The 55,582-nt window shown below is 69.5% G+C and carries 55 protein-coding genes and 1 other RNA gene; 33 read left to right on the top strand and 23 right to left on the bottom strand.

Annotated elements, in window-relative coordinates:
- The 3 genes from QZ500_RS09050 to mqo all read left to right on the top strand — a co-directional run.
- Positions 1-1,904: 3'-5' exonuclease (locus QZ500_RS09050; protein ID WP_295854039.1), on the top strand; the 1,904-nt coding region annotated here is incomplete at its 5' end.
- Positions 1,905-1,927: 23 nt separating this feature from the next.
- Entirely contained in the window at positions 1,928-3,328 is a 1,401-nt protein-coding gene (locus QZ500_RS09045) for a TIGR03862 family flavoprotein (protein ID WP_295854037.1), read from the top strand.
- Between the two features lie 160 nt (positions 3,329-3,488).
- Positions 3,489-5,048, top strand: coding sequence for a malate dehydrogenase (quinone) (mqo, locus tag QZ500_RS09040; protein WP_295854045.1), 1,560 nt, complete (start codon positions 3,489-3,491; stop codon positions 5,046-5,048).
- Between the two features lie 12 nt (positions 5,049-5,060).
- Here the strand turns inward: mqo and QZ500_RS09035 are convergent, their stop codons facing one another.
- The 3 genes from QZ500_RS09035 to QZ500_RS09025 form a co-directional block, all read right to left on the bottom strand.
- On the bottom strand, positions 5,061-6,194 hold the full coding sequence (locus tag QZ500_RS09035) for a GGDEF domain-containing protein (RefSeq protein WP_295854035.1): 1,134 nt from the start codon (positions 6,192-6,194) through the stop codon (positions 5,061-5,063).
- A gap of 150 nt (positions 6,195-6,344) precedes the next feature.
- Positions 6,345-6,440: signal recognition particle sRNA small type (gene ffs, locus QZ500_RS09030), an RNA gene on the bottom strand.
- 36 nt (positions 6,441-6,476) lie between these two features.
- Positions 6,477-7,598, bottom strand: coding sequence for an AIR synthase-related protein (locus QZ500_RS09025; protein ID WP_295854033.1), 1,122 nt, complete (start codon positions 7,596-7,598; stop codon positions 6,477-6,479).
- Between the two features lie 57 nt (positions 7,599-7,655).
- Between QZ500_RS09025 and dnaX the strand changes: the two genes are divergently transcribed.
- The 6 genes from dnaX (at position 7,656) to QZ500_RS08995 (ending at position 13,508) form a co-directional block, all read left to right on the top strand.
- Positions 7,656-9,728 (top strand): DNA polymerase III subunit gamma/tau, encoded by a 2,073-nt coding sequence (gene dnaX / locus QZ500_RS09020; RefSeq protein ID WP_295854029.1) that lies wholly within the window; start codon positions 7,656-7,658, stop codon positions 9,726-9,728.
- Positions 9,729-9,789: 61 nt separating this feature from the next.
- Entirely contained in the window at positions 9,790-10,122 is a 333-nt protein-coding gene (locus tag QZ500_RS09015; RefSeq protein WP_295854027.1) for a YbaB/EbfC family nucleoid-associated protein, read from the top strand.
- A 10-nt stretch (positions 10,123-10,132) separates the two neighbouring features.
- Positions 10,133-11,284 (top strand): DUF1176 domain-containing protein, encoded by a 1,152-nt coding sequence (locus QZ500_RS09010; protein WP_295854025.1) that lies wholly within the window; start codon positions 10,133-10,135, stop codon positions 11,282-11,284.
- Between the two features lie 23 nt (positions 11,285-11,307).
- Positions 11,308-11,907: a recombination mediator RecR gene (recR, locus tag QZ500_RS09005; RefSeq protein WP_295854022.1), complete on the top strand. Its 600-nt coding sequence runs from the start codon at positions 11,308-11,310 to the stop codon at positions 11,905-11,907.
- A gap of 34 nt (positions 11,908-11,941) precedes the next feature.
- Positions 11,942-12,337, top strand: a complete 396-nt coding sequence (locus QZ500_RS09000) for an MAPEG family protein (RefSeq protein ID WP_295854020.1) — start codon at positions 11,942-11,944, stop codon at positions 12,335-12,337.
- 139 nt (positions 12,338-12,476) lie between these two features.
- A complete protein-coding gene (locus QZ500_RS08995) occupies positions 12,477-13,508 on the top strand; it encodes an ABC transporter substrate-binding protein (protein WP_295854016.1) in 1,032 nt (343 codons plus the stop codon).
- 10 nt (positions 13,509-13,518) lie between these two features.
- Here QZ500_RS08995 and QZ500_RS08990 read toward each other — a convergent pair whose 3' ends face one another.
- Positions 13,519-15,138 (bottom strand): transglycosylase SLT domain-containing protein, encoded by a 1,620-nt coding sequence (locus QZ500_RS08990; protein ID WP_295854012.1) that lies wholly within the window; start codon positions 15,136-15,138, stop codon positions 13,519-13,521.
- Positions 15,135-15,908, bottom strand: a complete 774-nt coding sequence (gloB, locus tag QZ500_RS08985; protein WP_295854009.1) for a hydroxyacylglutathione hydrolase — start codon at positions 15,906-15,908, stop codon at positions 15,135-15,137. The genes QZ500_RS08990 and gloB overlap by 4 nt, the downstream gene beginning before the upstream one ends.
- Between gloB and QZ500_RS08980 the strand changes: the two genes are divergently transcribed.
- Positions 15,907-16,746: a methyltransferase domain-containing protein gene (locus QZ500_RS08980; protein WP_295854006.1), complete on the top strand. Its 840-nt coding sequence runs from the start codon at positions 15,907-15,909 to the stop codon at positions 16,744-16,746. The two genes, gloB and QZ500_RS08980, sit on opposite strands and share 2 nt — an antisense overlap.
- Positions 16,743-17,192: a ribonuclease HI gene (rnhA, locus tag QZ500_RS08975; RefSeq protein ID WP_295854004.1), complete on the top strand. Its 450-nt coding sequence runs from the start codon at positions 16,743-16,745 to the stop codon at positions 17,190-17,192. The genes QZ500_RS08980 and rnhA overlap by 4 nt, the downstream gene beginning before the upstream one ends.
- Positions 17,193-17,217: 25 nt before the next feature.
- Here rnhA and QZ500_RS08970 read toward each other — a convergent pair whose 3' ends face one another.
- The 4 genes from QZ500_RS08970 to QZ500_RS08955 form a co-directional block, all read right to left on the bottom strand.
- Entirely contained in the window at positions 17,218-19,095 is a 1,878-nt protein-coding gene (locus QZ500_RS08970) for a TRAP transporter large permease subunit (protein WP_295854003.1), read from the bottom strand.
- 139 nt (positions 19,096-19,234) lie between these two features.
- Positions 19,235-20,248, bottom strand: coding sequence for a TRAP transporter substrate-binding protein (locus tag QZ500_RS08965; protein ID WP_295854001.1), 1,014 nt, complete (start codon positions 20,246-20,248; stop codon positions 19,235-19,237).
- 89 nt (positions 20,249-20,337) lie between these two features.
- Positions 20,338-21,951 (bottom strand): acyl-CoA synthetase, encoded by a 1,614-nt coding sequence (locus QZ500_RS08960; protein WP_295853998.1) that lies wholly within the window; start codon positions 21,949-21,951, stop codon positions 20,338-20,340.
- Entirely contained in the window at positions 21,948-23,114 is a 1,167-nt protein-coding gene (locus QZ500_RS08955) for an acetyl-CoA acetyltransferase (protein ID WP_295853995.1), read from the bottom strand. Before QZ500_RS08955 ends, QZ500_RS08960 begins: the two co-directional genes overlap by 4 nt.
- A gap of 153 nt (positions 23,115-23,267) precedes the next feature.
- Here QZ500_RS08955 and QZ500_RS08950 point away from each other — a divergent pair, with 153 nt between their 5' ends.
- Complete coding sequence (locus tag QZ500_RS08950; protein WP_295853992.1) at positions 23,268-24,074, top strand: IclR family transcriptional regulator; 807 nt, start codon at positions 23,268-23,270, stop codon at positions 24,072-24,074.
- Between the two features lie 25 nt (positions 24,075-24,099).
- Here QZ500_RS08950 and QZ500_RS08945 read toward each other — a convergent pair whose 3' ends face one another.
- The gene (locus QZ500_RS08945; protein ID WP_295853989.1) at positions 24,100-24,972 is read right to left on the bottom strand and encodes a LysR family transcriptional regulator; all 873 of its coding nucleotides are present in this window, start codon (positions 24,970-24,972) and stop codon (positions 24,100-24,102) included.
- A 159-nt stretch (positions 24,973-25,131) separates the two neighbouring features.
- Here QZ500_RS08945 and QZ500_RS08940 point away from each other — a divergent pair, with 159 nt between their 5' ends.
- The 3 genes from QZ500_RS08940 to QZ500_RS08930 are packed head-to-tail and all read left to right on the top strand — an operon-like array spanning position 25,132 to position 26,970.
- Positions 25,132-25,716, top strand: a complete 585-nt coding sequence (locus QZ500_RS08940; protein WP_295853987.1) for a DUF296 domain-containing protein — start codon at positions 25,132-25,134, stop codon at positions 25,714-25,716.
- Positions 25,709-26,110, top strand: a complete 402-nt coding sequence (locus QZ500_RS08935) for a DNA-binding protein (RefSeq protein WP_295853984.1) — start codon at positions 25,709-25,711, stop codon at positions 26,108-26,110. The genes QZ500_RS08940 and QZ500_RS08935 overlap by 8 nt, the downstream gene beginning before the upstream one ends.
- Positions 26,111-26,166: 56 nt before the next feature.
- On the top strand, positions 26,167-26,970 hold the full coding sequence (locus tag QZ500_RS08930) for an SDR family NAD(P)-dependent oxidoreductase (RefSeq protein ID WP_295853983.1): 804 nt from the start codon (positions 26,167-26,169) through the stop codon (positions 26,968-26,970).
- Positions 26,971-27,011: 41 nt separating this feature from the next.
- Here the strand turns inward: QZ500_RS08930 and mobA are convergent, their stop codons facing one another.
- Together mobA and moaA are read right to left on the bottom strand one after the other, a co-directional pair.
- On the bottom strand, positions 27,012-27,584 hold the full coding sequence (gene mobA, locus QZ500_RS08925) for a molybdenum cofactor guanylyltransferase MobA (protein ID WP_295854043.1): 573 nt from the start codon (positions 27,582-27,584) through the stop codon (positions 27,012-27,014).
- A 64-nt stretch (positions 27,585-27,648) separates the two neighbouring features.
- Positions 27,649-28,794, bottom strand: coding sequence for a GTP 3',8-cyclase MoaA (moaA, locus tag QZ500_RS08920; RefSeq protein ID WP_295853980.1), 1,146 nt, complete (start codon positions 28,792-28,794; stop codon positions 27,649-27,651).
- Positions 28,795-29,005: 211 nt separating this feature from the next.
- Here moaA and QZ500_RS08915 point away from each other — a divergent pair, with 211 nt between their 5' ends.
- From QZ500_RS08915 to ppa, 3 genes are all read left to right on the top strand, one after another.
- Complete coding sequence (locus QZ500_RS08915) at positions 29,006-29,629, top strand: superoxide dismutase (RefSeq protein ID WP_295853978.1); 624 nt, start codon at positions 29,006-29,008, stop codon at positions 29,627-29,629.
- Between the two features lie 54 nt (positions 29,630-29,683).
- On the top strand, positions 29,684-30,568 hold the full coding sequence (locus QZ500_RS08910; RefSeq protein WP_295853975.1) for a ZIP family metal transporter: 885 nt from the start codon (positions 29,684-29,686) through the stop codon (positions 30,566-30,568).
- Between the two features lie 116 nt (positions 30,569-30,684).
- Complete coding sequence (gene ppa / locus QZ500_RS08905) at positions 30,685-31,221, top strand: inorganic diphosphatase (RefSeq protein ID WP_295853973.1); 537 nt, start codon at positions 30,685-30,687, stop codon at positions 31,219-31,221.
- Between the two features lie 101 nt (positions 31,222-31,322).
- Here the strand turns inward: ppa and QZ500_RS08900 are convergent, their stop codons facing one another.
- Positions 31,323-32,546, bottom strand: coding sequence for a GNAT family N-acetyltransferase (locus QZ500_RS08900; protein WP_295853970.1), 1,224 nt, complete (start codon positions 32,544-32,546; stop codon positions 31,323-31,325).
- 150 nt (positions 32,547-32,696) lie between these two features.
- Here QZ500_RS08900 and QZ500_RS08895 point away from each other — a divergent pair, with 150 nt between their 5' ends.
- On the top strand, positions 32,697-33,035 hold the full coding sequence (locus QZ500_RS08895) for a P-II family nitrogen regulator (RefSeq protein WP_295853967.1): 339 nt from the start codon (positions 32,697-32,699) through the stop codon (positions 33,033-33,035).
- 36 nt (positions 33,036-33,071) lie between these two features.
- Here the strand turns inward: QZ500_RS08895 and QZ500_RS08890 are convergent, their stop codons facing one another.
- The 6 genes from QZ500_RS08890 to QZ500_RS08865 are packed head-to-tail and all read right to left on the bottom strand — an operon-like array spanning position 33,072 to position 36,388.
- A complete protein-coding gene (locus tag QZ500_RS08890; RefSeq protein WP_295853964.1) occupies positions 33,072-33,674 on the bottom strand; it encodes a TIGR00730 family Rossman fold protein in 603 nt (200 codons plus the stop codon).
- A 20-nt stretch (positions 33,675-33,694) separates the two neighbouring features.
- Entirely contained in the window at positions 33,695-34,102 is a 408-nt protein-coding gene (locus QZ500_RS08885) for a diacylglycerol kinase (RefSeq protein WP_295853961.1), read from the bottom strand.
- Positions 34,099-34,656: an RDD family protein gene (locus QZ500_RS08880; protein WP_295853959.1), complete on the bottom strand. Its 558-nt coding sequence runs from the start codon at positions 34,654-34,656 to the stop codon at positions 34,099-34,101. Before QZ500_RS08880 ends, QZ500_RS08885 begins: the two co-directional genes overlap by 4 nt.
- Before the next feature lie 13 nt (positions 34,657-34,669).
- Positions 34,670-35,344 carry a DUF3106 domain-containing protein gene (locus QZ500_RS08875; protein WP_295853955.1) on the bottom strand — a complete coding sequence of 225 codons (675 nt, stop codon included), beginning with the start codon at positions 35,342-35,344 and terminating at the stop codon, positions 34,670-34,672.
- 25 nt (positions 35,345-35,369) lie between these two features.
- A complete protein-coding gene (locus QZ500_RS08870) occupies positions 35,370-35,825 on the bottom strand; it encodes a DUF3619 family protein (RefSeq protein WP_295853953.1) in 456 nt (151 codons plus the stop codon).
- A complete protein-coding gene (locus tag QZ500_RS08865; RefSeq protein ID WP_295854041.1) occupies positions 35,822-36,388 on the bottom strand; it encodes an RNA polymerase sigma factor in 567 nt (188 codons plus the stop codon). The genes QZ500_RS08870 and QZ500_RS08865 overlap by 4 nt, the downstream gene beginning before the upstream one ends.
- Before the next feature lie 262 nt (positions 36,389-36,650).
- On the opposite strand from QZ500_RS08865, the gene QZ500_RS08860 reads away from it, so the two are divergent.
- The 13 genes from QZ500_RS08860 (at position 36,651) to QZ500_RS08800 (ending at position 50,260) form a co-directional block, all read left to right on the top strand.
- Positions 36,651-38,441 (top strand): acetolactate synthase 3 catalytic subunit, encoded by a 1,791-nt coding sequence (locus QZ500_RS08860; protein ID WP_295853949.1) that lies wholly within the window; start codon positions 36,651-36,653, stop codon positions 38,439-38,441.
- Between the two features lie 106 nt (positions 38,442-38,547).
- A complete protein-coding gene (gene ilvN / locus QZ500_RS08855) occupies positions 38,548-39,039 on the top strand; it encodes an acetolactate synthase small subunit (protein ID WP_295853947.1) in 492 nt (163 codons plus the stop codon).
- A gap of 133 nt (positions 39,040-39,172) precedes the next feature.
- Positions 39,173-40,189: a ketol-acid reductoisomerase gene (ilvC, locus tag QZ500_RS08850; protein ID WP_295853942.1), complete on the top strand. Its 1,017-nt coding sequence runs from the start codon at positions 39,173-39,175 to the stop codon at positions 40,187-40,189.
- A gap of 158 nt (positions 40,190-40,347) precedes the next feature.
- Positions 40,348-41,178 carry a CDP-diacylglycerol--serine O-phosphatidyltransferase gene (gene pssA / locus QZ500_RS08845; RefSeq protein WP_295853939.1) on the top strand — a complete coding sequence of 277 codons (831 nt, stop codon included), beginning with the start codon at positions 40,348-40,350 and terminating at the stop codon, positions 41,176-41,178.
- Positions 41,179-41,381: 203 nt separating this feature from the next.
- Positions 41,382-43,082: a 2-isopropylmalate synthase gene (leuA, locus tag QZ500_RS08840; RefSeq protein ID WP_295853937.1), complete on the top strand. Its 1,701-nt coding sequence runs from the start codon at positions 41,382-41,384 to the stop codon at positions 43,080-43,082.
- Positions 43,083-43,354: 272 nt separating this feature from the next.
- On the top strand, positions 43,355-44,401 hold the full coding sequence (locus QZ500_RS08835) for a serine hydrolase (RefSeq protein WP_295853935.1): 1,047 nt from the start codon (positions 43,355-43,357) through the stop codon (positions 44,399-44,401).
- Between the two features lie 158 nt (positions 44,402-44,559).
- Entirely contained in the window at positions 44,560-45,201 is a 642-nt protein-coding gene (locus QZ500_RS08830; protein ID WP_295853932.1) for a peroxiredoxin, read from the top strand.
- 7 nt (positions 45,202-45,208) lie between these two features.
- Positions 45,209-45,793 (top strand): alpha/beta hydrolase, encoded by a 585-nt coding sequence (locus tag QZ500_RS08825; protein ID WP_295853929.1) that lies wholly within the window; start codon positions 45,209-45,211, stop codon positions 45,791-45,793.
- Positions 45,790-46,788 carry a sulfate ABC transporter substrate-binding protein gene (locus QZ500_RS08820; protein ID WP_295853926.1) on the top strand — a complete coding sequence of 333 codons (999 nt, stop codon included), beginning with the start codon at positions 45,790-45,792 and terminating at the stop codon, positions 46,786-46,788. The genes QZ500_RS08825 and QZ500_RS08820 overlap by 4 nt, the downstream gene beginning before the upstream one ends.
- Positions 46,789-47,661, top strand: coding sequence for a sulfate ABC transporter permease subunit CysT (cysT, locus tag QZ500_RS08815; RefSeq protein WP_295853923.1), 873 nt, complete (start codon positions 46,789-46,791; stop codon positions 47,659-47,661). It abuts the gene before it with no gap.
- The gene (gene cysW / locus QZ500_RS08810) at positions 47,658-48,611 is read left to right on the top strand and encodes a sulfate ABC transporter permease subunit CysW (protein ID WP_295853921.1); all 954 of its coding nucleotides are present in this window, start codon (positions 47,658-47,660) and stop codon (positions 48,609-48,611) included. The genes cysT and cysW overlap by 4 nt, the downstream gene beginning before the upstream one ends.
- Before the next feature lie 19 nt (positions 48,612-48,630).
- The gene (locus tag QZ500_RS08805; RefSeq protein WP_295853919.1) at positions 48,631-49,740 is read left to right on the top strand and encodes a sulfate ABC transporter ATP-binding protein; all 1,110 of its coding nucleotides are present in this window, start codon (positions 48,631-48,633) and stop codon (positions 49,738-49,740) included.
- A 13-nt stretch (positions 49,741-49,753) separates the two neighbouring features.
- Entirely contained in the window at positions 49,754-50,260 is a 507-nt protein-coding gene (locus QZ500_RS08800; protein WP_295853918.1) for a disulfide bond formation protein B, read from the top strand.
- On the opposite strand, the gene QZ500_RS08795 is transcribed toward QZ500_RS08800, so the two are convergent.
- From QZ500_RS08795 to QZ500_RS08780, 4 genes are read right to left on the bottom strand one after another with little or no spacing between them, the layout of a single operon-like run.
- Positions 50,246-51,973, bottom strand: coding sequence for a diguanylate cyclase (locus tag QZ500_RS08795; RefSeq protein ID WP_295853916.1), 1,728 nt, complete (start codon positions 51,971-51,973; stop codon positions 50,246-50,248). The two genes, QZ500_RS08800 and QZ500_RS08795, sit on opposite strands and share 15 nt — an antisense overlap.
- Positions 51,974-51,998: 25 nt before the next feature.
- Positions 51,999-53,348 (bottom strand): amino-acid N-acetyltransferase, encoded by a 1,350-nt coding sequence (argA, locus tag QZ500_RS08790; RefSeq protein ID WP_295853911.1) that lies wholly within the window; start codon positions 53,346-53,348, stop codon positions 51,999-52,001.
- 7 nt (positions 53,349-53,355) lie between these two features.
- Positions 53,356-53,778 carry a PIN domain-containing protein gene (locus QZ500_RS08785; RefSeq protein WP_295853908.1) on the bottom strand — a complete coding sequence of 141 codons (423 nt, stop codon included), beginning with the start codon at positions 53,776-53,778 and terminating at the stop codon, positions 53,356-53,358.
- Complete coding sequence (locus QZ500_RS08780; RefSeq protein ID WP_295853905.1) at positions 53,775-54,071, bottom strand: hypothetical protein; 297 nt, start codon at positions 54,069-54,071, stop codon at positions 53,775-53,777. Before QZ500_RS08780 ends, QZ500_RS08785 begins: the two co-directional genes overlap by 4 nt.
- 72 nt (positions 54,072-54,143) lie before the next feature.
- Here QZ500_RS08780 and hrpA point away from each other — a divergent pair.
- On the top strand, positions 54,144-55,582 hold a 1,439-nt coding region (gene hrpA, locus QZ500_RS08775; protein ID WP_295853902.1), incomplete at its 3' end, for an ATP-dependent RNA helicase HrpA.

The following is a 55,582-nucleotide window of genomic DNA, read 5'->3' as shown; positions in this document are numbered from 1 at the left end:
CGCCGGTGCCGCGCGACGACGGCGCCGGCGCCGCACCCGCCGCCACCGGCTGGCGCGACAGCCTGACCGAGCCGCGGGTGCTGCCGGAGGACACGCTGCGCCACCGCGAATGCCGGCAGGCCGCGGCCTGGCTGGCGGCGCAGATGCGCGCACGCGGACTTGCGCCGCGCCAGGTGATGGTGCTGGCACGCCGCCGCGTCGCGCTCGCGGCGATGGACGAGGCGCTGCGTGCGCTGCACATCCCGGCCACCCAGCCCGAGAAGACCGACCTGCGCGACGCGCCCGAGGTGCAGGACGTGATCGCGCTGCTCGACGCGCTGGTGTCACCGGCGCACGACCTGTCGCTGGTGCAGGCGTTGAAGTCGCCGGTGTTCGGTTTCGACGACGACGACCTGGTCGCGCTGGCGGTGGACCGCCGGCGCCGCCGCGAGGCCGGGGCCGACGACGGCTGGTGGGCGCTGCTGCAGGCGCCCGGCGCCGGGCTGCCCGCGGCGCTCGCCGAGCGGGTCGCCACGGCCGGCACCACGCTGGGGCGCTGGCGCGGCTGGATCGACCGGCTGCCGCCGCACGACGCGATCGACGCGATCTACCACGACGGCGACCTGCTCGCGCGCTTCGCCGCTGCCGCGCCGGCCGCGCTGCGCAGCACCGTGCTGGCGCGTCTGCGGGCGGTGCCGGGCGCTGCGCTGCAGATCGACGCCGGCCGGTTCTCCACGCCCTACGGCTTCGTGCGGCGATTGAAGGCCGGCGGCGTGAAGGCACCGCTGCGGGCCGAGGCCGACGCGGTGCGGCTGCTGACGGTGCACGGCGCCAAGGGGCTCGAAGCGGACCTGGTGCTGCTGCTCGACACCGATGCGGCGCCGGCCCGCGGCGAGACGATGGGCGTGCTGGTCGACTGGCCGGGCGAGGCGCCGGTGCCGCGCACGCTGCTGTTCTTCACCAGCGAGAGCCGGCCGCCGCCGGGCGCCGCCGCGGCGATGGCCGTCGAGCAGGTCGAGCGCCGGCGCGAAGAACTCAACGGCCTCTACGTCGCCACGACCCGCGCGCGGCGGGAGCTGGTGCTGTCCTGCGTCGAGCCGCATCGCGCCCACGCCGGCAGCTGGTGGCGCCGCATGGAGGCGCTGGCCGAGCCGGTGCCGGCCGATGCGCTGGCGGATGCGGCGGTATCCGGCGGCCCCGGGATGGCGGCGAATGGCGCCGAACCCGAGGCGGCCGTCTTTTCGATGCCTTTTTTGCCTCCGGCGCAGGCGGTGCCTGCGCAAGATGCTATCGAAATCGAAGCAGAGTCCTTGGCTTCGGAGGCCGACACGCCGGCATCGGCGATCGGCCAGGCGATGCACCGCCTGCTCGAATGGGCGACCGCGGGCGGCACTGGCTTCACCGACGCGCAGCGCGACGCCGCGGCACGCGCCTACGGCCTCGACGCGGCGCAGGCCGGGCGGGCGGCAGCGCTCGCCCAGGCGGTCCGCGACGGCGAGGGCCGCTGGATCTGGGATGCGGCGCTGCTCGACTGGCAGGGCAACGAGGTGCCGGTCAGCCATGCCGGCCAGCCGCTGCGCATCGACCGGCTGGTGCGGCGCCGCGACACCGGCGCCTGGTGGGTGATCGACTACAAGTCCGCCGCCGCGCCGGAACGCCAGCCGCTGCTGGTTGCGCAGCTGCAGCAGTACCGGGCGGCGGTGCAGGCGGCCTATCCGGAGGCGACGGTGATGGCCGCCTTCCTGACCGGCCGTGGCGGACTGGTGGTGTTGCCTGCAGAGGCTGGCTCGGCAGGGGTGCGTACGACGACCGTATCGTCGGCGCCTGTTTCGGCGGTATCGCCACCACCCGATGCGGCCGCGCCGCCGTCGCCTGCGGCCGGGCCGGTCGGGGGGCCGCCAGTACAGGCCGATCTTTTCTCCTGACGACTTTTCCGTTCCTGCTGCCCATGTCTTCCGATTTCGTCGCATCCGTCCCGCCGCCGTCCGTCCTTCCCACCGCCTCGCACGCCGCGGCATCCACCGGAGTCTCTGCCGTCGCGATCGTCGGCGCCGGCCCGGCCGGCCTGATGGCGGCCGAAGTGCTGTCCGCCGCCGGCCATGCGGTGCACGTGTACGACGCGATGGCCTCGGTCGGCCGCAAGTTCCTGCTGGCCGGGCGCGGGGGCCTGAACCTGACCCATGCCGAACCGGTCGAACGCTTCGTCGGCCGCTACGGCGCGCGCCGCGATGCCGTCGCTCCGTGGCTGCAGCGCTTCGGCGCGGCCGAGGTGCGGGCCTGGGCCGAGGGGCTGGGCATCGCCACCTTCGTCGGCAGTTCCGACCGGGTGTTCCCGACCGACATGAAGGCCGCGCCGCTGCTGCGCGCCTGGCTGCACCGGCTGCGGGCGGCGGGCGTGCAGTTCCACATGTGGCACCGCTGGCTCGGCTGGACCGGCGACGGTGCGCTGCGCTTCGCCACGCCGGCGGGCGAGGCGGCGGTGCGCCCGGCCGCCACGGTGCTGGCGCTCGGCGGCGGCAGCTGGCCGCGGCTCGGTTCCGACGGCGCCTGGGTGCCGCTGCTGGAGGCCCGCGGTGTGCCGGTGCTGCCGCTGGTGCCGGCCAACTGCGGTTTCGACGTCGCTGCACGCGCCGGCGGCGGCGGCGATGCAGACGCGCCCGAGAGCCGTCGCGAATTCCTGCAGTCCCTGGTCGGCCGCGGGCCGGCCGAGGCGCCGGGCTGGACGCCGCATTTCGCCGAGCGGTTCGCCGGCCAGCCGTTCAAGTCGGTGGCGCTGCACTTCGAGGCCCAAGACGGCCGCTGTTTCGACCGCAAGGGCGAGTTCGTCGCGACCGCCACCGGTGTGGAAGGCAGCCTGGTCTACGCCGCATCCGCCCTGCTGCGCGACGAGATCGCCGCCCGCGGCAGTGCGACCTTCCAGCTCGACCTGCTGCCCGACCGTTCGCCCGAGCAGGTGCTGGCCGCGGTGCGGCATCCGCGCGGCGCCCGGTCGCTGTCGGGCCACCTGAAGAGCCGGCTCGGCATCGACGGCATCAAGGCCGGCATCCTGTACGAGCGGCTCGGCAAGGAGGCGATGGCCGATCCGGCGGTGCTGGCTGCGGCGATCAAGGCGCTGCCGATCACCGTGACCGCACCGCGCCCGCTGGCCGAGGCGATCAGCAGCGCCGGTGGCGTGCCGTTCGAGGCGCTGGATGCGCGCGGCATGCTGGCGGCGCTGCCGGGCGTCTTCTGCGCGGGCGAGATGCTCGACTGGGAGGCGCCGACCGGCGGCTATCTGCTCACCGCCTGCATGGCGAGCGGCGTGGCGGCCGCGCAGGGCGTCGCCGACTATCTCGCGCCCGCTGCCTGACGGTTACCGCCTGCAGCCGCGGGGGGCATCGGCCCGGCGGCGGGCACCGCGCTCCTAGAATGCGCCCGCATTCCGGCACGGGGATCGGGGTGGAGTGATGCAGGAGGCCTCGATGGCGTTGTCGTTCTGGAGCCGCGCGGCCGTCGCGCTGATATGGGTGATGGGCCTGCTGCCGGCCGGCGCGCAGGCGGCACCTCCCGCGGCGACGCCGCGGGTCGACGTGCTGTTGGTGGGCGGCGGCATCATGAGCGCCACCCTCGGCGTCATGCTGAAGGAGCTGGAGCCGCAGTGGTCGATGCTGATGGTCGAGCGGCTCGACGCGGTGGCTCAGGAAAGCTCACACGGCTGGAACAACGCCGGCACCGGCCACGCGGGCCTCGCCGAGCTGAACTACACGCCGGAGAAGGACGGCCGCATCGAGATCGTTAAGGCGGTGGAGATCAACGAGGCCTTCCAGGTGTCGCGCCGCTTCTGGGCGTCGCAGGTGCGGCGCGGCGTGCTGCAGAAGCCGCGGTCCTTCATCCATTCGGTGCCGCACATGAGCGTCGTGTGGGGCGAGGACAACGTCGCCTTCCTGAAGCAGCGCCATGCCGCGCTGCAGGCCCATCCGCTGTTCCGCGACATGCGCTATTCCGACGATCCGGTGCAGATCCGCCAATGGGCGCCACTAATGATGGAGGGCCGCGATCCGCAGCAGAAGATCGCGGCCACCTGGTCGCCGTCGGGTACCGACGTGGACTTCGGCGAGATCACCCGGCAGTTCGTGCGACACCTGCAGACCCGGCCGGGCTTCGACCTGCGGCTCTCGACCGAGGTGCGCGACATCGAACGCAACGACGACGGCACCTGGCGGGTGACCTATGCGGGCCGCGGCGCCAACGCGCAGCGCAAGGCGGTGGATGCGAAGTTCGTCTTCGTAGGTGCCGGGGGCGGCACACTGCGGCTGCTGCAGGCGTCGGGCATTTCCGAGGCGCGCGACTACGGCGCGTTTCCGGTGGGCGGCTCGTTCCTGGTGAGCGACCGTCCCGACCTCGCGGCCCGGCACCTCGCCAAGGCCTACGGCCGGGCCGGCGTCGGATCGCCGCCGATGTCGGTGCCCCACCTCGACACCCGCATGCTCGATGGCCGGCAGGTGCTGCTGTTCGGTCCGTTCGCGACGTTTTCGACCAAGTTCCTGAAGGAGGGCGCGTACACCGACCTGTTCGCCAGCCTCCGGCCGCGCAACGTCGGCCCGATGGTGCGGGTCGGCATCGACGAATTCCCGCTGGTGCAGTACCTGGTCGGACAGGTGCTGCAGTCCGACGAGGACCGGTTCCAGGCCCTGCGGGAATACCTGCCGCAGGCCCGCAAGGAGGACTGGAAGCTGGTGCAGGCCGGCCAGCGGGTGCAGATCATCCAGCGCGACGCGGAGCAGGGCGGCGTGCTGAAGCTCGGCACCGAGATGGTGGTGACGGCTGACGGCACGCTGGCCGGGCTGCTCGGGGCCTCGCCCGGCGCGTCCACCGCCGCGCCGATCATGCTGGAACTGCTGGGTTCGGCCTTCAAGGACCGCATGGCCACGCCCGCCTGGCAGGCGCGGCTGCAGCAGATGGTGCCCCACTACGGCAGCCGCTTGGGCGACGATCCGCGCCGCGCCTACGAGCAGCTGCGGGACACCAGTGCGGTGCTGCAGCTCACGCCGCCTGCGCTGCCTGCGCCCGGTACGCTGGCAGCCCGCTGACCGGTCTCGGGCTCAGCCACCGGCCGCCGGCGCATCGACTACGAAGCGGTCCTTGCCGGCGCGCTTGGCGGCATAGAGCGCCCCGTCGCAGCGGCGCAGCAGATCGGCCGGCGCGTCCCCGGACCGACCGGCTGCGATGCCGATACTGATCGTCAGCGGGCCGCACAGCGGCTCCGGCGTTGCTTCCGGATGCCGGGGCAGGCGGCGCGCAGCCTGCAGCAGCCGCGTGGCCAGCGCCGACGCGCTGTCCGGCGGCCCCTGTTCCAGCAGGACCGCGAACTCCTCGCCGCCGAGACGCGCCACCAACGCACCTGCGGCCTGGTCGTGCAGGCAGGCGGCGAGCGCCTGCAGTACTGCGTCGCCCTGGTCGTGACCGAAACGGTCGTTGATCGGCTTGAAGTCGTCGATGTCGAGCATCAGCAACTGCACCCGCGGCAGCGCGCCGGTCTCGTGCAGCCGGCGGAGCCGCTCCATCAGGCTGCGGCGGTTGGCGATGCCGGTCAGCGCGTCCCGGTAGGCCATGTCCGCGAGCTTCAGGCGGTGCCGGTGTGCCACTTCGCGCAAGGCGGAGTAGGTGATATTGAGGAACACGCCCAGCAGCACCACCGCGCCGATCAGCATCGCGTTCCAGACAGGATCGTGCTGCGGCGACAGGTACAGCGCCCGACCCCGGCTGAAAACGGCCCAGATCGCCACGAGGCCCGCGGCGTACTGCACCAGGCTCGCGAAGATCGGTGCCATCACCAGCGAGAAGACGGCCCCGAGCACCAGGCACCACGCGACCGCGAGCGCGCTCGGGGCGGTCAGGCGGACGAACCCTTCGGCCAGCAGGCTGAGGGTCAGCAGCGTCAGGACGAACATCGTCGTGGCGGTCTTCGCGAACAGCACCGCGCAGAGGCCGCTGACGAACAGGCTGCCGATGGCGCCGAACACCCGCAGGTCGTAGCGGTAGGCCGGGTCCGCGAAGTACAGCGCCAGCAGCAGGGCAACGAGGCCGAAGGCCTGCGCCGCGATCCCGACCATCTGCAGCTCCCTCAGTCCGCGCATGTCCACCGGCAATGCGGTCGCGCGGCGCACCATGCGATCCGCAAGGGAGCGACGAGGGGCCGGTGTCGAAGCGTGGCGGTCGGGTGCGGGCCTGGTCATCCGGGGTCCGTAGGCTGAGATGCGCAAGGGAGGAACGGTCCTGGCCTTCCCACTCTACCGAACGAGCGTCCGGCCGGACCGCGGGATGGTCCGGATGCGCAAAAAGAAAAGCCTGCGACCTTCACGGTCGCAGGCTTTTTCCGAAATGAGGTTGACGAGCCCGATCCTGGCACTGGCTCCACGGTTAGGGCTGCTTGGTTCCCCACCTGACCCGGTTGGCCGCTTCCCCATGCAGGGAGGCCCGTCAGCGGCGATTGTATGCGAGCGCCGCTGCGCGGCCGGTCAGCGCAGCTGCAAATCCTCGTTGCCGAAGGTGATGCCCAGCGGTTCGATCACCACCTGCTTCGGGCCTGCCTCAACCGTGCCGGCGATGATCGCCTTTACGCCCTGCGCCTCAGCGACTGCGACGGTGCGGTCGGCGTCTTCGGGCCGCACGAACAGCGCGAAACCGGCGCCCATGTTGAAGGTGCCGTAGGCCTCCCGGTCGTCTTGCTTCGCATGCTGCTGGATGAAGCGCAGCACCGGCGTGACCTCGGGCACGGTGTCGATCCGGTAGGTCATCGCCGACGGGTGGCGCAGCAGCTTGCGCCAGCCGTGGCCGGTGATGTTGGCGTTGTATTTCGGCGCGATGCCGGCTTTCCACAGCGCTTCGGTCACCGGCGAATACAGGACCGTGGGGGCCAGCAGCGCTTCGCCGTAGGTGAGGCCGGGCGCCACTTCGGTCAGGTAGCCGTTCGGCAGCCGCTCGACCAGCTTGCGCGCCAGGCTCAGGCCGTTGGCGTGGATACCGCTGGAGGCGAGCAGCACGATCTTGTCGCCCGGCGCCAGGTCGTCGCCGACCGACAGCCGGCTCTTGGGGTTGATGATGCCGGTGCACGACGCCGCCAGGTCGATCCGGCCGCCCTCGACGATGCCGGCGAGCGCCGGCGTCTCGCCACCGCCCCAGGCCACGCCGCAGATGTCGCAGGCCTTCTTCCAGCCCGCTACCAGCGCCTGGGCGCGCTGGGCGTCGCCGAACCAGTCGCTGCCGCCGGCGGCCCAGTAGGCCTGCACCACCAGCGGCGTCGCGCCGACGGTGATCAGGTCGTTCACCGCCATCGCGATCGTGTCCTGGGCGATGCCTTCGTAATAGCTCTTGCCGGTCAGTTCGGCCATCGCGTCGGCCACCAGCACCTTGCTGCCCAGGCATTCGACGATGCTCGCCAAGTAGAACGGCCCGACGTCCACCACGTAGGCCGATTCTCCGCGCGAGGCGGCAACCTCGGTGAAACCGTGGCCGCCCAGGTGGACGGCGGTGGCGGCGGCGGCGCGCTGGGCGCTCACCTTCAGCGGGTCGATCAGGTCGTAGTTGACGCCGGCCTGGTCGTAGCTCAGCGTGTCGGGAGAGGCAGCGGGAGATTTCATGGGCCGGGATTATCCGCGCCGCAGGTTCCGGCCCGGGCCGGTCCGTAAAATGGCGCGATGTCCTATCTCGTGCTCGCCCGCAAATACCGCTCCCGGAACTTCTCGGAGATGGTGGGCCAGGAGCACGTGGTGCAGGCCCTGACCAACGCCCTGCAGACGCAGCGGCTGCACCATGCCTACCTGTTCACCGGCACCCGCGGCGTCGGCAAGACCACCGTCTCTCGGATCCTGGCCAAGGCGCTCAACTGCACCGGCCCGGACGGGCAGGGCGGCATCACCGCCGAGCCCTGCGGCGTGTGCGACGCCTGCCGTGACATCGACGCCGGCCGCTTCGTCGACTACACCGAACTCGACGCCGCCTCCAACCGGGGGGTGGACGAGGTCCAGTCGCTGCTGGAGCAGGCGGTCTACAAGCCGGTCCAGGGCCGCTTCAAGGTCTTCATGATCGACGAAGTGCACATGCTGACCAACACCGCCTTCAACGCGATGCTGAAGACGCTGGAGGAGCCGCCCGAATACCTGAAGTTCGTGCTGGCGACGACCGACCCGCAGAAGGTGCCGGTCACGGTGCTGTCGCGCTGCCTGCAGTTCAACCTGCGGCCGATGGCGCCCGAAACGGTCGAGCAGCACCTGGCCGCGGTGCTCGGCAACGAGCAGGTGCCGGCCGAGACGCAGGCGCTGCGCCTGATCGCCCGGGCCGCGCGCGGCTCGATGCGCGACGCACTGTCGCTCACCGACCAGGCGATCGCCTTCGGCAACGGCCGGATCGAGGAAGCGCCGGTGCGCCAGATGCTCGGCAGCGCCGACCGGTCGCATGTCTTCCGCCTGATCGGCGCACTGGCCGACGGCGACGGCCGCACGGTGGTCGAGACGTCGGAGGCGCTGCGGTTGCACGGCCTGTCGGCCGCGTCCACCCTGGAAGACATGGCGGCGGTGCTGCAGCGCATGGCGGTGCTGCAGGCGGTGCCGCAGCGCGCCGACGCATCCGACGATGCGGAAGCCGCCGAGATGGCGCGCCTGGCCGCCCACCTGCCGCCCGACGAGACGCAGCTGCTCTACAGCATCTGCCTGCACGGCCGCAACGAGCTCGGCCTCGCGCCCGACGAATATGCGGCGCTGACGATGGTGCTGCTGCGGCTGCTGGCGTTCAAGCCGGCCGCACAGGCGGCTTCGCTGGAAAAAAAAACACTGACGGCGGCTGAACCGCGGCCGATGGCGGCCCCGGTGCCGCCGGAACGCGCTGCATCGCCGGCCGCTGCGGCGGTGCCGCGGGTGGCGCAGGTCGCGGCACCGGCTCCAGCTCCGGTGGCACCGCCGGAACCTCAGGCCGAACCGCCCGAAACCGGCATCGATCCGGACGGCGACGGCGAAATCGCGCTGCCGCCCGCGCCGCCGGCCGATCCGGTGCCTGTCCGACTCGCGCCGACGCCGCCCGCGGTCGCACCTGCCGCACCGGCCCGCCCGGCCCCGCAGCCCGCGCCGGAGGAGCCGCCGTTCCCGGAACCGGATCCGCGCGACAGCGACCGCGTCTCGTCCCTGCCGCCGGCGCTCGCCGCCTTGCCGGTCCGCAGCCCGGTTTCAGCACTAAAAGCGGCTGCAGCGCCCGTCCCCTCTGCGCAGGATGCTACTGAAATCGTAGCGGTGCCGGTGCGCGAGCAGCCCGAGCCCGGCGAGCGTCTTCGGCCCCGTCCCGGCGGCGCGGTGCGTCCTCCGCCGGTCACCTTCGAGCCGACGGAAGAGGGCGCCTTCTGGCACGGCACCGTGACCGGGCTGATCGTGGCCGAGGCGATCACCGCGCTGGTCCGCGAGCTGGCACTGCAATCCGAGCTGGTGCGCCGCGACGGCCGGCACTGGGTGCTGCGGATCGAGCGCGAATCGCTCAACCAGCCGGTCAGCCGCGAGCGGCTGCGCACCGCGCTCGAAGCCGCCGGCCATGCCGAGGCGATCACCATCGAGATCGGCACCGTTGGCGACACGCCGGCGCGCCGCAACGCCGCTGCCGCCGCGGCCCGCCAGCGGCAGGCCGAGGAGCTGGTCGAGAACGACCCGCTGGTGCAACAGATGGTGCGCGATTTCGGCGCGAAAATCGTGCCCGGCAGCATCCGCACCCGGCCGCTGCAGAGCGCCTGACCGTCACGGCGGCAGGGCATGTCACCGGCCGCACACCTCTTTTTTTACTACAAGGATTTCCATGTTCAACAAAGGACAGCTCGCCGGCCTCATGAAGCAGGCCCAGGCCATGCAGGACAACCTCAAGAAGGCGCAGGACGAGCTGGCGAACGTCGAGGTTGAAGGCGAGTCCGGCGCCGGCCTGGTCAAGGTGCTGATGACCTGCAAGCACGACGTGAAGCGCATCACCATCGACCCCAGCCTGCTGGCCGAGGACAAGGACATGCTGGAGGACCTGGTTGCCGCCGCCTTCAACGCGGCCGTGCGCAAGGCGGAGGAAACTTCCACCGAGAAGATGGGCAAGATCACCGCCGGCATGCCGGGCCTGCCCGGCGGCATGAAGTTCCCGTTCTGAGCAAACGGCCGTGATCCGCCTCCGCCGTTTCCTGCGCCGTCCGTCCCGCCCGGTCGCGGGCGTGCTCGGGGCTGCCGCGGCTGCGGTGGCCCTGGGGGCGTTCGCCGCGCCGCCGGCGGTACCGGCCTACCGCGAGTTCAAGGACTGGGTCGTCGCCTGCGACAACGCCCGCCGCTGCGATGCACGGCTGGCGCCGGAGTCGGGCGATCCGTCGGACCTGCGGCTGGCGATCTCCCGCTTCGCCGGTCCCGAGGGCACCGCGCAGATCGAGCTCAACGCCGACAAACCGCTGCCCCCGCAGGCGCTGCAGCTCGACGGCAAGCCGATCGACGCGGCCGACCAGCCCGGCCCGAAGTCCGCCTGGCAGGACGACGGCGAGGGCGGCAAACGCCTGGAGGAAGAGCCCGCACTACGCCTGGGCCGCCAGCTGGCGCAGGGCCGCAGCCTGACGGTGCAGACCCGGCAGGCGCCGGTGCGCCTCTCGCTCGACGGACTGGCGGCGGCGCTGCTGTTCATGGACGACGTTCAGGGGCGGGTCGGCACCGTCACCGCCTGGCGCGATCCGGGCAGCGCGCCCGCCAGCCGGGTGCCGCCGGAGCCGTCGCTACCGGTACTGGGCGCCGCACCGGTGCCGCCGCCCCTGCCCGACGCCGACGCCTTCGCGGCGCGGGTGCGCAGCCGCAATGCGGCCCTGCTGGCTCAGCGCTGCGACACCGCGCGGGGCGCGCCTGCCGGCATGGTCGACCAGGCGCTGCCGCTCACCGCCTCCGAAGCGCTGGTCATGCTGAACTGCTGGAACGGTGCGTACCAGAGCGCCGCCCTGGTCCTGCGGGTGCCGCGCAACGCGCCGGAGAACGCCCGGCCCGTGTCGCTGCCCGCCGTACCCGGCGGCCTGCCGCGCAGCAAGGCTGACGATCCGGCGGTGCTGTCGGAGCCGTTCTACGACCCCGAAACCGGCGCCCTGACCACTTATGCCAAGGGCCGCGGCATCGGCGACTGCGGCTACGCGCTCGGCTGGGTGTTCGACGGCGCCGTGTTCCGCGCCGCCTCGCGCGACGAACAGCGCCGCTGCGCAGGCGCACCCGGCGACTGGCCGACGCTCTACCGTACCCGCATGGCGCCGCCGGGTGAACCCGCAACCCCGCCGGTGCCCGGCCGCTGACGACGCGAAGAAGGATTCCACCGATGGCCACCGTTTCCGGCAACGACGCGCTCGACGCCCTGGTGCAGGCGTTGCGCCGGCTGCCGGGCGTCGGGGCCAAATCCGCCTCGCGCATGGCGTTCCATCTGCTGCAGCACGACCGTCCCGGCGCGGAACTGCTGTCGCAGGCGCTCCACCGCGCAGCGGGGGCCGTGCGCCACTGCGCCCGCTGCCACACCTTCACCGAGGCGGAGGTGTGCAGCGTCTGCAGCGACCCGGAGCGCGACGCGTCAAAGCTCGTCGTGGTCGAGACACCAGCCGACCAGGCGGCGCTGGAGCGCACCGGTGCGTTCCGGGGCCTGTACTTCGTGCTGATGGGCCGGCTCTCGCCGCTCGACGGCATCGGCCCGAAGGAGATCGGCCTGCAGAAGCTGTTCGACCGGGCGACCGACGGCGTGGTCGACGAGGTGATCCTCGCGACCAACTTCACCGGCGAAGGCGAGGCGACGGCGCACGTCATCTCCGAGGGCCTGCGTGCCCGCGGGCTGCGGGTGACCCGGCTGTCGCGCGGGGTGCCGGTCGGCAGCGAACTGGAATTCGTCGACCTGGGCACCATCGCCCACGCCCTGGTGGACCGCCGCTGACCGCGGGCCGGCTGCCGCTGTCAAGAGTCATTACATGCCCGTCGTTCCCGGATTCACCGTCGCTTACGGTTGCGTGCTGGTCGCCGCCCTGCTGCCGATCGTCTGCGCCGCGCTGGCCAAGGTCGGCGGCCGCGGCTTCGACAACCGCCGTCCGCGCGACTGGATGGCCCGGCTGACCGGCTGGCGCGCGCGGGCCAATGCGGCGCAGTCGAACGGGTTCGAGGTGCTGCCCTTCTTCATCGGTGCAGTGCTGATCGCCCACCAGCTCGGCGCGCCTCAGGGGCGGGTCGATGCGCTGGCCGTGGCTTTCGTCGCGGCGCGGATCGTCTACATCGTTTGCTACCTGGCCGACCGCGCCACGCTGCGCAGCCTGGCGTTCGCCGCCGGGCTGCTGGTCAACATCGCGCTGCTGTTCGCCGGCGTGCGTTGAGCGCCGCCTGGCCACGGGCGCTGGGGCAAACCCGCAGGGGGATGCACCGATGCGCCGCGGCCGGGCCGTCGGTAAGCTTGCGTCGGTGTCTTCCCGATTCCGGACCCCCTCCAGCACCCCCCGTCTGCCGACCGGCTCCGTGGACCGCCGCACGCTGCTGACCGGCGGAGCCCTGGTGGCGCTCGCCGTGCCCTCGCTGCGGGCCCAGGCGCGGCTGGAAAAGCCGCGCATCGCGATCGCGGTCGGTGACAAATCGGCCTTCTATTTCCTGCCGCTGACGATCGCCGAACGCCTCGGCTACTTCCGCGCGGCGGGCCTCGACGTGGTGATCAGCGATTACGGCAGCGGCACGCTGGCGTTGCAGTCGCTGGTCGGCGGTACGGCCGATGTCGGGTCCGGCGCCTTCCGCCACACGATCAGCCTGCAGAGCCGCGGCCAGTTCTTCCGGGCATTCGCGATGCAGGGCCGGGCGCCGCAGGTGGTGACCGGCGTGTCGGTCCGCGCGCTGCCGGGTTACCGCGGCCCTGCCGACCTGCGCGGCCGGCGCATCGGCATCACCGAACCGGGCAGCGCCACGCACCTGGCAGTGGCGATGCTGCTGGCCCGCGGCGGCCTGCGCCTGGACGACGCGACGGTGGTCGGCGTGGGCACCGGCGCGGCCGCCCGGGAGGCGCTGCGCAGCGGCGAGATCGAGGCGATCTGCAATGTCGACCCGGTGATCACCCAGCTGGAACAGAAGGGCGACCTGCGGGTGGTGAGCGATACCCGGACGCAGAAGGGCACCCGCGAGATGTTCGGCGGCCCGATGCCCGCCGGCTGCCTGTACGCGTCCGACGACTTCCTGCAGAAGCATCCGCGCACCGCGCAGGCGCTGGCCGATGCGATGGTGCATGCCCTGAAATGGCTCCAGACCGCCGGCCCGGGCGATCTGCTCAACACCGTGCCCGAGGCGTATCTGCAGGGCGACCGGGCGCTGTACCTCGCGTCGTTCCAGAAGGTGCGCGAGGCGATCTCGCCCGACGGGCTGGTGGAGGAGGAGGGCGCCCGCACCGCGGTCCGGGCGCTGACCTCCTTCGGGTTCGATCCGGCGCTGCGCTCCGCGAAGATCGATCCGTCGCGGCTCTACACCAACGAATTCGCCCTGCGGGCCAAGCAGAAGTTCCAGGCCTGAGGGCGGCGGATCAGCGGGTCTTCTTCGCAGCGGGCGCTGCGGCGGTGCGTTTCGGTGCGGCCGCGGCAGTCGCCGTCTTGCGCACGGGTGCGGCCGTTGCCGTCTTGCGGATCTGCGCGGCCGACTTGCCGGCCGCGGCGCGGGCCGATGCGGCGGACGCCGCTGCACGCGGAGCCGGAGCCGCCGCGGCCGCTGCGGCCGACACCGGCACGTAGACGATCAACTGCTGGCCGGTACGCAGCACGGCCGACGGATTCACGTCGTTCCAGTCCGCCACGCTCGACGGCGACAGCTTGTAGCGGCGCGCCACGCTCGCCACCGTGTCGCGCCGGCCGGCCTTGACGGTCATCTTGCGGGTCACCACCTCGGGCGCGAGCGACAGCTGGCCGTTGTCCGCGACATGCGCCGCCACGTCGCCCTGCATGCCTTCGCCGCGCCGCACCACCAGCACCGAGCCGGCCTTGACCAGCATTCGCGGCGGAATTGCGTTGACCTGGCGAAGATCGGCCTCGGACATGCCGACCTTCTGCGCGACCGCGGCCACGTTCATCGTGGCGGGTGCGGTCCAGGCGGTCCAGCTGGCGGTCTGACCTTCGGCATGCGCCTCCAGGTTGCGCTTGAAGACGGCGGCGTTGTCCCACGGCAGCAGGATCTGCGGCGTGCCGGAGGCCAGGATCACCGGATGGCGCATCGACGGGTTGAGCGCGCGGAAGTCCTCCAGCCGCACATCGGCAAGCTTGGCCGCGAGGGACACGTCGATGTCGCGGGTGATCGCGACCGACTGGAAATAGGGGTGGTTCTCGATCGCCGGCAGTTCGGCGTTGAACAGCTCCGGATGGGCGACGATGTTCTTCACCGCCTGCAGCTTCGGGACGTAATAGCGCGTCTCGTTGGGCATCGTCAGGTCGGTGTAGCCGGTCGGCAGGCCGAGCTTCTGGTTGCGTGCGATCGCACGACCGACGCTGCCTTCGCCCCAGTTGTAGGCGGCCAGCGCCAGGTGCCAGTCGCCGAACAGGTTGTAGAGCCGCTGCAGGTAGTCGAGCGCTGCCCGGGTCGAGGCGAGCACGTCGCGGCGATCGTCGCGGAACAGGTTCTGCTTGAGCTGGTAGTCGTTGCCGGTGGCGGGCATGAACTGCCACATGCCGGCCGCCTTGGCGCTCGACACGGCCTGCGGGTTGAACGCGCTCTCGATGTAGGGCAGCAGCGCCAGCTCGCTCGGCATGCCGCGGCGCTCCAGTTCCTCGACGATGTGGAACAGGTACTTGCTGGAGCGCTCGGTCATGCGCTGGATGTAGTCCGGGCGTGTCGCGTACCACTGCTCGCGGTCGGCGACGATGTCGTTGCGCAGGTCCGGCATGGCGAAGCCGCGGCGGATGCGTTCCCACAGGTCGGCCGGCGGCGCCAGCGTGACGACGCCCTGCGAATGGGCTTCGCCGAGCGTGATCGGCTGCAGCGCGCCGCGCGGGTAGACCGGCTGCGACGAGCGCTGGGCGGTGGAGGTGCCTGGAGTGCCCTGCTTGCCGTCGGTGCCGGCAGTCTGGTCGGTGGGGGCGGTGGTGCTGGCGCAGCCGGCGAGGAAGACGGCACACGACAGGAGCGCGGGCCAGACGGCGGAACGGACGTTCTTCATCGGAATTCGTTTTTCCATTGACGCAGGGCGGCGAAGATGCCGGCCTCGTCGGTGGACGGAAGGGAGGCGTGGCGGCTTACCGCTTCCGCGACGGCCGGCAGGCGGCTGCGCAGAAAGGGGTTGATCTCGCGCTCGAGCGCGATGGTGGAGGGCAGCGTCGGCTGCCCCGCGGCGCGCAGGGCGGCGCAGCGGTCGCTGGCGGCGGCGAGTGCGGCGTTGGCCGGCTCGACCGCCCGGCCGAACGCGAGGTTCGACAGCGTGTATTCGTGGCCGCAGCATACGCGGGTGGCGCCGGGAAGCGCCGCCAGCGCGTCGAGCGACGCGAGCATCTGCGCCGGCGTGCCTTCGAACAGCCGGCCGCAGCCGCCGAAGAAGAGCGTGTCGCCGCAGAACAGCACCGGATCGCCGGCGCCGGCGGCGCAGAAGAAGGCGATGTGGCCGGCCGTGTGGCCCGGCACGTCGATCACGGAGAAGCGCAGGCCGAGGGTATCGACCGTGTCGCCGCCCGTCACCCGCTCGGCCGGCTCGGGCACGGCTTCCCGCGCCGGGCCGACCACGCGGCAGCCGGTGGCGGCCCGCAGGGCGGGCACGCCGCCGGTGTGATCGTGGTGGTGGTGGGTGACTAGAATCGTCTCGAGCTGCAGGCCGCGCGCCTGCAGCGCATCGAGCACGGGCCCCGCTTCGCCGGGGTCGACCACCACGGCCCGCTGCCCCGCGTGCAGCATCCAGATGTAGTTGTCGGAGAGGGCGGGCAGCGGTTCCAGCACCATGAGCGACGAAATTATAGGTTTGCACCCCTGGTTCGACACCCCCCCCGGCCAGTGCCTGCTGGATTGGGAGCGCCGGTGCTTCGACGCGGCGGTGGCCGACCTGTTCGGTTTCCACGGCGTGCAGCTCGGCCTTCCGTTGCTCGACGGGCTGGCGGCCAACCGGATGCGACACCGCTGGATCGTGGCCGGACCGGACGATCTGCCGCCCCACGGCGCGCTGCCGCACCAGACCGCGCTGGTGACCGATTTCGCGGCGCTGCCGTTCGATACCGCGAGCCTCGACCTGGTGCTGTTGCCGCACACGCTGGAGCGCAGCCCCGACCCGCACGCCACGCTGCGCGAGGTGGAGCGGGTGCTGATGCCGGAGGGCCGGGCGGTGATCTGCGGGCTGAACCCCGCGGGCCTCTGGTGCCTGCGCCAGCGCCGGGTGCGACTCGCCCAGCGCTTCGGCATGGGCCGCGACTACCTGCCCGGCGCGCTCGACCCGATCGGCTACTGGCGGCTGCGCGACTGGCTGCGCCTGCTGTCGTTCGAGGTGGAATCCGGCCGCTTCGGCTGCTTCCGCCCGGCGGTCCGCAGTCAGCGCTGGCTGGACCGCCACGCCTGGATGGAGCGTGCCGGCGACCGCTGGTGGCCGTTCCTCGGCGCCGCCTATTTCGTGGTGGCGACCAAGCGGGTGCCGGGCATGCGGCTGATCGGCAAGCGCTGGAAGAAGGCCCGGCGCGCGCCGGCGGTGGCTGCTCCTGTTCCGATAGCAGGCCGCGCAGGCGGGGCGGGCGCAGAAGCCCGATTTGCCTCCCAAGATACGACGACGAAGACGAAGAAGCAGACCCCGTGAACCACATCGAGATCTATACCGACGGCGCCTGCAAGGGCAACCCCGGCCCCGGCGGCTGGGGCGTGCTGCTGAAATCCGCCAGCGCCGAGAAGGAACTGTTCGGCGGCGAGGCCGTCACCACCAACAACCGCATGGAGATGACCGCGGTGATCGAGGCCCTGCAGGCCCTCAAGCGGCCGTGCCAGGTCACGCTCTATGTCGACAGCCAGTACGTGCTCAAGGGCATCACCGAATGGGTGAAGGGCTGGAAGGCGCGCGGCTGGAAGACCGCGTCGAAGGAACCGGTGAAGAACGTCGAGCTGTGGCAGAAGCTCGACGACCTGGTGGCCAACAGCGGCCACCAGATCGACTGGCGCTGGGTCCGCGGCCACAACGGCGATCCGGGCAACGAGCGGGCCGACCAGCTGGCCAACCGCGGGGTCGATCTGGCGCTGGGCCGGCGCTGACCGCGGCGCCGCCCGCGCATTTCTTCTACAGCACCGCGGTCGAGATCGCCGGCACCGCCGCGATCACCAGCAGCCCCACGATCAGCGCCAGGATGTAGGGCCAGATCGCGCCCATCGCCTCGTCCGGCGACACGTTGCCGATCCGGCAGGCGATGTAGAAGCCCACGCCGATCGGCGGCATCATCAGGCCGATGTTCATCGCGACCACCACCACCATCGCGTAGTGCACGTCGTTGATGCCCAGGCTGCGGGCGATCGGGAACATCAGCGGCGCCATCAGCAGCAGCGCCGGCAGGCCTTCCAGGATGCAGCCGAGCGCCAGGAAGATGACGATGGTCGCGGCCATGAAGCCGACCGGGCCGCCCGGCAGGGTGGTCATGAACGCGGCGAGCTGCTGCGCCACGCCCGACTGCGTGATCGCCCAGGCCATCGCGAGCGCGGTGCCGAGGATCATCAGGATCGCGCCGCTGAGCGCGGCCGTCTCGACCAGCATGCCGTAGAACTTGCGCCAGCCGATGCCGCCGTAGAGCACGATGCCGATCGCCATCGCGTAGACCACCGCGATGGTCGAGACCTCGGTGGCGGTGGCCACGCCGCTGCCGACCGCGCCGCGGATCAGAAACGGCAGCACCAGCGCCGGTGCCGCGACCAGCAGCGTGCGGCCGACGATCGACAGCGCCGGACGGCGGACGTTCGACATGTCCTCGCCGCGGGCCTTCCAGCGGGCGAGCACCGCCAGCGCCAGCAGCAGCACCATCGCGACGGTCACACCGGCCTGGAACAGCCCGGCGATCGACACGCCCGCGACCGAGCCGAGCACGATCAGCACGATGCTCGGCGGCACCGTGTCGGCCATCGCGGCGCCGGTGGAGAGCAGCGCGATCATCTCCTTCGGCTTCTGGCCGCGGCGCTTCATCTCGGGGAAGAGGGCGGGCGCGACGGTCGCCATGTCCGACACCTTGGAGCCCGAGATGCCCGAGACGATGAACAGCGAGCCCAGCAGCACGTACTGCATGCCGCCTTTCACGTGGCCGATCAGCGAGGCCAGGAAGTCGATGATCGCCTTGCCCATGCCGGTCGCGTCGAGCACGCAGCCGAGCAGCACGAAGATCGGCACCGAGACGAGGATCAGGCTGGACATGCCTTCGTCCATCCGGCCGATCATCACGTCGATCGGGATGTGGGTGCTGAAGGCCAGATAGCTGACCGTGCCGACGCCGAAGCAGAAGGCGATCGGCACGCCGGCGGCGAGCGTCACCGCGACGAAGCCGATCAGGAAGATCGCGATATTCAGGTTGCCGAGCGCGTCGATGCTGCCGGCGAAAGCCCAGCAGAGTGCGGCCACGCCGCCCACCACCAGCACGCTGGCGGCCAGTTCGCGGGCGCTGCATTCGCGCCAGGCGTGCGCGAGGACCGTCACCAGCATCGCGCAGATGCCGAAGCCGATGGCCGCCACCCGGAAGCTGTTGGGAATGTCGAGCGCGGGCAGCGACACGATCCATTCCGACTGCACGTATTCCAGCGCCGGCCGCACCAGCACCGCAAGTAATGCCGCCACGACGACGAGGCCGAAGGCCTGCACGTAGCCCCGCAGTGTCGGCGGCATGCGCTGCAGGAAGACGGTGAGGCGCAGGTGTTCGTTGCGGTGGATCGCGATGGTCGAGCCGAGCATCGCGAGCCAGAGAAAGCCGATCGCCACCACCTCGTCGATCCAGACGACCGGGATGGAGAACACGTACCGCGAACAGACGCCCGCGAGCAGCAGCACCATGATCCCTGCGGCCAGCGCGGCGGCGACCATCTCGATCGGCTTGAGGAACAGGTTGCCCGGCGGCGGCGCGGCCGCGACCAGGTCGTCCGGAAGGGTGAAATCGGCGACAGGGTCGCGGGCGGCGGCAGTCATGGGCTGCTACTCCAGTGAATGAGGCAAGGTTTGGCAGAGGGAGGCCCCTCGCCGGGACACCGCGGAGCCGGCTCCGCCGGTCCGCCGGTGTCGCCCCCTGAAAGGGGGCAGGCGTTACACGCAGTGAAAAGCCTGGGTGTTAAGCAAGTTTTCCGGTGTACTTCTCGAGCACCGCCCAGGCTTCGTCGCCGAACTTCTTCTTCCACTCGTCGTAGAAGCCGGCGGCGCGCAGCTTGGCGCGGAACAGTTCGGCATCGGTGGTGTTGAACTCCATGCCCTTGCCCTTGAGCTCGCCCATCAGGCTGTCGTTCAGCTTCTTCACGTCCTCGCGCTGCTTCATGCCGGCCTCGGCGATGTTGCGGGCCACGATCTCGCGCAGGTCGGCCGGCAGGCGGTCGACCGCCCGCTTATTGCCGAGGAACCAGAAGCCGTCCCACATGTGGTTGGTGACCGAGCAGTACTTCTGCACTTCGTTGAGCTTGGCGGTGGCGATGATCGCCAGCGGGTTCTCCTGGCCGTCGACGATCTTGGTCTGCAGCGCGGTGTACACCTCGGCGAAGTTGATCGTCGTGGGCGAGGCTTCGAAGGCCTTGAACATCGACACCCAGAACGGGCTCGGCGGCACCCGCATCTTCATGCCCTTCAGGTCTTCCGGCTTGGCGATCGCGCGGTTGCTCGTCGTCATCTGGCGGTAGCCGTTGTCCCAGATCTTGTCGAAGGCGACGATTGCGTTGGTCGCAGCGATCTGCTTGCGCACATGGGCGCCCAACTCGCCGTCCATCGCGGCCCAGACCTGGTTGTAGTCCTTGAACGCGAAGCCGACGCCGCTGATCTGCGCCGACGGCACCAGGGTGCCCAGGATCAGCGGCGACAGGGTGAAGAATTCCAGCGCGCCGTTGCGCAGCTGCGAAAGCATGTCGGTGTCGGTGCCCAGCTGGCTGCTCGGGAACACCTTGATGTCCACCCGGCCCTTGGTCTCGGCCAGGATCTTCGCGACCATCTCGTTTGCGCGGATGTTCATCGGATGGGTGACCGGCAGGTTGTTGCCGTACTTCATCGTGAACTCGGCCTTCTGCGCGCGTGCGAGCGGCGCGATCGTGGGCAGGGCGACGGCGCCGGTAGCCGCGATCAGGGTGCGTCGGTTGAGCTTCATGGTGTCTCCTCGTGTGTCGAGTGGTGGTCTCAGGGGGATGGAGGCGCGCCGCAGGGCGATGCGCATTCTGGAAACCGGGTGGGGCCGGATCAGTGGGGCGCTTCCTGCGCCTCGCCGCGTTCGACGAGCAGGCGCCGTACGTCCTTCTTGACGATCTTTCCGTAGCCGGACTTCGGCAGGGTGTCCCAGAAGAATACCTGCCGCGGCCAGCGGTAGCGTGCGAGTTTTCCCTCCAGGTGGGCAAGCAGTGCAGCCTCGTCCACCGGGGGGACGCCGGCGGCGCGCACGACGACTGCGGCACCGACCTCGCCCCATTTCTCGTCGGGCAGTCCGAGCACCGCGATCTCGGCGACGCCGGGGTGGGTGAGCAGCACCTCCTCGACCTCGCGCGGATACACGTTGGAGCCGCCGGAGATGTACATGTCGGACTCGCGCCCGGTGATATAGAGCAGCCCGCGTGCGTCCATGCGCCCGAGGTCGCCGGTATGGAACCAGCCGCCGCGCAGCGCCTTGGCCGTCGCCTCCGGATTGCCGTGGTAGCCGGCGAAGACGGCCGGGCCGCGGCAGCAGATCTCGCCGACCGTGCCGGCCGGCACCGGCTGCAGCTGCTCGTCGAGGATCGCGACTTCCATGCCGACGCGCGGCCGGCCGCAGGAGCCGATGTTCGCATTCGGCGAGGCGTCGTCGGCGTCGTGCATGTCGGGCGGCAGCACGGTGATGCAGCCGGTCACTTCGCCGAGGCCGAAGTACTGCACCAGCACCGGCCCGAGCGCCTGCAGCGCGCGCTTCTGGTCGGCCCGGTACATCGGTGCGCCGGCGTAGATCACATAGCGCAGGCTGGAATGGTCGTAGCGGTCGACCGACGGATGCTCGACCAGCATCTTGACGATGGTCGGCACGGTGAACAGGTTGGTCACCCGGTGGCGTTCCACCAGCGCCCAGACAGTGTCCGGCTCCATCCGGTCGGTCGGCAGCAGCACCGTGGCCGCGCCGCGCGCGACGTTCAGCAGTGCATGGATGCCGGCGCCGTGCGACAGCGGTGCCACGGCGATCGAGCAGTCGCGCTCGGTGGTGCCGGGAATCAGGTCGGCCAGGTGGTTGGTGACGACGAACGCCATCTGGCCGTGGGTCAGGATGCCCGCCTTCGGCTTGCCGGTGGTGCCGGAGGTGTAGAAGTACCAGAGCGGGTCGTCCGCTGCGACGGTCGCCTCGGCGAACGGCCGGCCGAGGTGCGGCGGGAGCAGCGCTTCGTAGTCGTGCTCGCCGGCGCGCGTCGTGCCGATCGCGATCACGTGGCGCAGCGCCGGCGATGCGGCCCGTACCGCGTCGGCATGGCCCGCGAAGTCGGACTCCACGATCATCGCCACCGCGCCGCTGGAGGCGCCCAGGTACGCGACTTCCGGCGGGGTGAGGCGGAAGTTGGTCGGCACCCAGATGCAGCCGAGCCGGAACGCCGCCCAGCAGCTCTCGAACAGCTGGCGGTTGTTGCGCGAATGGACGAGGATCGCATCGCCCTTCCGCAGGCCGAGGGCCTGCAGCGCGTGGGCCATCGCATCGACCCGGCGGTCGATCTCGGCCCAGGACCAGCGCTCGTCGCCCTGGATCAGGCCGGGCCGGTCCGGGTGGAGCCGGGCAGTCTGGCCGAGCAGCCGCGCGAGGTTGGCGACCCGTGCCTCGCCGCTTCCGCCGCTTCCGCCGCTCATGCGGCCTCCAGCACGCTCAGGTAGTTGGCGACCGCGGCGCCGCCCATGTTGAACACCGCGCCGAGGCCGGCGTTCGGCACCTGCATGCCGCCGGCGGTACCGGAGAGCTGCATCGCCGCCATCACATGCTGCGACACCCCGGTCGCACCGATCGGATGGCCGCGCGACTTCAAGCCGCCCGACGGGTTGACCGGCAGCCTGCCGTCCATGCGGGTCACGCCGTCGAGGATCACCCGCGCGCCCTGGCCGTGCGGCGCTAGTCCCATCGCCTCGTATTCGAGCATCTCGGCGATGGTGAAGCAGTCGTGCGTCTCGACGAAGTGCAGGTCGTCGAGGCGCGCACCGGCCGCGTCGAGGCCCCGGCTCCAGGCCTGGGCCGCGCCTTCGAAGCGTGTCGGGTCGCGGCGCGACAGCGGCAGCACGTCGTTGACCTGGGTGTGCGAGCGCCAGCGCACCGCCTGCACCGTGGCACCGGCGACCGGCTCCAGCGACAGCACCAGCGCAGCCGCGCCGTCGGAGACCAGCGAGCAGTCGGACCGCTTGAGCGGGCCGGCGACGAACGGGTTCTTCTCCGACGGCGTGCGGCAGAAATCGAAGCCGAGGTCGCGCTTCATGTGGGCATACGGGTTGTGCACGCCGTTGGCATGGTTCTTCGCCGAGATCGCGGCCAGCGCGTCCGACTGGTCGCCGAAGCGCGCGAAGTATTCCGAGGCGATGGTGCCGAACACGCCGGCGAAGCCGCCGGGCGTGTCGCCTTCTTCCTTTACGTAGGAGCAGCGCAGCAGCACCTCGCCGATCTGCGCATTGGGCAGGGTGTTCATCTTCTCGAAGCCGACCACCAGGGCGCGCTTCACCCGGCCGGCGTGCAGCGCGTCGAGTGCGGCCCAGATCGCTGCGGAGCCGGTGGCGCAGGCGTTTTCCAGCCGCACCGCCGGGGTGTGGCGGAACGCCGGGATCGCCACGCCGGCGATCGCGCCGCTGAAGTCCTGCCGCACGAAGCCGCCGTTGAAATGGCCGACGAAGATGCCGTCGATGTCCTCGGCTGCGAGGCCAGCGCTGTCGAGCGCGGGCTGGGCGGCGTCGCGAAACAGCTGCTCCGCATCCAGCGCGTCGAGTTTGCCGAAGGGCGTGTGGCCCCATCCGATGATGTGTGCTGCAGACATGGGTGATGTGGTTTGCTATGTGGACCAGTTGTGCCGGTCCGGAACGGGGTTGGCTAGAAGTGAGGCGACGATAGCGCCGTGCCGCGCGAATAACTGTGAGGGTTTTCCCGTCAATGACGGTTCCGAATGGTTCATAGAATGGACCTTAACACCATGGCCAACGACGCTTCCTCCCGCACCGACACCGAAACCGCCGGCGCCCAGACGTTGCGGCGCGGCCTGGCCGTGCTGCGCCTGCTCACCCGGGTCGGCCCCGGCGGCCTGCGGATGGGCGAGATCGTCCGCAGCCTCGGCATGCCGAAGGCGACGGTGGTGCGCCTGACCCGCACGCTGGTCGACGAGGGCTTCGTGCTGCACGACCGCGGCTCCGCCGCCTACCGCCTGGGCCCGGAGGCGTTCGCGGCCGGGCTGGCCGCGGAGCCGAGCTACGCGCTGCAGCGGCTGGCGGCGCCGACGCTGCGGGCGCTGGCGGTCGAATCCGGCGACACGGTGTTCTTCATGGTGCTGCACGGCATCGAGACGATTTGCCTGTCGCGCGACGAAGGCGATTTCCCGATCCGCAACCAGCTGGTCAAGCCGGGCGACCGCTATCCGCTCGGGGTCGGCGCCGGGGCCTGCGCCACGCTGGCGGCGCTGTCGGACGACGACGTGCAGGGCATCCTGGCGCGCAACGCGCCGATGCGGGCCGCCCACTATCCGCGCTGCACCGACGCCGCGATCCGGGAACTGGTGGGCGAGACCCGCGCCCAGGGCTACTGCGTCAACCCGGGGCTGGTGCTGGAAAGCGCCTGGGCGGTCGGCGTGCCGGTGTACGACGCCAACGGCCGGCCGGTCGGCTCGATCAGCATCGCCGCGATCGAGCAGCGGCTGGGGCCGGCGCGCGCCGCGCAGATCGGCAACCGGCTGATGCAGGCGAGCCAGGCGGTGACGGCCCTGCTCGGCGCGCCGCCAGCGGGCTGAGCAGGGCCGGCCGCACCTCCGGCGCTCAGCCCGGCTGCGGCAGCAGCTTGACGAATTCCCGCACGGTCGGCGCGTCGTCGTCGGCCCGCCAGGCGGTGCCGGTCTCGACCACCGTGCGCGGCCCGCGCAGCGGCCGGTAGGCGACGCCCTCGCGCTGCAGCACCTGCACGCAGGCCGGCACCAGCGCCACGCCCAGGCCGCCCGCCACCAGGCTGACGATGGTCGGCATCTGCCGCGCTGGAAAAATCCGGGGGCTGAACCCGTGGCGCATGCAGGCGCTCACCACCGCGTCGAACATCGTCGGGCCGAAGTGACGCTCGAAGCACAGGAACTGCTCGCCGGCCAGCCGGCCGAGCAGCACCTCGTCCAGCGCGGCCAGCGCATGGCCGGCCGGCAGCGCCGCGACCAGCGGGTCGAGCGCGGTGGTGCGGTAGGCGAGGGCGGGCGGCAGCTGCGGCGATGCGAAGATGCAGCCGACATCCAGCGTGCCGGTCTCCAGGTCGTGGACGATCTGGTCCGTCGTCGATTCGTGGAGCGTCACCCGCACGCCCGGAAACTCTTGTGTGAAGCGTCGCAGCGCCTCCGGCAGGAACGAGCAGGCCGCCAGGCTGATGAAGCCGATCGCGAGCGTGCCCGCATGGCCGAGCGCCGCGCCCTGCGCATGGTGGCGCAGGGACTCGGTGCGGGCCAGCACCGCCCGCGCGTCGCGCAGCACCTGTTCGCCCCCTGGCGTGAGCACGATCTGCCGGGAGCTGCGCTCGAAGAGCCGCAGGCCGAGTTCGGTTTCCAGCTCCTTGATCGCCAGGCTGACCGGCGGCTGCGACAGGCGCAGGCGCGCGGCGGCACGACCGAAATGCCGCTCCTCGGCGACGGCGATCAGGCAGCGGAGGTGGCGCATTTCCATCTGAATTCTGGATCGAACGATCTGAAATGAATACTTTTGCAAATGTAGGGCGGTTCCTAGAATGCCGCGGCACCGGTCTTCCGCATCCGGCCACCGCCGGACAGGAGCCGGGCCATCCGCGCCACAAGCGCCACGACCAGGAGACCTCCCGCCATGACCACCGCCGCAGACGCCGCCACCCGGCCCGCCGCCTTCCGCCACCGCCCGCGCACCCTGGTGCATCCGGGCCCGTTCAACCCGGTGCGCATCCGCAGCATGTGCAGCCCGCGCAGCCGCCACATCCGCCTCGCGCTGCAGCCGGGCGCGACGCTGTACGACGCGCTCGTCGCACCGCTGGCGGCGCTGGGCATCGAGAGCGCTTCCACCACGCTGCTCGGCGGCGCGTTCGCCCACCTCGACTACTGCGTGGCCCCGCCCGATCCGTCGCAGGCGGCGGTGATCGCATACACCCGGCCGATCCCGGCCGGCGCCGCCTGGATGGTGTTCGGCAACGCCACCCTCGGCAAAGGCCTGGACGGCGCGCCGCTGGTGCACTGCCATGCGGCGATCCGCACCGACGCCGGCACCGTGCGCGGCGGCCATGTGATCCCCTCGACCAGCCGCGTCGGCGACCGACCGATCCCGGTGCTGGTGACCTCGCTCGACGGCTTCGAGCTGCGGGTGGCGCACGACCCCGAGACCAACATCGCGCTGCTGCAGCCACAGGCTCCGATAACCGCAGGGGCGTTTCATGGCTGAAGGCACCATCGTCGAAAGCGGCCGGATGGGCCGGGTCGCCTACGCGCGCATCGCGCCCAACGAGGATTTGGTGCTCGGCGTGGAGAAACTCTGCCTCGCCGAGGGCTTCCGCAACGCCTTCGTGCGCGGCGCGCTCGGCAGCCTGGTCGATGCCTGCCTCGGCACGCAGGACGGCGGCAGCCGGCAGATTTGCGGGCCGGCGGTCGAGATCGTCAGCCTGGCCGGCGAGGTGCGCGCCCAGGCCGACGGCTCGCTCTGCGCCGCGCTGTCCGGCGTGGTGGCCGATCCGCAGGGACAGGTGTACGGCGGCCCGTTCGTGCCCGGCGCGAATCCGATCTGCATGACTTTCGAGGTCACGCTGGAGGAGTGGCTGCCCGACGGCGCGGCCGCCTGAGTCCTTTTTCGATTTCCCGCTTTCCCCCTCTTTCTTTCACCACAACGGAGACCCCCATGGCAGCAGTTCCTTCTTCCACCACCGCATCCGCGAAGGTCGCGGTCGTCACCGGCGGCGCGCGCGGCATCGGCCTCGCGATCGGCGAATGGTTCCTCGCGCAGGGCTGGCGCATCGCGCTGATCGACATCGACGCAGCCACGCTCGACGCGACTGGCCGGCGGCTCGCCGATCCGGCGCGTGTCCTCGCGCTGCCCTGCGACGTGTCCGATCCCGCCCAGGTGCAGGCGACGATCGACCGGATCGCGGCGCATTTCGGCCGACTCGACGCCCTGGTCAACAACGCCGGCGTGGCGGTGTTCAAGCCGATCGGCCAGACCTCATTCGAGGAATGGCGGCAGGTGCTGTCGGTGAACCTCGACGGCGCTTTCCTCTGCACCCAGGCGGCGGCGCCCCACATGCGCCGTGCGGGCGCCGGAGCGGTGGTGAACATCGCCTCGATTTCGGGCCTGCGGGCCAGCACCCTGCGGGTGGCCTACGGCACCAGCAAGGCGGCGCTGATCCACCTGACCAAGCAGCAGGCGGTGGAGCTGGGCACGGTGGGCATCCGCGTCAACGCGATCGCACCCGGTCCGGTGGAGACCGAGATGGCCAAGCTGGTCCACAGCGTGGCGATCCGCTCGGACTACCACGACGTGATCCCGCTGGAGCGCTACGGCACGACCGAGGAGATCGCGTCGGCGGTCGGCTTCCTGTGCAGCCCGGCGGCGAGTTATGTCAACGGCCAAGTGCTGGCGGTGGATGGCGGCTTCGATGCGGCAGGCGTCGGCCTGCCGACGCTGCGCAAGAACCAGGATCGTTGAAGGAAATCGGGCCTCGGCGCCCGCCCCGCCTGCGCAAGGCGCTATCGAAAATATAGCTGCAGGCGGGCGGCTGCCTGTAGGGCCGCCAGATCCTCGGCCGTGTTGGCGTTGCGGAAGGCGACGGCATCGTCGAAGCGGGCCTGCGCGCAGCCGTGCCGCCCCAGCCATTCCATGACGCGCCGGCCGCCGCCCGCGAGGTAGGCGGCCAGGTCGGCCTGCAGCGACCGGTGCAGCAGGCAGAAGACGGGCTGCGGCCGCCAAGTGCCGTCCGCCGCATCCGGCGCCCAGGCGCAGGCCGCCGGTGCGTCGGCCGCGGTCGCAGCGTTTGCCAGTCGTGCGACCAGATCCTGCGGGAAGAACGGCGTATCGCACGGCACCGCGGCCAGCCAGGGCAGGGCGCTGTGCCGCAACCCCGCCAGCAGGCCGGCGAGCGGCCCGTCGAAGCCGGTGGCGTCGGCGTCTGCGAAGACCGGCACGCCCCAGCCGGCGTAGGTGTCGGCATGCCGGTTGGCGCTCACCATCGCGGTGGCGACCTGCGGCGCGAGCCGCCGCAGCGCATGGCGGGCGAGCGGCGTACCGTCGAGCATCTGCAGACCCTTGTCCACGCCGCCCATCCGGCTGCCGCGTCCGCCGGCGAGCACCAGGCCGGCGACCGCGTCGGCCGGAGGCGGCGCAGGCTCAGCCACCGATATAGCTCATCTCGACCCGGCGCAGGCCGTCGTCGGGCAGGGCGGCCGGCAGGCTGGCGCGCAGTTCGGAATAGCGGTCGCTGCGGCCCTGCCAGATGCCGGCCACGGCCCGGGCCAGCGCATCGTCGTCGGCGCCGCCGCGCAGCAATGCGCGCAGGTCGTGGCCGCGGCTTGCGAACAGGCAGAGATACAGCCGGCCCTCGGTCGAGAGCCGCGCCCGGTTGCAGTCGCCGCAGAAGGCCTGGGTGACGCTGCCGATCACCCCGATCTCGCCGAGAGACGGGTCGTGCCGGCCCGACGCATCGGCATAGCCCCAGCGCTCGGCCGTCTCGCCGGGCGTGCTGGGCGCGAGCGGCACCAGCGGCAGCGCGTCCTGCAGCCGGGCGACCAGCTCGGCCGACGGCAACACCTCGTCCATGCGCCAGCCGTTGGTCGCGCCCACGTCCATGTACTCGATGAAACGCAGCACCACGCCGGTGCCGCGGAAATGGCGCGCCATCGGCAGGATCTCCTGCTCGTTGGTGCCGCGCTTGACCACCATGTTGACCTTGACCGGCCCGAGGCCGGCGGCCAGCGCCGCGTCGATGCCGCGCAGCACGTCGGCGACCGGGAAGTCCACGTCGTTCATGCGGCGGAACACCGCATCGTCCAGACCGTCCAGGCTGACGGTGACGCGCCGCAGGCCCGCGTCGCGCAGCGCCCGCGCCTTGCGGGCGAGCAGCGAGCCGTTGGTGGTGAGGGTCAGGTCGGGCGGCGTGCCGTCGGCGGTCCGCAGGTCCGCGAGCAGCCCGACCAGGGTTTCCAGGTTGCGCCGCAGCAGCGGCTCGCCGCCGGTCAGCCGGATCTTGCGCACGCCCTGGTCCACGAAGATCCGCGCCAGCCGGGCGATCTCCTCGAAGCTGAGCAGCGCGGAATGCGGCAGGTACGGATAGTCCTTGTCGAATACGTCCTTCGGCATGCAGTAGCTGCAGCGGAAGTTGCAGCGGTCGGTCACGCTGATGCGCAGGTCCCGCAGCGGCCGGCCGCGCAGATCGACCAGCTCCGGGCCGGGCCGGCCGATCGGCAGCGGCGCGGCGCTGCGCAGGTCGATCAGCGGCAGCGTGCGGGCCGGTACGGAGGCGGTGGGGGCGGACATGCATCCATTGTCGGGTGCATCCGCCCCGCACACGCATCGAAGGGAAACGCCGGATTCTTCCCGCACAATCTTCGCGCCGACAGGCGGCGCACCCTGCCGACGCGGCGTCCTCCTGCACGGAGCGGCGCGCGCGCGTGCTAGAACGTCGTGTTGTCGTCCCGCGCTCCGTCGCGGCCTTTCATTCGTCCCCGTGCCACCCAGGAGAACCTCTATGGCCTTCACCCTTCCCGCGCTGCCCTACGCCTACGACGCCCTCGAGCCGAACATCGATGCGCAGACGATGGAGATCCACTACTCCAAGCACCACCAGACCTACGTGAACAACCTAAACGCAGCCGTCAAGGACACCGAGTACGAAGGCAAGCCGATCGAAGAGCTGGTCGCCAACGTCGAGAAGTTGCCCGAGAACCTGCGCGCACCGGTGCGCAACAACGGCGGCGGCCACTACAACCACAGCCTGTTCTGGACCGTGATGACGCCCGGCGCCGCCACGCAGCCCGAAGGCGACCTGGCCGCGGCAATCGACCGCGACCTGGGCGGCCTCGACGCCTTCAAGGAAGCCTTCACCAAGGCTGCGCTGACCCGCTTCGGCAGCGGCTGGGCCTGGCTGTCGGTCGACAAGTCCGGCAAGCTGGCCGTCGAGAGCAGCGCCAACCAGGACAGCCCGCTGATGGTCGGCATCGGCTCCGGCAACACCCCGATCCTGGGTCTGGACGTCTGGGAGCACGCCTACTACCTGAAGTACCAGAACCGCCGTCCTGAGTACATCGCCGCGTTCTACAACGTGGTGAACTGGGCCGAAGTCGCCCGCCGCTTCGCCGCCGCAAAGGGCTGATCGCCCATTCGCCGTCAGATCGCCGCCGCCGACCGTTCTTTCGAGGAAGCCCGCATGCCGCAGACCCCGAGCGTCCCACCCCTCTGGCGCAAGGCGCCCTGGCTGCTGCTCGCCGGCGGACTGCTGGCCTTCGGCGGCTTCCACGTCTGGAGCCTGGTCGCCAGCAACAGCGTGGTACGCGACGCGTTCGCGGGCGGCATGGTCGCGGCGCTGGCCACCGCGCTCGGCACGCTGCCGGTGCTGTTCTCGCAGAAGCTGTCGGACCGCACGCAGGACACGCTGTTCGGCTTCGGCGCCGGCGTGATGCTGGCGGCCTGCGCCTTCTCGCTGGTGATTCCGGGCATCGCGGCCGCCGAGGCGCGGGGCCTGGACGCCTGGGGTGCGGGAGGCGTGGTGGGCGTGGCGATCCTGCTCGGCGGCGCCGCGCTGCTCGCGATGGAGCGGCTGGTACCGCACGAGCACTTCATCAAGGGTGCGGACCGCGACAACTCCCGCACCATCCACCGGACCTGGCTGTTCGTCTTCGCGATCGCGCTGCACAACCTGCCCGAGGGGCTGGCGATCGGGGTCGGGTTCGCCGGCACCGATGCGGTTCGCGGCGGCGCGCTCGCCACCGGCATCGCGATCCAGGACGTGCCCGAGGGACTGGTCGTCGCGGTCGCTCTGCTGTCCGCTGGCTACAGCCGCAGGCTGGCGGTCGGGCTGGGCATGGCCTCCGGCCTGGTCGAACCGCTCGGCGCCGTGCTGGGCGCCGCGGTCGTCGAATATTCGCAGGGTCTGCTGCCCTGGGGGCTGGGCTTCGCCGCCGGCGCGATGCTGTTCGTCATCAGCCACGAGATCATTCCCGAGTCCCACCGCAAGGGCCACGAGGCCTGGGCCACCGGCGGCCTGATGATCGGCTTCGTGCTGATGATGCTGCTCGACACCGCGCTGGGCTGACCGCAGGCCGTCCCGCGCTTCGCCGGCGCCCGGCCGGCGAGGTTCTAGAATTCCCGCGCTGCCCGCCGTCCGCAGGCGCCGCCCGGTCTTTTTTCTTCTCTCCACCGTACTCCACCATGTCCTTCGACAAAGTCTCCCCCGGCAAGAATCCGCCCGATGTGTTCAACGTGGTCATCGAGATCTCGATGAACGCCGACCCGGTGAAGTACGAGGTGGACAAGGATTCCGGCTGTGTCTTCGTCGACCGCTTCCTCAGCACCGCGATGCACTACCCGACCAACTACGGCTACGTGCCGCAGACGCTGTCGGGCGACGGCGACCCGGTCGACGTGCTGGTGATGACCCCGTTCCCGCTGCCGCCCGGCGTGGTCGTGCCCTGCCGCCCGCTCGGCATCCTCAAGATGGAAGACGAAGCCGGCGTCGACGGCAAGGTACTGGCGGTGCCCACCACCAAGATCCTGCCGATCTACGAGCAGTACCAGAAGCCCGAAGACCTGCACCCGATCCTGCTCAAGCAGATCAGCCACTTCTTCGAGCACTACAAGGACCTGGAAGCCGGCAAGTGGGTCAAGGTGCTCGGCTGGGAGGGCGTGGACGCCGCCCGCCAGGAGATCAGCGAAGGCATCGCGAACTACCAGGCCGGCAAGGCTTGAGCAAGAATAGCGGTTTTGCGCAGGCGGGGCCTGCGCAAGGCGCTATCGAATCAGTAGCGGGCGCCTTGGTGGCGCCCGTTGCGCTTTCTAGGCGCCGCTGCTCAACCGTGCCGGAACGGCGAGCGCTCTTCCAGGTGTTCCAGGTAGCCGGCGATCCCGTCGCCTTCCCGGGCGAGGAACCGTTCCACCGCCTCGGAAAAATCGGGCCGCGCCAGCCAGTGGGCGCTGGTGGTGGCGACCGGCATCAGCGCCCGTGCCATCTTGTGTTCGCCCTGCGCACCGCCCTCGAAGCGCGCCACGCCGTGGGCGATGCACCAGGCGATCGGCTGGTAATAGCAGGCTTCGAAATGCAGGCAGTCCACCCGTTCGAGCGCGCCCCAGTAGCGGCCGTAGGCGACGCGCTCGCTGTCGGCACTGCCCTGCAGGCCTGCGGCGGCGTCGCTCAGCGCGACCAGGCTGCAGGCGATCGGCTCGCCGGCGCGCTCGGCCACGAACAGCAGCCAGTGCTCGGGCATCGTGCGCTGCATCCGCCTAAAAAAGTCGCGGGTCAGGTAAGGCGCATTGCCGTGCTCGAGGTAGGTGCGCTCGTAGCAGCGGTAGAAGAAGTCCCAGCCGGCATCGCCTATCGCCGCGCCCTGCAGGGTGCGGAAGGTCACGCCGGCGTCGGCCACCTTGCGGCGCTCCTGCCGGATCTTCTTGCGCTTGTCCTGCGCCAGGCCCGCCAGGAAGGCCTCGAAGTCCGCATAGCCGGCGTTCTGCCAGTGGAACTGGACCGTGTGCCGCAGCATCAGGCCGTTGTCGCGGCAGGCATCCACGTCGTCGTCGGTAGCGAAGAGCAGGTGCAGCGACGACAGCGACTCGGCCTCGCACCACTGCACCAGCCCGCGGACCAGCACCGCGCGGGCCTCGGCGTCCTGCGCCAGCAGCCGGGCCCCGGGCACCGGCGTGAAGGGAATGGCGCAGAGCGCCTTCGGGTAGTAGTCGAGGCCATGTTGGGAGTAGGCATTGGCCCAGGCCCAGTCGAAGACGTACTCGCCGTACGAATGGGCCTTCGCATAGAGCGGGCAGGCCGCGGCCAGCCGGCCGTCGCGCCAGAGCGTGGCGAAGGCGGGCGACCAGCCGGTTTCCGGGACCGCGCTGCCGCTCTCATGCAGCGCCAGCAGGTAGGCATGGCGGCTGAACGGGCTGGCATGCCTTTGCGCGGCCAGCAGCGCGTCCCAGGCGGCGGCGTCGATCTCGGCGGGCGACGCGTGCATGCGAAGCACATAGCCGGGCGGCGCGGGGGTGTCGGCGGTATCGGGGGTATCGGAGGAAGGGGCGTCCATCGGTGCGGTGCATGATGCCGCAGACGCTCCGTCCCGCGCCGGCGCGGGGTCGGCGCGGGCGGGCCGGCGGGCGCGGCCCGATTGGCGTTACGCTACGGCCCGCGCGCGCCTGCGCACGACGCGAATTTTCCCGGACCACAGGACACATCCATGAAGCAGATCACCGCCGTCATCAAACCGTTCAAGCTCGAGGAGGTGCGCGAAGCGCTCGCCGAATGCGGCGTGACCGGCCTGACGGTCACCGAAGTCAAGGGCTTCGGCCGCCAGAAGGGCCACACCGAGCTCTACCGCGGCGCCGAATACGTCGTCGACTTCCTGCCCAAGGTGAAGGTCGAGGTGGTGATCAACGACCAGGAAGTCGAGCGCTGCGTCGACGCGATCGTCAATGCCGCCCGCACCGGCAAGATCGGCGATGGCAAGATCTTCGTGACCGAGGTCGAGCGGGTGATCCGCATCCGCACCGGCGAGGAGAACGAGTCCGCGATCTGAGCGGCACCGCACCGGCGGCCGGCCGCGGCCGTCCTGTCAGATCACGCTGCGCGGCGGCACGACGTCGCCTGCCGCGCGGACCATCGCGGTCTGCAGCGCCGGCAGCAGCGTGCCGGCATCGTCGGACACTTGCAGCAGCTGCATCTGCCAGTCGCCCATGAATCCCGCAGCGACGCTCTGGCGCAGGAAGCCGAGCAGCCCGTCGTAATAGCCGCCGACGTTCAGCAGCCCGAGCGGCTTGTCGTGGTAGCCGAGCTGGCGCCAGGTCCAGGCCTCGAACAGTTCCTCGAAGGTGCCGATGCCGCCCGGCAGGGCCAGGAAGCCGTCGCACCGCCCGGCCATCAGCGCCTTGCGCTCGTGCATCGTCTGCACGACGTGCAGTTCGTCGCAGCGGTGATTGGCGGCCTCCATGTCGACCAGCGCCTGCGGGATCACCCCGACGACCCGGCCGCCTGCCGCCTGCGTCGCGTCGGCCACGAGGCCCATCAGGCCGTTGTGTCCGCCGCCGTAGACCAGCTGGCCGCCCTGGCGCCCGATCCAGTCGCCGACCGCCTGCGCCGCCGCCGCATGCGCCGGGTCCACCCCGGGCCGCGAGCCGCAGTACACGCACAGGGAAAAGGCAGGGGAGACAGAAGGCATGGAAGGCAGGGGTGCAAAGGTCACAGAAAGCTGCTCGCCAGGGCTGCCACGAACAGTCCGCCGCAGAGCAGCAAGCTCAGGAGTACCGCCGCACTGCCTAGGTCTTTCGCCTGCTTGGACAGCGCGTGCCATTCGGGCCCGATGCGGTCGATGGCCGATTCGATCCCGGAATTGAGCAGTTCGACGATCAGCACCAGCACCACCGATCCGGCCAGCAGGCCGACCTCGGCCCAGCCCCGGCCCAGCCAGCCGGCGAGGGCGAGCATCGGCATGGCCAGCAGGGCTTCGGTGCGGAAGGCCGTCTGCTGCCAGCCGGCACGCAGACCGTGGAGGGAATACCGTCCGGCATGCCAGATGCGTACCAGCCCGCGGCGCGCCTTCTGCGCCGTCGGCGCCTCCTGGCCGGTCGGCCGCGGTGCAGCGGTCATCGGCGCCGCACCGGCTCCGGCCGCCAGGTGACGAGCCGAGTGCCGGCCAGGGCGTCGTGCAGGAACTGCCGCTGCGGATGCAACCGGCTCAGCAGCGCCCAGAACACCACCCAGCCGCAGACGATGACGGCCGTTTCGCCGGTGGTCAGGTGGAACGGCGCGACGGCGGCCAACGGCGGCAGCAGCCACAGCCAGCTCAGCAGGTAGCGCCCGAGCCCGCGCAACTGCGATACCGGACGACCGTGGCGGTCGACCAGCCGGATGTGCCAGGTCTTCATCGCCAGCGTCTGGCCGTGCGACCAGAACCAGGCGAAGTAGATGCCGAGCATCACGAACAGGAAGGCCTGCTGCAGGTGGCGGTTGTCGAGCGCGTGGCGCGTCTGGCTGAGGGTGCTGAACAGGTAGCTCGCGATGAACACCACGCCGAACAGCAGCATGCCTTCGTAGAGCCAGCAGGCCATCCGGCGGCGCAAGGAGGGTGCTACGAGATCGATAGCGGGAGACGCAGGCGCGGCCTGCGCAGAAGGCCCGTGGGGCCCGGAAACCAGGGACATGGAAGATAGGCGCTCAGCGGGACGCAGCGGGCGGCGTCGCGGGGTGGACGACCGGGTGCTGCGGAAGGAGCGTATTGTGGTCCAGATCGCTGGCGCGCACGCCGATCTTCGGCCGCGGCTGCTGGGTGTCGACCACCGGCGCGATGCGGGTCAGCCGCGGCTGCGCCTCGGGCTTGATGGTGGCGGCACCGCCGGCGGGCCGGGCCGGCTTGCTGGTCGATGCGAGCTTGCCGCGCTCCTCTTCGCTCAGCGCCTGGTAGGCCTCCCAGCGCGCCTTCTTTTCGTCGGCCGGCAATTTGCTCGTCTCGGCAAAGTTGAGCCGCGCCTGGTTGCGCTGCTGCACGCTCAGGGCCGCCCAGTCGCTCATGCGCTCCTGCAGCTTGGCCTGCTCGCCTTCCGACAGCCGGTCGTAGTTGCGGGAGAGGACAATCCACTTCTGCCGCTGGGTCTCCGACAGGCCGGCCCAGTGGGCCGCGAGCGGTGTCAGTGCGGCCTGCTGGCGCACGGTGAGGTCGTTCCAGCCGGGCCGCACCGGCGTGCGCACCGAACCGGCGCTGGTGCCTGCGGGCGCAGCGCCGGGCTTCACGTCCTGCGCCAATACGTGGCCCGTCGAGATCAGCCCGGCCGCCAGCCCGGCCGCAGCCGCATGGCATGCACCGGCACGCAGGAGCTTTCCGTGGAACGACATGAGGGGCACGCAGCGTCCGCAGCCGTCAGTGGGTCTGCGGACCGCCGTCCTTCAGGAACTGCACGAAACCCGGGTCGGTATAGGCCGCCGGCGGCAGGTCGTCGGTGAGCAGTGCTGCATCGACATCCGCCAGTTCGCTCACTCGGTTGTCGTCCTGTACGAACTGGATCGCCACCAGCCCTGCGGCCAGTGCGAGCAGCGGCACCACCGACGCCCAGCGGGTCCACAGCCCCGGGCCGCTGCCGCCGCCCAGGCTGGCGCTGCTGCCGCCGTTGCCGAACACCGCGGACGCCGTCCGCGCCCGCACATTCGCCACCCGGTCGGCCGTGCGGCGACGCGCCAGCGCCTGGCTGCGCGCCATCTTCAATCGTTCCGAGACGTCGTGCGGCAGCGCGCGAGCGCCGGCGGACAGGCGCGCGGCGATGCGGTCGCCGAACTCGTCCTGCAGCTGGTCGGAGGTGAAGGTGTGCGATTGCGTCATATGTGGATTCCCTTTGCCTTCAGCGCCTTGCCGAGGGCCTGGACGGCCCGGGAACAGTGCGTCTTGACGCTTCCTTCGGAGCAGCCCATGGCCGCGGCGGTCTCGGCCACGTCCATTTCCTCCCAGTAACGCATCAGGAAAGCCTCGCGTTGACGCGGCGGCAGTTCCTGTATCGCGGATTCGATCTGCTGCAGCACCTGGCTGCGCCGCGTGGTGTCCTCGGCGCTCTCAGTGCGGTGGGTGCCGTCGTCGATCTCGAGCGTGTCGAGCAGGTTGAAATCGCCGTCCTCGCCGGCGACTTCGAAGTCGCTGATGTTGGAAAACAACGCATTGCGCGTCTTCTGGCGGCGGAACCAGTCGAGCGTGCAGTTCGACAGGATGCGCTGGAACAGCATCGGCAGTTCGTCGGCCGGCCGGTCGCCGTAGTGCTCGGCCAGCCGCAGCATGCTGTCCTGCACGATGTCGAGTGCCGCTTCCTCGTTGCGGACGTGGTAGACCGAGCGCTTGAAGGCGCGGCCTTCGACGCCTTTGAAGAAGTCGGAGAGTTCCTGTTCGGTGGCCAAGTACGTGGGGAGCGCGGGCGCGTCGAGCCGGGGGCGATGGCGCGAATTATCCATAGCCATGCCATTTCCGGGGCTCCGGGTATGCACCCGCCCGGCGGAATGCGATAATCCGCGTTGCAATTCAAAAAGCAAACGGGTTCCGGTCCGGCGCAGCAAGCATCTCGCCCATGTCCGCGAACCTTAAGTTTCGACGCCGCCTCACAAGGGCCGAGCGAAGAAGCACCCAAGGTTTTTCGTCAGAGAAATACCCGAAAGGTTGATCATGGAAATCTCGAAGGCCGAACTCAGCTCGGCAGCCGCCGCAGGCGCGCAATCCGCATCCCCGAACGAACCGCAGGAAGTCATGGGCGCCGAAGCGCTCGTGAAGTCGCTGCAGGCCGAAGGCGTCCAGTACATCTGGGGCTATCCCGGCGGCGCGGTGCTCTACATCTACGACGCTTTCTACAAGCAGGACACGATCCAGCACGTGCTGGTGCGCCACGAACAAGCGGCAGTCCACGCGGCCGACGGATTCGCCCGCGCCACCGGCGAGGTCGGTGTGGCCCTGGTCACCTCCGGACCGGGCCTGACCAACGCGGTCACCGGCATCGCGACCGCGTATATGGATTCGATCCCGATGGTGATCATCAGCGGCCAGGTCCCGACCGCTGCGATCGGCCAGGATGCCTTCCAGGAATGCGATACCGTCGGCATCACCCGCCCGATCGTCAAGCACAACTTCCTGGTGAAGGACCCGCGCGACATCGCCGTCACGATCAAGAAGGCCTTCCACATCGCCCGCACCGGCCGGCCCGGTCCGGTGGTGGTGGACATCCCGAAGGACGTGTCCTTCAAGAAGGTCACCTGGAACGGCTATCCGCAGACCGTGGAGATGCGTTCCTACAACCCGGTGAAGAAGGGCCACGGCGGCCAGATCCGCAAGGCGCTGCAGCTGCTGCTGACCGCCAAGCGGCCGTACATCTACACCGGCGGCGGCGTGCTGCTCGGCAACGCCACCGAAGAGCTGCGCACCCTGGTCGACATGCTCGGCTATCCGGTGACCAACACCCTGATGGGCCTGGGTGCTACCCCGGCGTCCGACCCGAAGTTCCTCGGCATGCTCGGCATGCACGGCACCTGGGAAGCCAACAATGCGATGCAGCACTGCGACGTGCTGCTGGCCGTCGGCGCACGGTTCGACGACCGGGTGATCGGCAACGTCAAGCACTTCGCGCAGAACGAACGCAAGATCATCCATATCGACATCGACCCGTCCTCGATCTCCAAGCGGGTCAAGGTCGACGTGCCGATCGTCGGTGACGTGAAGGACGTGCTGGGCGAACTGATCGCGATGCTCCGCGAGTCCGCGCAGCGTCCGGATGCCGACGCGCTCGGCGCCTGGTGGAACACCATCGGCGACTGGCGTGCCCGCGACTGCATGAAGTACGACCGCGGTAACCAGGACGTCATCAAGCCGCAGTACGTGGTAGAGACGCTCTGCGCCATGACGCGCGACGTCGACACCTACATCACCTCCGATGTGGGCCAGCACCAGATGTGGGCGGCGCAGTACTACAAATTCGAGCAGCCGCGCCGCTGGATCAACTCGGGCGGCCTGGGCACGATGGGCGTGGGCATTCCGTACGCGATGGGCATCAAGCTCGCGCGGCCGGAGTCCGAGGTGTTCTGCATCACCGGCGAAGGCTCGGTGCAGATGAACATCCAGGAACTGTCCACCTGTCTGCAGTACAACACGCCGATCAAGATCTGCTCGCTGAACAACCGCTACCTGGGCATGGTGCGTCAGTGGCAGCAGATCGAGTATTCGGGCCGCTACAGCCACAGCTACATGGACGCGCTGCCCGACTTCGTGAAGCTGGCCGAGGCCTACGGCCACGTCGGCATGCTGATCGAGCATCCGCGCGACGTGGAGCCTGCGCTGCGCGAGGCCCGCAAGCTCAAGGACCGGACGGTGTTCATGGACTTCCGCACCGACCCGACCGAGAACGTGTTCCCGATGGTGCAGGCCGGCAAGGGCATCACCGAAATGCTGCTCGGCTCCGAAGATCTCTGATCTCCGGCGCATCCTTTCCTTCTCCTTTCCGGACGAATCTATCGACCGCCGAGTCCACGCATTACCGTGCGTGGAGGAGGGCGGCGAGAAGAGGAATCCCGCCGCCATGAAACACATCATCGCTGTCCTGCTGGAAAACGAGCCCGGTGCTCTTTCCCGCGTCGTGGGCCTGTTCTCGGCCCGCGGTTACAACATCGAATCGCTGACGGTCGCCCCCACCGAGGATGCCAGCCTGTCGCGCATGACGATCCAGACCGCCGGTTCAGACGAGGTGATCGAGCAGATCACCAAGCACCTGAACCGCCTGATCGAAGTCGTCAAGGTCGTCGACCTGACCGAAGGCGCCTACACCGAGCGCGAGCTCATGATGGTGAAGGTCCGCGCCGTCGGCAAGGAGCGCGAGGAGATGAAGCGCATGGCCGACATCTTCCGCGGCCGCATCATCGACGTCACCGACAAGAGCTACACGATCGAGCTGACTGGCGACCAGGCGAAGAACGACGCTTTCCTGCACGCCATCGAGCGCAGCGCGATCCTCGAGACGGTGCGCACCGGCGCCAGCGGCATCGGCCGCGGCGAGCGCGTCCTGCGCGTCTGACCCCTTCTTTCTTTCCTCCGCCTCGGCCTCGACGGGCTCGGCCTGGGCGGATTCCTTGTGTGGCGACCCATACCCTGCGTTCGCCTGAGCCTGTCGACGGGCGATTTCGCCAACAAGAACCGGAGCATCTCCTATGAAAGTTTTCTACGACAAAGACGCCGACCTGAGCCTGATCAAGGGCAAGACCGTCGCCATCATCGGCTACGGCTCGCAGGGCCACGCACATGCGCAGAACCTCAACGACAGCGGTGTGAAGGTCGTGGTCGGCCTGCGCAAGGGCGGCGCGTCGTGGGACAAGGTCGGCAAGGCGGGCCTGCAGGTCGCCGAAGTGGCCGATGCGGTCAAGCAGGCCGACGTGGTCATGATCCTGCTGCCGGACGAGCAGATCGCCAACGTGTACAAGAACGACGTGGCTCCGAACATTAAGCAGGGTGCCTCGCTGGTGTTCGCGCACGGCTTCAACGTGCACTACGGCTTCGTGCAGCCGCGTGAAGACCTGGACGTCTGGATGGTCGCGCCCAAGGCCCCGGGCCACACCGTGCGCGGGACCTACACCCAGGGCGGCGGCGTGCCCCACCTGGTGGCCGTGCACCAGGACAAGTCCGGCAAGGCCCGCGACCTGGCCCTGTCCTATGCCATGGCCAACGGCGGCGGCCGCGCCGGCATCATCGAGACCAACTTCCGTGAAGAAACCGAAACCGACCTGTTCGGCGAGCAGGCCGTGCTGTGCGGCGGTACCGTAGAGCTCATCAAGGCCGGCTTCGAGACGCTGGTGGAAGCCGGCTACGCGCCCGAGATGGCGTACTTCGAGTGCCTGCACGAGCTGAAGCTGATCGTGGACCTGATCTACGAAGGCGGCATCGCCAACATGAACTACTCGATCTCCAACAACGCCGAATACGGCGAGTACGTCACCGGCCCGCGCGTCGTGACCGAGGAGACCAAGAAGGCGATGAAGCAGTGCCTGAAGGACATCCAGACCGGCGAATACGCCAAGAGCTTCGTGCTCGAAGCGGCCGCCGGCCAGCCGACGCTGATCAGCCGCCGCCGCCTGAACGCCGAGCACCAGATCGAGCAGGTCGGTGCCAAGCTGCGCGCGATGATGCCCTGGATCGCGAAGAACAAGCTGGTCGACCAGACCCGCAACTGAGGCGTTCCGTGCCCCTGCAAGAAGGCCACTCCGGTGGCCTTTTTGCATGGCGCGTCGACGGCGCTGGTTACACTGCCCGCAACCGGGCGTGCAGATGCCTGGCGCTCCGAATTCGATAGCACGCTGCGCCCGCGGGGCCTGCGCAAAAAGGGTATTTCATGCAGAAATCGTCGCCGCAGCCGGACAGCGGCTTGGTCGTGCGCAAGCGCCGCAAGGGCATCTACATCTTGCCGAACCTGTTCACGCTGGCCGCGCTGTTCGGCGGCTTCTATGCGATCGTCATGGCGATGAACGGCCGCTTCGACCTGGCGGCGGCCGGCGTGTTCTGCGCGATGGTGCTCGACAGCCTGGACGGCCGGGTCGCCCGCATGACCAATACGCAAAGCGCGTTCGGCGAGCAGATGGACTCGCTCTCCGATATGGTCTCCTTCGGCGCCGCGCCGGCCCTGATCGCCTACGAGTGGGCGCTGCGCGGGCTAGGGCGCTGGGGCTGGATTGCGGCATTCGTATACTGCGCCTGTGCGGCGCTGCGGCTGGCGCGCTTCAACGTCAATACCGCGGTGGTGGACAAGCGCTACTTCCAGGGCCTGCCGTCGCCGGCCGCGGCCGCGCTGGTCACCGGCTTCATCTGGCTGATGACCGAAACCGGCGTGCGCAACGGAGACAGCCTGTGGTTCAGCTGGCCGCAAGTGGTGTGGATCACCTTCGGCTTCACGCTGTATGCCGGCCTCACGATGGTGACCAACGTGCCGTTCTACAGTTTCAAGGACATCCGCATGAAGAAGAGCGTGCCCTTCGCCGCCATCGTGCTGATCGCCCTGGCCATCGCGGTGATCAACATCGATCCTCCGACGGTGCTGTTCGGCATCTTCGTGGCCTACGGGTTGAGCGGCTACGTGGTCTATGCAGTGCGCAAGGCCAAGGGTGTGCAGACCAGCGTGATCAGCACCTCCACCGACGAGCCGGACGAGCGCGGCTGGCACCGATGAAAACCCGCATGGCACATCGACGATGCGCTGTGCTAGAGTGCGCCGCTATGAACACGATTTCGCTGGCGCTACTACAACTGCTCGACGGGCAGAGTCGGTAGCGCACGCGTACACCCCCACTCGACGGCCCGTTTGCACCAGCAGCGGGCCGTTTTGCTTGGGGGTTGCTGGTTTTGATTCCCTTCCTGGAAAGCGAGATTCCCATGTTGCAGCAGCCCTCCACCAAGTACCGCGCCTTCCCTCCGGTGGGCCTGAAGGACCGGACCTGGCCCGACGCCGTGCTGACCGAAGCGCCGATCTGGTGCAGCGTGGACCTGCGCGACGGCAACCAGGCACTGATCGAGCCGATGGACATCGCCCGCAAGATGAAGATGTTCGAGATGCTGGTGGAGATCGGCTTCAAGGAGATCGAGGTCGGTTTCCCGTCGGCGTCGCAGGTGGAGTTCGACTTCGTGCGCATGCTGATCGAGGAAAACCGCATTCCCGACGACGTGACGATCCAGGTGCTGACCCAAGCGCGCGAGCCGCTGATCCGCCGCACCTTCGAGGCACTGCAAGGCGCTCCGCGCGTGATCGTCCATCTCTACAACGCGACGGCCCCGGTGATGCGCCGCGTGGTGCTCGGCATGGACGAGGACGAGATCGTCGCGCTGGCACAGACCAATGCGCGGCTGTTCAAGGAACTGGCCGCCGAGCAGCCCGCGACCCACTGGACCTTCCAGTATTCGCCGGAGATGTATTCGGGCACCGAACTCGAGTTTTCGCGCCGGGTGATCGATGCGGTGACCGAGGTGTGGCAGCCGACGCCCGACCACAAGTGCATCATCAACCTGCCGACGACGGTCGAGCATTCGACGCCGAACATCTTCGCCGACATGGTGGAGTGGACGCACCGTCATATCGCGCGGCGCGACGCGATCGTGCTGTCGATCCACCCGCACAACGACCGCGGCACCGGTACGGCGGCGGGCGAATTCGCGATCATGGCGGGCGCCGACCGGCTGGAAGGCTGCCTGTTCGGCAACGGCGAGCGCACCGGCAACATGGACATCGTCAACGTCGCACTCAATCTGTACACGCAGGGCGTGTCGCCGGGGCTCGACTTTTCGCGCATCGACGAGATCCGCCGCACGGTGGAACACTGCAACCAGCTGCCGGTCCATCCGCGCCATCCGTACGTGGGTGAGCTGGTCTACACCTCGTTCTCCGGTTCGCACCAGGACGCGATCAAGAAGGCGTTTTCCGCGCGCAAGGACGGCGACATCTGGGACATGCCCTACCTGCCGGTAGATCCGAAGGACCTGGGCCGCAGCTACGAAGCAGTGATCCGCGTCAACAGCCAGTCGGGCAAGGGCGGCATTTCGTACCTGCTCGAGAGCGAATACGGGCTCGAACTGCCGCGCCGCCTGCAGATCGAGTTCAGCCAGGTCGTGCAGCGGGCCATGGACGCCGGCGGCAAGGAACTGACCGCGCAGGACATCTGGTCGCTGTTCGAAGCCGAGTATCGGCTGAACGCGGTGCCGGCGCCCCTGCACCGGGTGAGCGAAGACAGCGCCTCCGACAGCACGCTGGTGCGCCTCGATGCCGAGATCGACTGGGACGGTGCCTCGCGCAGCCTGCACGGCGAAGGCAGCGGCCCGATCGATGCCTTCGTGGCAGGGCTGAAGACGGTGACCGGGCGTGCCGTCCGGGTGCTGGACTACCACCAGCACTCCATCGGCTCCGGCGCGGATGCACGGTCGGTCGCCTATGTGGAAGTGCAGGTCGATGGCATGCCCAGCGTGTTCGGTGCGGCGATCGACGCGAACATCGTGTCGGCATCGCTGAAGGCGATCCTGTCGGGGCTGCTGCGCTCGACGGCGACGACCGCGGGAGCGTCGCAGGCGGAAAGCGCCACGGTCTGAACGTCGGAAAAGGCCTACCACGACAGTGCACTACCGCCGCTGCCAAATGAAAATTACAAAGTAAAGTCACGGTTCCGCGTGGCGCTGCGGAAACAACTGCTTATAATTTCGGCAATTATTGAAGAAAATCGTGCAAGTCGTTGATCTTGTGCGATTTTTTTTGGGCGCTCTTGCGTGCCTTTTTCTGCATTCGCCTCCCCGGAGATTCTTTGATGTCGAGTCGTAACCCTTCGGTCTTGCGTCGTCTTGGTCCTCTGCTGGGCATCGCCGTCATGGCGGTATCGCTCGCGTCGCCGCAGGCCCATGCCAACGAGCGCAAAAAGGCGGTGGCAGCAAAAAAGGCGCCGGTGGCCGTGGTCGCTGAACGCAAGCAGGCTGCCAAGGCGGCTCCGGTGCGCAAGGTGGCCGGCGTGGCGCCGCAGCGCGTGTCCCGTACGCTGGTGCCGGGCGTTCGGACGGTGGTGGCGCGTGCGGCGCCGGTCAAGGCCGCAATCATCCCGGCGCGGCCGTCGTTCGGCCAGCTGGCCGGCTTGCATGCCGTGACCGACCCGCTCGACCTGCGTTCCAGTGTGGCGCTGGTGATCGACCAGGACACCCAGGAAGTCCTGCTCAGCAAGAACGACAACGCGGTTCTGCCGATCGCCTCGATCACCAAGCTGATGACCGGCGTCATCGTCAGCGAAGCCAAGCTGCCGATGGACGAGGAAATCACCATCACCCAGGACGATGTCGATACCGAGAAGGGCAGCAGCTCCCGGCTGGTCGTCGGCGCGACGCTGACACGCGCCGAAATGCTGCACCTCGCGCTGATGTCCAGCGAGAACCGCGCGGCCCATGCCCTCGGCCGGACCTACCCGGGTGGCCTGACCACCTTCGTGACGCTGATGAACGCCAAGGCCCGCATGCTCGGGATGACCGACACCCGTTACGTGGAGCCGACCGGCCTGTCGAGCCGCAACCAGTCGAGCGCGCGGGACCTGGCGACGCTGGTGAGCGCTGCGTACAACGACGCGACGCTGCGCGAACTGACGACCTCGCCCAGCCATGTGGTGGAAGTCGGCAAGCGCACGCTGCAGTACAACAACACCAACCGGCTGGTGCACAGCCCCGCATGGGAGATTGGCCTGCAGAAGACCGGCTACATCTCGGAAGCCGGGCAGTGCCTGGTGATGCAGGCCCGCGTTGCGGGCCGCAAGCTGATCATGGTGTTCCTCGATTCCGCCGGCAAGCTGAGCCGTGTCGCGGATGCCGAGCGCGTGCGTCGCTGGGTGGAATCGGCCTCGACTTCGGCGGCGATCGCCCGTCACATCAACGGCTGATGCGCTCCGCTCCTCAAAAAAAAGCTGCTCCGGCAGCTTTTTTCTTTGGGGACGAAACACTCGATATGCGCTTATCGAGATAACTAAACAAAAATATATTCGTTCCGCTTGTAAGGGCGCGTTCACACAATAGCGCATCACTTCCAAGGAGAGAACGCATGCCGACATTGCGCCTGGGCGACACCGCCCCCGATTTCACGCAGGAATCTTCCCAAGGCCCGATCCATTTCCACGAATGGGCCGGTGACAGCTGGGTCGTGCTGTTCTCCCATCCTGCCGATTTCACGCCGGTCTGCACCACCGAACTCGGTCGTACCGCCGCGCTGTCCGGCGAGTTCGTCAAACGTGGCGTCAAGCCGATTGCGATCAGCGTCGACCCGGTCGACAAGCACCAGCAGTGGATCGGCGACATCAACGAAACGCAGAACACCACGGTCGACTTCCCGATCCTGGCCGATGCCGACCGCAAGGTGTCGGAGCTGTACGATCTCATCCACCCCAACGCGTCGGCCACCGCCACGGTGCGCAGCGTGTTCTTCATCGATCCGCAGAAGAAGATCCGCGCGACGCTGACCTATCCGGCCAGCACCGGCCGCAACTTCGACGAGCTGGTCCGGGTGATCGACTCGCTGCAGCTGACCGACAGCCACAAGGTCGCCACGCCTGCGAACTGGAAGGACGGCGACGACGTCGTCATCCTGCCGAGCATCCAGGACCCGGCCGAACTGGCGCAGCGTTTCCCGAAGGGCTTCAAGGCTGTCAAGCCCTACCTGCGGGTCACGCCGCAGCCCAACAAGTAAACCGCCGGTGGCCGCGTCGCCCCGCATCATCATCGTGCCGGGCTGGCGCGACTCCGGGCCGGGCCACTGGCAGAGCCTATGGGCCGCGCGCCTGCCGGACGCACACCGGGTGGAGCAGGACGACTGGGTCACGCCGAACCGTACGGCCTGGGTGTCGGCCCTGGAGCGGCTGGTGCTCGCCTCCGACCGCCCGGCGGTGATCGTGGCGCACAGCCTGGGCTGCATCGCGGCTAGTCATTTGGGGCCCGCGGCGCAGGCACGTATCGTCGGCGCCCTGATGGTCGCTCCGGCTAACCCGGAACGGCTGGCGGTGCTGAGCGACTTCGCGCCGGTGCCGCACAAGCGGCTGCCGTACCGCAGCATCGTGGTCGGCAGCAGCAACGATCCGTTCTGCCCGATCCGGTTGTCCGGCGCCTATGCGCGGTCCTGGGGCAGCGAGTTCATGCGCCTGCCCGACGCCGGCCACATCAACGTCGAGTCGGGCCATGGAGAATGGCCACTCGGACTGGCGTTGCTGCAATCGCTGACCGGCAACCTGGCGCTCGGCACCGACACTTCCTCCTTTCCCATTCCCGCACCTGCAACCGCATGAAAACCCGTCTCAAGGCCGCCCTGGCCGTCGTCGCCCTCGCCGCATCGACCCTCGCTTCCGCCCAGAATTCGCTGCTCAACGCCTCCTACGACGTGGCCCGCGAGTTCTACAAGGACTACAACGCCGCGTTCGCCGCGCACTACAAGAAGACCGCTGGCGTCGATGTGAAGATCGACCAGGCCCACGGCGGCTCCAGCGCGCAGGCGCGTGCGGTGGCCGACGGCCTCGATGCCGACGTGGTGACGATGAACACCTCGACCGACATCGACTTCCTGGCCGACCGCGGCGTGGTCGCCAAGGACTGGAACAAGCGCTTCCCCGACAACGCGGCGCCGACCACCTCGACGATGCTGTTCCTGACCCGCAACGGCAATCCGAAGAACATCAAGGACTGGGACGACCTGGTGAAGCCCGGCGTGCAGGTCGTGGTGGTCAACCCGAAGACCGGCGGCAATGGCCGCTACGCTTATCTGGGTGCCTGGGGCTATGTGAAGAAGAAGGGCGGCACCGATGCGCAGGCCGCCGAGTTCCTGACCAAGCTCTACAAGAACGTGCCGGTGCTCGCCTCCGGCGGCCGTGCCGCGACGACCACCTTCCTGCAGCGCAACATCGGCGACGTGCTGATCACCTTCGAATCCGAGGTTGTGTCGATCAACAAGGAATTCGGCGAAGGCAAGGTCGACGCGGTGCATCCGTCGATCAGCGTGGTGGCCGAGAACCCGGTCGCCGTGGTCGAGCGCACCGTCGCGAAGAAGGGCACGGCCAAGCTCGCCAAGGCCTACCTGGACTACCTGTATTCCGACGAGGCGCAGGAGATCGCCGCCAAGCATGCGCTGCGTCCGCGCTCGCAGGCCGTGCTCAAGCGCCATGCCGACGTGTTCAAGCCGATCCAGCTGTTTACCGTGCAGGAGATGTTCGGCGGCCTGGGCGAGGCGCAGAAGGTCCACTTCAACGACGGCGGCCAGTTCGACAAGATCTACACCGTCGGCAAGTAAATGGCCGACGCGACGCTTTCGATGCCGGCGGCGCCGGCCGCGCGCGGCCGTGGCCGCCGCGTGCTGCCGGGCTTCGGCCTGACGCTCGGCTACACGCTCTTCTATCTGGGCCTGATCGTGCTGGTGCCGATCTCGGCCCTGTTCCTGAAGACCTTCTCGATGACGCTCGAGCAGTTCTGGGCGGCGGTCAGCTCGCCGCGGGTGCTGGCGTCCTACCGGCTGACCTTCGGCGCCTCGCTGATCGCCGCGCTGGTCAACCTGGTCTTCGGCCTGCTGCTGGCCTGGGTGCTGGTGCGCTACAAGTTTCCGGGCAAGAAGATCATGGATGCGCTGGTGGACCTGCCGTTCGCACTGCCCACCGCCGTCGCCGGCATCTCGCTGACCGCGATCCTGGCCGGCAACGGCTGGATCGGCCAGTACCTGGAGCCGCACGGAATCAAGCTCGCCTTCACGCCCGCAGGCGTGGTGATCGCGCTGATCTTCGTCGGGCTGCCGTTCGTGGTGCGCACCGTGCAGCCGGTGCTGGAAGACGCCGAGAAGGAACTGGAAGAGGCCGCGACCTGCCTGGGTGCGACGCGGCTCCAGACCTTCGTCAAGGTGATCCTGCCGTCGATCATGCCGGCGCTGCTGACAGGCTTCGCGATGGCCTTCGCCCGCGCGATCGGCGAATACGGCTCCGTCATCTTCATCGCCGGCAACATGCCCATGGTGTCCGAAATCACGCCCCTCATCATCATCGGCAAGCTGGAACAGTACGACTACACCGGCGCTACCGCGGTCGCGGTGGTGATGCTGCTGATCTCCTTCGTGCTGCTGCTGGTCATCAACGGCCTGCAGGCCTGGCAGCGTCGCCATGCGGGGATGCCGGCATGAGCGCGATCCCGACGACTCCCGGGGCCGCTGCCGCGCAGCGCCCGCAGGCGCGCACCCGCGCCGGCACCACCGAAGCGGCCTGGGTCCGCTATACGCTGATCGGCATCGCGCTGGTCTTCATGGTGCTGTTCCTCATCCTCCCGCTTGCTGCTGTCTTTACCGAGGCGCTGCGCAAGGGGGGGGGTGCCTACCTGGAAGGCCTGCGCGAACCCGACGCCTGGGCCGCGATCCGGCTTACGCTCCTGACGGCGGCGATCTCGGTCCCGCTCAACCTGGTGTTCGGCGTGGCCGCCGCCTGGGCGATCGCCAAGTACGAGTTCCGGGGCAAGGCGTTCCTCACGACGCTGGTCGACCTGCCGTTCTCGGTGTCGCCGGTAGTCGCGGGCCTGATGTACGTGCTGGTCTTCGGCGCGCAGGGCTGGTTCGGCCCGTGGCTGGCGGCGCACGACATCAAGATCATCTTCGCGGTGCCGGGCATCGTGCTGGCGACGGTGTTCGTCACCTTCCCGTTCATCGCACGCGAACTGATTCCGCTGATGCAGGCGCAGGGCAGCGACGAGGAGCAGGCGGCGATCGTGCTGGGCGCGACCGGCTGGCAGACATTCTGGCACGTGACGCTGCCCAACATCAAGTGGGGCCTGATGTACGGGGTGATCCTGTGCAATGCCCGCGCGATGGGCGAGTTCGGCGCGGTGTCGGTGGTGTCGGGCCACATCCGGGGCCAGACCAACACGGTGCCGCTGCACGTCGAGATCCTCTACAACGAGTACCAGTCGGTCGCGGCCTTCGCGGTGGCGTCGCTGCTGGCGCTGCTCGCGCTGGTCACGCTGGTCATCAAATCCATCGTCGAATGGCGGCACGAGCGCGAGCGGCGTCTGTCGGCCGAGCTGCCGCCCGAGGCGCCGCTGTCGGCCGGCCCCGCCACGCCGGCTGCCGGCGCGCTCCGCTGACCATTACAGGACTGTTCCCATGAGTATCGAAATCCGCAACGTCAGCAAGCTTTTCGGCGATTTCCAGGCGCTGCGCGACGTGAACCTCGACATCGCGTCCGGCGAACTGATCGCGCTGCTCGGCCCGTCGGGCTGCGGCAAGACCACGCTGCTGCGCATCATCGCCGGGCTGGAAACGGCCGACACCGGCAGCATCCTGTTCGCGGGCGAAGACGCGACCGACAAGCATGTGCGCGACCGCAACGTCGGCTTCGTGTTCCAGCACTACGCTCTGTTCCGCCACATGACGGTGTTCGAGAACGTCGCCTTCGGCTTGCGGGTCAAGCCGCGCGGCCAGCGTCCGAGCGAGGCCTTCATCAAGGAGAAGGTGCATTCGCTGCTCAACCTGGTGCAGCTCGACTGGCTGGCCGACCGCTACCCGTCGCAGCTCTCCGGCGGCCAGCGGCAGCGTATCGCACTGGCGCGTGCGCTGGCGGTCGAGCCGAAGGTGCTGCTGCTCGACGAGCCGTTCGGTGCGCTCGACGCCAAGGTCCGCAAGGAACTGCGCCGCTGGCTGCGCCGGCTGCACGACGAGCTGCATGTGACCAGCATCTTCGTGACCCACGACCAGGAGGAAGCGCTGGAAGTGGCCGACCGGGTGGTGGTGATCAACAAGGGCCGGATCGAGCAGAGCGGCTCGCCGCAGGAAGTCTGGGACCATCCGGCGAGCCCGTTCGTCTACGGCTTCCTGGGCGACGTGAACCTGTTCCACGGCCGCGCCCACGAGGGCGAGGTCCACCTCGACGGCCTGCAGATCGCGGCACCCGAGCATGCGGCGGTGCAGGACGCGAAAGCCGCCGCTTACGTGCGCCCGCACGACTTCGACGTGGAGCGCCACGTCGAGGGCGTCGGCCGCGACGAGGACGGCCGGCCGCGCGGCATCGTCGCGCGTCTCAGCCGCGCCATCGTGGTCGGCCCGATCGCCCGGCTGGAACTTATCCCGGTGGGCGACGATCCATCGGCGGGCGGCTCCTGCACGGAGTCGATCATTGAGGCGCAGATTCCTGCGCAGCAGTACAAGGAACAGGGCTTCCACGAGGGCGAGACGCTGGTGTTGACACCGCGGCGCGCCCGCGTGTTCGTCGAATAGAACGGGATCTCAGATGGGTGTGGCAACGGGGAGGGCGCGGTCGCTGCGGCGGGTGTTCGGTCTGGTGGCGGCGGCCTGCGTGGCGATGCTGGCGTTCGGGCTGTATCTGCAGCACGTCGTCGGACTGGAGCCCTGCCCGATGTGCATCGTCCAGCGTTACGCTCTCATTTTGGTAGCTGTCTGCGCAGGCGTGGCGGGCGCCAGCGGCCGAAAAGGCTTGTGGATCGGTGCCGGGTCGCTCGGCGTGGCGGCGGCGGCCTTCGGCGCCTTCGTCGCGGCGCGGCAGAGCTGGCTGCAGTGGTACCCGCCGGAATTCGCCTCCTGCAGCCGCGACTTCTACGGAATGATCGAGACCTTCCCGTTGAAGCGCGCGATCCCGATGATCTTCAAGGGCAGCGGCGACTGCACCGCGATCGACTGGACCTTCCTCGGCGGCTCGATCGCCAACTGGTCTTTCGTGTGTTTCGTCCTGCTAGGCCTGGCGCTGCTGGGCGTGCTGCTGCGGCTACGGCGCGGCTGATCCGCCCGTAGCACTCCCGCCGCCGCTGCTGATGCGGACCTGGCCGCGGCCGGCGCGCTTGGCGGCATAGCAGGCCGCATCGGCCTGGGCCATGGCACGGTCCGGCGAATCGTCCGGGCCGAAGACGTGCAGGCCGATGCTCACCCCGAGCGGGTAGTGCGTGCCCTGCCAGCCGAAGCCGCGCTCCTGCAGGAGCGCGACGATGCGTTCGGCCACTGCGCGCGCGTCGGCCTCGCCGCAGTTCCACAGCACCACCGCGAATTCGTCGCCGCCGATGCGGGCCACCAAGTCGCCGGGTCGCACGCACGATCCGAACAGGGCGGCGGCCGACTGCAGTGCCGCGTCGCCTGCCGCGTGGCCGCCCGAATCGTTGATGCGCTTGAAGCCGTCCAGGTCGAGGTAGCACAGGGCGTGCGACCGCGGCGGGCCGTCTGCCGCCATCGGGCCGGTCGCGTCGGCGAGCGACTGCTGCAGCAACATCCGGTTCGCGAGGCCGGTGAGCATGTCGTGCGTGGCCTGGTGTTCCAGCCGCTGCAGCAATTCGTCGCGCTGCTCTTCGGCGCGTTTGCGCAGTCGGATGTCTTCCAGGTGCACCATCAGCGAGGCGACGCGGCCCTGCGCGTCGCGGATCGGCGTGAAGGAGAGCTGCACCGGGATCGGGGCCGCGTCGGTCCGCGTCAGCCGGCCTTCGCGCTGCAGGAAGTGGGTGAGGCCGCTGCGCAGTTCCGCCATCAGGCCGGTCAGGGGCGAGATGCCGGCGATCTCCGCGACATCGCCGAAATGGCAGGCGAGCAGGGCGTCGCGCGGCATCGCGGCCAGGCGGCACAGTGCGTCGTTCACGGCGACGAACCGCAGCGTGAAGGCGTCCAGCATGCAGGTGGCGATGCCCGCCTGGTCGAAGGCACCGCGAAAGCGGGCTTCGCTCTCGCGCGCCCGCAGCTCGGCGGCGCGCAGATCGCGCTGCTGGCGGATCAGCTGGGTGATGTCGCTGTGCATGCTGATCTGCTGCCCGTCCTGGGTCGGGTGCACGATCACCCGCATCCAGCGGTCGTCGGGCAGGGAGACCTCGAACGGTGCTCCGGGAAAGCGCTGGTATTCGTGGAGCTGGGCGCTGCGCTGGACCGGGTCCTGCGGCGTCCGGTCGCCGGCCTCGCGCCAGACCTGCGCCACGATGTCGCCGTAGCTGCGGCCGAGCACCACTGCCGGGGCGGCAACGCGGTAGAGCTGGGCGAACGCCGGGTTGTAGCTGCGCGCCAGCCCGTCCGGATCGAGCACCAGCACCCCTTCGGCGAGCTTGTCGTAGGGCGAGCCCGACTCCAGGCTCAGCATGCCGAACGGCGACACCGTCGCGCGCTCCGGCGAGGCGATCTCCACCCAGATCCGCACCCGGTGGCCGTCCTGGCCCGGCAGCGACGCGACCCGCAGCCAGCGGTCGCGGTGCTGGAAGACGTAGGGCTGGGACTGGCTGCGGTGCCGCGCCACGCCGTCGGCGACGTAGCGCTCCATCAGCGGCATTTCGTCGGCCGACAGCCGGCCGCGGTAGAAGCGGCGCAGGTTCTCCTCGTAGGGTTCGCCGCGGTGGATCCGGCCGGCGTGCTCCGGGAAGAAGTGCAGGAAGGTGCCGTTCCACCGCTCGGTGCAGTCCTGCCCGTCGAAGGTGCAGGCCGCGATGCCCAGGCTTTCCAGCAGGTCGAGGATCAGCGGGGCTTCCATGGTGGGCAGGCGGGCGGTGCCGGGATCAGACCAGCTTCTTCACCAGGACCTGGCTCTTGCGGTCCCAGTTGTATTTGCGCTTGCGGGCCTCCGGCAGCCAGTCGGGATCGACCGGCTGGAAGCCGCGCTTCAGGAACCAGTGCATGGTGCGGGTCGTCAGCACGAAGATGCTGGTCAGGCCCATTGCGCGGGCGCGCTGCTCGATGCGCCGCACGATCTTGTCGCCGTCGCCCTGGCCCTGGCTCTGGGGTGACACGGTCACCGCCGCCATCTCGCCGGTGCGCGCTTCCGGATAGGGGTAGAGCGCCGCGCAGGCGAAGATCACGCCGTCGTGCTCCAGGATCGTGTAGTGGTCGGCGTCGCGCTCGATCTCGGTGCGGTTGCGCTTGACCAGCGTGCCGTCCTTCTCGAACGGCTCGATCAGCTGCAGGATGCCGCTCACGTCGTCGCCGGTGGCCTGCCGCACTTCCTCCAGCTTCTCGTCGATCACCATCGTGCCGATGCCGTCGTGCACGTAGACCTCCAGCAGCAGCGAGCCGTCGACCGCGAACGGGATGATGTGGCTGCGCTCGACACCGGCCTTGCAGGCGCGCACGCAGTGCTGCAGGTAGAACGCCGGATCGGTCGGCAGTTGCGCCGGCGGCAGCTGGGCGAGCAGCGCTTCGGCGGCGGCCAGCGGCATCTCGGTGTCGATGGGGTTGTCCTCGCCTTCGGGTTCCTGCGGCGATTGGCGTATGCCCGGCGTCTCGGTCAGGAAGATCAGCTTGTCGGCCTGCAGTTCCGACGCGACCCGGGTCGCCACTTCCTCCATCGTCAGGTTGAAGGCTTCGCCAGTGGGGGAGAAGCCGAAGGGCGAGAGCAGCACCATCGCGCCGAAGTCGAGCGAGCGCAGGATGCCGGCGGTGTCCACCTTGCGGACCAGGCCGGAGTGCTTGAAGTCCACGCCGTCGACGATGCCGACCGGACGCGCCGTCACGAAGTTGCCGGAGATGACGCGCACCTGCGCGCCCGCCATCGGCGTGTTCGGCAGGCCCTGGCTGAAGGCGGCCTCGATCTCGTAGCGCAGCTGGCCGGCCGCCTCCTGGGCGCAGTCGAGCGCCACGCCGTCGGTGATGCGGATACCGTGCGAATACAGCGCCGCATGGCCCTTGGCCGCGAGCTGCTCGTTGACCTGCGGACGGAAGCCGTGCACCAGCACGACCTTCACGCCCATGCTCTGGATCAGCGCCAGGTCCTGGGCGACCGAGGGCAGCTTGCCGGCGGCGATCGCCTCGCCGGCCAGGGCCACCACGAACGTCTTGCCGCGGTGCAGGTGGATGTAGGGCGCGACCGAGCGGAACCACGGCACGAAGGTGAAATTGAAGACGGCGGACATGGCGGGTTCAGTCAGTCGAGCGGAAGGGGTTCACGACGGTCAGGCTGCCGAACTTCTGTCCATGCGTGCCGTCTTCGGTGTAGAGCACATCGGCGTGCGCGCGCAGCGCCGCTTCCAAGATGAGGGCGTCCCACCACGACAGGCGGTGCTGCTGCGCGAGGTCGATGCCGGCCTGGATGCTCTGCGCCGAGCTGCCGATCACCTCGAACGCGCAGAGCTGCTGCACTTGGTGCTGGGCTTCGCGCGGGCTGAGCGGCGGGCGCAGCTTGCGGGTGCCGATGTTGTAGAACTCCTGCAGCACCTGGGTACTGAGCACCACCGTATGTTCGGCCGCCGCGCGCTCGAAGCAGGCGATCGCCGCCTCCTGGCGCACCGGGTCCGACGCATCCACCGTGTAGAGCAGGATGTTCGTGTCGAAGAAACAGATCATGCGTCCGTGCCCGCGGGCGACCCCGCGCCGGCCGTGCCGACAGCACCGGGGGCGCCGGGGTAGGCGCGTTCGTAGGCATCGTCGCGCGACCAGCGGGCGCCTTCGCTGTTGGCGCGGCTGCGGCGCGCGGCGGCCACGAAGGCCTGGGCGGCCGACTGCTGGCGGCTGCCGCCCTGCGCGTAGTCGGTCAGGAATTCCCGGATCTTGGCGCTGACCGAGGTGCCTTCGTGGATCGCACGCACGCGGGCCTGGCGGACGACGTTCTCGTCGAGGGCAATGGTGAGGTTGGTCATGGCAGCACCGTGGCGAACAGGGACACGAAAACCAGTGTAGCACGTGAACTCGTGCAATGCGATAATCGGGCTGTGACCCTCCGCATCGACTTTCCCGCATCCCTTCCCGTCTCCGCCCGCCGCGACGAAATCCAGGCCGCGATGGAGGCTCACCAGGTCGTCATCGTCTCGGGCGAGACCGGCTCCGGCAAGACTACGCAGATCCCGAAGATCGCCCTGGCGATGGGACGCGGCAAGCTGAACGCCGAACCGGGCCGGGGGCGGCTGATCGGCCACACCCAGCCGCGACGGATCGCTGCGTCGTCGGTGGCCAAGCGGATCGCGGAGGAACTGCAGACGCCGCTCGGCGAGGTGGTCGGCTTCAAGGTCCGGTTCCAGGACCGGCTGTCGAAGGACGCGTCGGTCAAGCTGATGACCGACGGCATCCTGCTCGCGGAGACGCAGACCGACCCGCTGCTGAAGGCCTACGACACGATCATCATCGACGAGGCCCATGAACGCAGTCTGAACATCGACTTCCTGCTCGGCTACCTGCGCGAGATCCTGCCGCGCCGGCCCGACCTGAAGATCGTCGTCACCTCGGCCACGATCGACGCCGACCGGTTCGCGCAGCATTTCGCGTCGGCCAAGGGGCCGGCGCCGGTGATCCATGTGTCGGGCCGCACCTTCCCGGTCGAGCAGCGCTGGCGCCCGTTCGAGGAATCGCGCGACTATGGCCTGAACGAGGCGATCGCCGACGGGGTGGACGAGCTCTGGGCCGGCGGTGCGGGCGGCGACATCCTGGTCTTCCTGCCCGGCGAGCGCGAGATCCGCGAGGCCGCCGACCATCTGCGCGGCCACCTGGCGCACCAGCCGGTACTGCGCCATGCCGAAGTGCTGCCGCTGTTCGCGCGCCTGTCGCAGGCCGAGCAGGACCGGGTCTTCGACGGTCACACCGGCCGGCGCATCGTGCTCGCCACCAACGTGGCCGAGACCTCGCTCACCGTGCCGGGCATCCGCTACGTGATCGACGCCGGCACCGCCCGGGTCAAGCGCTATTCCTTCCGCAGCAAGGTCGAGCAGCTGCTGGTCGAGCCGGTCAGCCAGGCGGCGGCCAACCAGCGTGCCGGCCGCTGCGGCCGGGTCGCCAACGGCATCTGCATCCGGCTCTACGACGAGCAGGACTTCCTCGGCCGGCCGCGCTTCACCGACCCGGAGATCCTGCGCTCGTCGCTCGCCGGCGTCATCCTGCGGATGAAGTCGCTGCACCTGGGCGACGTGGCGCGCTTCCCGTTCTTGGAGGCGCCGTCGGGCCGCGCGATCGCCGACGGCTACCAGCTGCTGGCCGAACTTGGTGCGGTGGACGAGGCCAACGAGCTGACCGAGGTCGGCCGGCAGCTCTCGCGGCTGCCGCTCGACCCGCGCATCGGCCGGATGATCCTGGAGGGCCGCGACCGCGGTGCGCTGGAAGAGGTGCTGATCATCGCCAGCGCGCTCAGCGTGCAGGACGTGCGCGACCGGCCGATGGAGGC

Source organism: uncultured Xylophilus sp. (assembly GCA_913776965.1).
GTDB lineage: Bacteria > Pseudomonadota > Gammaproteobacteria > Burkholderiales > Burkholderiaceae_C > Xylophilus.
Note: the sequence above shows the minus strand (reverse complement) of the source record. Positions and strands in the feature narration are given on the sequence as shown.

Bases quoted from the DNA above. Each gene is read 5' to 3' on its own strand.
- QZ500_RS08820 (WP_295853926.1), top strand. From the start codon at position 45,790: ATGAAAACCCGTCTCAAGGCCGCCCTGGCCGTCGTCGCCCTCGCCGCA.
- mobA (WP_295854043.1), bottom strand. From the start codon at position 27,584: ATGGGCGGCGTGGACAAGGGTCTGCAGATGCTCGACGGTACGCCGCTC.
- QZ500_RS08965 (WP_295854001.1), bottom strand. From the start codon at position 20,248: ATGAAGCTCAACCGACGCACCCTGATCGCGGCTACCGGCGCCGTCGCC.
- QZ500_RS08805 (WP_295853919.1), top strand. From the start codon at position 48,631: ATGAGTATCGAAATCCGCAACGTCAGCAAGCTTTTCGGCGATTTCCAG.
- QZ500_RS08895 (WP_295853967.1), top strand. From the start codon at position 32,697: ATGAAGCAGATCACCGCCGTCATCAAACCGTTCAAGCTCGAGGAGGTG.
- QZ500_RS08795 (WP_295853916.1), bottom strand. From the start codon at position 51,973: ATGGAAGCCCCGCTGATCCTCGACCTGCTGGAAAGCCTGGGCATCGCG.
- QZ500_RS08980 (WP_295854006.1), top strand. From the start codon at position 15,907: ATGAGCGACGAAATTATAGGTTTGCACCCCTGGTTCGACACCCCCCCC.
- QZ500_RS08960 (WP_295853998.1), bottom strand. From the start codon at position 21,951: ATGAGCGGCGGAAGCGGCGGAAGCGGCGAGGCACGGGTCGCCAACCTC.
- QZ500_RS08880 (WP_295853959.1), bottom strand. From the start codon at position 34,656: ATGTCCCTGGTTTCCGGGCCCCACGGGCCTTCTGCGCAGGCCGCGCCT.
- QZ500_RS08800 (WP_295853918.1), top strand. From the start codon at position 49,754: ATGGGTGTGGCAACGGGGAGGGCGCGGTCGCTGCGGCGGGTGTTCGGT.
- mqo (WP_295854045.1), top strand. From the start codon at position 3,489: ATGGGCCTGCTGCCGGCCGGCGCGCAGGCGGCACCTCCCGCGGCGACG.
- QZ500_RS08945 (WP_295853989.1), bottom strand. From the start codon at position 24,972: ATGCGCCACCTCCGCTGCCTGATCGCCGTCGCCGAGGAGCGGCATTTC.
- QZ500_RS08900 (WP_295853970.1), bottom strand. From the start codon at position 32,546: ATGGACGCCCCTTCCTCCGATACCCCCGATACCGCCGACACCCCCGCG.
- recR (WP_295854022.1), top strand. From the start codon at position 11,308: ATGGCCACCGTTTCCGGCAACGACGCGCTCGACGCCCTGGTGCAGGCG.
- QZ500_RS08935 (WP_295853984.1), top strand. From the start codon at position 25,709: ATGGCTGAAGGCACCATCGTCGAAAGCGGCCGGATGGGCCGGGTCGCC.
- ppa (WP_295853973.1), top strand. From the start codon at position 30,685: ATGTCCTTCGACAAAGTCTCCCCCGGCAAGAATCCGCCCGATGTGTTC.
- QZ500_RS08940 (WP_295853987.1), top strand. From the start codon at position 25,132: ATGACCACCGCCGCAGACGCCGCCACCCGGCCCGCCGCCTTCCGCCAC.
- argA (WP_295853911.1), bottom strand. From the start codon at position 53,348: ATGTCCGCCGTCTTCAATTTCACCTTCGTGCCGTGGTTCCGCTCGGTC.
- QZ500_RS09025 (WP_295854033.1), bottom strand. From the start codon at position 7,598: ATGAAATCTCCCGCTGCCTCTCCCGACACGCTGAGCTACGACCAGGCC.
- leuA (WP_295853937.1), top strand. From the start codon at position 41,382: ATGTTGCAGCAGCCCTCCACCAAGTACCGCGCCTTCCCTCCGGTGGGC.
- cysT (WP_295853923.1), top strand. From the start codon at position 46,789: ATGGCCGACGCGACGCTTTCGATGCCGGCGGCGCCGGCCGCGCGCGGC.
- QZ500_RS08830 (WP_295853932.1), top strand. From the start codon at position 44,560: ATGCCGACATTGCGCCTGGGCGACACCGCCCCCGATTTCACGCAGGAA.
- QZ500_RS08780 (WP_295853905.1), bottom strand. From the start codon at position 54,071: ATGACCAACCTCACCATTGCCCTCGACGAGAACGTCGTCCGCCAGGCC.
- gloB (WP_295854009.1), bottom strand. From the start codon at position 15,908: ATGGTGCTGGAACCGCTGCCCGCCCTCTCCGACAACTACATCTGGATG.
- pssA (WP_295853939.1), top strand. From the start codon at position 40,348: ATGCAGAAATCGTCGCCGCAGCCGGACAGCGGCTTGGTCGTGCGCAAG.
- ilvC (WP_295853942.1), top strand. From the start codon at position 39,173: ATGAAAGTTTTCTACGACAAAGACGCCGACCTGAGCCTGATCAAGGGC.
- QZ500_RS09000 (WP_295854020.1), top strand. From the start codon at position 11,942: ATGCCCGTCGTTCCCGGATTCACCGTCGCTTACGGTTGCGTGCTGGTC.
- QZ500_RS09045 (WP_295854037.1), top strand. From the start codon at position 1,928: ATGTCTTCCGATTTCGTCGCATCCGTCCCGCCGCCGTCCGTCCTTCCC.
- QZ500_RS08990 (WP_295854012.1), bottom strand. From the start codon at position 15,138: ATGAAGAACGTCCGTTCCGCCGTCTGGCCCGCGCTCCTGTCGTGTGCC.
- QZ500_RS08950 (WP_295853992.1), top strand. From the start codon at position 23,268: ATGGCCAACGACGCTTCCTCCCGCACCGACACCGAAACCGCCGGCGCC.
- cysW (WP_295853921.1), top strand. From the start codon at position 47,658: ATGAGCGCGATCCCGACGACTCCCGGGGCCGCTGCCGCGCAGCGCCCG.
- QZ500_RS08930 (WP_295853983.1), top strand. From the start codon at position 26,167: ATGGCAGCAGTTCCTTCTTCCACCACCGCATCCGCGAAGGTCGCGGTC.
- QZ500_RS08915 (WP_295853978.1), top strand. From the start codon at position 29,006: ATGGCCTTCACCCTTCCCGCGCTGCCCTACGCCTACGACGCCCTCGAG.
- moaA (WP_295853980.1), bottom strand. From the start codon at position 28,794: ATGTCCGCCCCCACCGCCTCCGTACCGGCCCGCACGCTGCCGCTGATC.
- QZ500_RS08860 (WP_295853949.1), top strand. From the start codon at position 36,651: ATGGAAATCTCGAAGGCCGAACTCAGCTCGGCAGCCGCCGCAGGCGCG.
- ilvN (WP_295853947.1), top strand. From the start codon at position 38,548: ATGAAACACATCATCGCTGTCCTGCTGGAAAACGAGCCCGGTGCTCTT.
- QZ500_RS09035 (WP_295854035.1), bottom strand. From the start codon at position 6,194: ATGACCAGGCCCGCACCCGACCGCCACGCTTCGACACCGGCCCCTCGT.
- dnaX (WP_295854029.1), top strand. From the start codon at position 7,656: ATGTCCTATCTCGTGCTCGCCCGCAAATACCGCTCCCGGAACTTCTCG.
- QZ500_RS08955 (WP_295853995.1), bottom strand. From the start codon at position 23,114: ATGTCTGCAGCACACATCATCGGATGGGGCCACACGCCCTTCGGCAAA.
- QZ500_RS08885 (WP_295853961.1), bottom strand. From the start codon at position 34,102: ATGACCGCTGCACCGCGGCCGACCGGCCAGGAGGCGCCGACGGCGCAG.
- QZ500_RS09015 (WP_295854027.1), top strand. From the start codon at position 9,790: ATGTTCAACAAAGGACAGCTCGCCGGCCTCATGAAGCAGGCCCAGGCC.
- QZ500_RS08835 (WP_295853935.1), top strand. From the start codon at position 43,355: ATGGCGGTATCGCTCGCGTCGCCGCAGGCCCATGCCAACGAGCGCAAA.
- QZ500_RS08875 (WP_295853955.1), bottom strand. From the start codon at position 35,344: ATGTCGTTCCACGGAAAGCTCCTGCGTGCCGGTGCATGCCATGCGGCT.
- QZ500_RS08910 (WP_295853975.1), top strand. From the start codon at position 29,684: ATGCCGCAGACCCCGAGCGTCCCACCCCTCTGGCGCAAGGCGCCCTGG.
- QZ500_RS08970 (WP_295854003.1), bottom strand. From the start codon at position 19,095: ATGACTGCCGCCGCCCGCGACCCTGTCGCCGATTTCACCCTTCCGGAC.
- QZ500_RS08785 (WP_295853908.1), bottom strand. From the start codon at position 53,778: ATGATCTGTTTCTTCGACACGAACATCCTGCTCTACACGGTGGATGCG.
- QZ500_RS08870 (WP_295853953.1), bottom strand. From the start codon at position 35,825: ATGACGCAATCGCACACCTTCACCTCCGACCAGCTGCAGGACGAGTTC.
- QZ500_RS08890 (WP_295853964.1), bottom strand. From the start codon at position 33,674: ATGCCTTCTGTCTCCCCTGCCTTTTCCCTGTGCGTGTACTGCGGCTCG.